This window comes from Brachybacterium sp. AOP25-B2-12 (assembly GCF_052378625.1).
Classification (GTDB): Bacteria; Actinomycetota; Actinomycetes; order Actinomycetales; family Dermabacteraceae; genus Brachybacterium.
This window is the reverse complement of the sequence record NZ_JBQSXW010000004.1, coordinates 1-55,374: the sequence shown is the minus strand read 5'-3', so window position 1 is coordinate 55,374 and position 55,374 is coordinate 1. Positions and strand designations below refer to the sequence as shown.

The window sequence follows — 55,374 nt, the reverse complement described above, 5'->3', positions numbered from 1 at the left end:
AGGACCGCCTAGCATGGTCCGTCATGAGCGAGCGCCCCGAGACCGACCCCGCGCCCTCGACCCCGATCACCTTCCCGGCGGACCTGCCGGTCTCCGCCGCGCGCGAGGAGATCGAGGAGGCGGTCCGCGAGAACCAGGTCGTGATCGTCGCCGGCGAGACCGGCTCGGGCAAGACCACCCAGCTGCCCAAGATGCTGCTGGAGCTGGGGTACGGCGGACCTGGCCACCTGATCGGCCACACCCAGCCGAGACGGATCGCAGCGAGGTCGGTGGCTCAGCGGATCGCGAGCGAGCTGGGGGAGCGGCTCGGCGAGGGCCGGGTGGGCTACCAGGTGCGGTTCACCAAGGAGACCTCCCGCGGCACCCGGCTCAAGCTCATGACCGACGGCATCCTGCTGGCGGAGATCGGGCACGACCGCCTGCTGCGGCGCTACGACGCGATCATCATCGACGAGGCCCACGAGCGCTCGTTGAACATCGACGTGATCCTCGGGTACCTCAAGGAGATCCTTCCGCAGCGCCCCGACCTCAAGGTCGTCATCACCTCGGCGACCATCGACCCCGAGCGCTTCGCCGAGCACTTCGCGACCCGCCTCCCTGACGGCACCGAGCGTCCCGCCCCGATCATCGAGGTCTCCGGACGCACGTATCCGGTCGAGATCCGCTATCGACCGCTCGTGCTCGAGCCCGAGGTCGACGAGGACGACGAGCTCGAGGACATCCACTCGGTCGAGCGCGACCTCACCCAGGCCGTCACCGACGCCGTCGACGAGCTCTCCGGGGAGGGCCCCGGGGACATGCTCGTGTTCCTGCCCGGGGAGCGGGAGATCCGCGAGATCGGCGACGCGCTGACCGCGCACCTGCACCGCGGCGGCCGCGCGGCGCGCGACACCGAGGTGCTGCCGCTGTTCGGACGGCTCTCGGCCGCCGACCAGCAGCGGATCTTCTCCCCGCCGCCCCAGGGCTCCGCCCGCCGGATCATCCTGTCCACGAACGTCGCCGAGACCTCGCTGACCGTCCCCGGCATCACCTACGTCATCGACGCGGGACTCGCGCGGATCTCCCGGTACTCCCAGCGCACCCGCGTCCAGCGCCTGCCCATCGAAGCGATCTCGCGGGCCAGCGCGAACCAGCGCTCCGGGCGCTCCGGCCGTACCCACCCCGGCATCGCGGTCCGCCTCTACTCCGAGGAGGACTTCGCGAGTCGCCCCGAGTTCACCGAGCCGGAGATCCTGCGCACCTCCCTGGCCTCCGTCGTCCTGCAGATGACGGCCCTCGGGCTCGGGGACGTCGAGTCCTTCCCCTTCCTCGAGGCCCCGGCCACCCGGGCGATCACCGACGGCGTGCGCCTGCTCGAGGAGCTCGGCGCCATCCGCGCCGAGGCCTCCGCGCCGGGCGGGAGGGTGCTCACCGACATCGGCCGCACCCTGGCCCGCTTCCCGCTGGACCCGCGGATGGCCCGCATGCTCATCGAGGCCGATCGCCTCGGCGCGCTGCGCGAGGTGCTCGTGATCGTCGCCGCCCTGTCGATCCAGGACCCCCGCGAGCGGCCGCTCGGCGCCGAGCAGCAGGCCAAGGAGAAGCACAGGCGCTTCGAGGACGAGACGAGCGACTTCCTCACCCTGTGGAACCTGTGGACCCACCTGAAGGATCGTCGCGACGAGCTCTCCTCCTCGGCGTTCCGGCGGGAGGTGCGCGGGGAGTACCTGCACTACCTGCGGATCCGCGAATGGTGGGACCTGCACGCCCAGCTGCGGGACATGGCCAAGGACGCAGGGCTGCGCGCGAGCCAGAACCCCGCCTCCCCGGCTGCCATCCATCAGGCGCTGCTGGCAGGACTGCTCAGCCATGTGGGGCTGCACGACGACCGCTCCCGCGAGTACGCCGGCGCACGAGGTGCCCGCTTCACGCTGTGGCCCGGTTCGGCGCTGGCCAAGAAGCGGCCCGACTACGTCATGGCCGCCGAGCTCGTGGAGACCTCCCGGCTCTGGGGTCGCACGGCGGCACGCCTGGACCCGGCGTGGATCGAGGAGATCGGCGCGCACGTGCTCAAGCGGAGCTACTCGGCGCCGCACTGGTCCTCCAAGCAGGCCTCCGCGATGGCCCACGAGAAGGTCACGCTGTACGGCGTGCCGATCGTCGCCGACCGCGTCGTGGGCTACGGCCGGATCGATCCCGAGGACTCCCGCGAGATCTTCCTGCAGAAGGCGCTCGTCGAGGGGGACTGGCGCACCCGCCACCACTTCTTCCGCGACAACCGGGCGCTGATCGCCGAGCTCGAGGAGCTCGAGGCCAAGACTCGTCGGCGCGACCTGCTGGTCAGCGATGACGCGCTGTTCGGCTTCTACGACGAGCGGATCCCAACGAGCGTCGTCTCGGGCCGCCACTTCGATACCTGGTGGAAGACCCAGCGCCACGAGACGCCCGATCTCCTCACCCTCACCGAGAAGGACCTCCTGGCAGACCCCGAGGGCGCCGACGAGGAGCAGCTCGCCCGGGAGTTCCCCGACGTGTGGGTCCAGGGGGACCTCGTGCTGCCGCTGACCTATGCCTTCGCGCCCGGCAGCGGCAGTGGCAGCGGCACGGCGCAGCCGTCCGCCGGTGGCGGGGCCGGAGGGGGAGTCGTGTCCGGCCAGGGCCAGGGGCATGGTCGGGGTCCGGGGCAGGGCAGGGCCGCCGGTGCATCACGGGGCCAGGGCTCGGGGAGCCGGGCGCAGGACCCGCGGCCCGCCGACGGCGTGACGGTGACCATCCCGCTCGCGGTCCTGAACCGGGTGAGCCCACGCGGCTTCGACTGGCTCGTGCCGGGCCTGCGCGCCGAGCTCGTGACCGAGCTGATCCGCTCTCTGCCCAAGCCGGTGCGCCGGCACCTCGTCCCGGCGCCCGAGCGCGCCAAGGCCGTCGCCGCGATCCTCCACGACGAGGACACCGACACCGAGGAGGCGTTCGTCGAGGCCGTCGCCGACGAGCTCGTGGGCCTGCCCGACGTCCCCGACGACCTCCCGCTGTACGGCGCCGAGTTCTCACCGGGATCCCTCCCGGCACACCTGCGCATGCACCTGCGGGTGATCGACGGGGACGGCCGCGAGATCGGGCGCGGCGACGACCTCGCGGCGCTCCAGCAGCGCCTGCGCAAACGGGTCGAGACGACCGTCTCCGACCAGGCCGACGACCTCGCGCGACGCGACGTCCGCGCCTTCCCCGCCGAGGGCGTGCCCACTCGCCACGACTCCTCGGCGCACGGGCTCACCGTCACCGGCTACCCGGCGCTCGTGGCGCGACGCGATCCGGCGGGGGTCCTCGAGCGCGTCGACCTGCAGGTGCTCCCGAGCGAGCGCGAGGCCCGCGCCGCGCACGCCGACGGCGTCCTCGCGCTCGCCGACCGCGAGATCGGTGCGCGCCTCGCCGATGTGCTGAACGCCCTGCCGGGACCCACGAAGCTCGCGATCGCCTCCTCGACGTATCCCAGCACCGCGGCGCTGCTGGCCGATGCCTCGCGAGCCGCGACCGCCCACCTGGCCGGCCCCGATCTCGCCTCGGTGCGCACTCCGGAGGCGTACACCGCGGTCCTGGACCGCGTGCGCGCCGGGCATCGGGACGCCGCCGCCGCCGCGGTGCGGGACGCTGCCGCCGCGCTCGCCGTGCGGGCACGGCTCGAACGGTCGCTGTCGCGGGTGTCGTCCCTGTCGATCCTGGATCGTCTGACGGCCATCCGCGATCATGCGGACGCCCTCGTGAGCGCGGGCTTCATCTCCCGCACGGGCGTCGACCACCTCGGGGACCTCGAGCGCTACCTCAAGGCCGACGAGGTGCGCCTGCAGCGGCTCCCCGACGATCCGGCGCGGGACGCCCGCTCGGCCTGGGAGGTCACCGACCTCACCCAGCTGTGGCACCGCACCCGCGACGCCATGCCCGCCTCGCGCCGCACCGAGCCGGCGGTGCGGGAGATCGACTGGATGCTCGAGGAGCTGCGGGTGAGCCTGTTCGCCCAGGGCCTGGGGACGCGGCAGAGCGTCTCTGCGCAGCGGATCCGCAAGGCCATCGCCGCGCTCTGAGCCGGAGGGTCGTCCCGTTTCCTCCGTGTTCCTCCCGGTGCGGACCTAAAGCCTGGGCAAAGGATGCGGGCACAGGTTGAGGCCTGCGCGCACGTCGGTACCGTCGTGGGGGTGCCGAGCGCCGCCGGGCCGCCGCACAGGGACCCTGTGTCGAGCCGGTCCGGGGACTCGGGCCCTGCCTTCAGGACGGGCGGGCCGTACCGACGCCGAGCTCCCGTGGGGAAGCGGACGAGCCCTCGGATGCCCCGTGGGGCAGCAGGTGCGCACGAGACAGAGCGCCGAGCGCCCACGTGCCGCGGCGCCGATCGGAAGGACGCACGATGACCATCGCCCATCCGCACACCGACCGCCCCCGCCTGACCCGGCGCCACCTCCTCGCGGCATCGGCCGTCGGCCTGGTCGGGATCGGGATCGCAGCTCCCGCCTCCGCCGCCGACGACTTCTCACCCGCCTTCCGCACCGCCCGTGAGGATCTCCGGGGATGGGACCCTGCCGCACCGACCGAGACCCAGGTGGCCAACGCCCGTCTGATCATCGCCGTCGGACGCGCGCACCGGATCGCCGATCACGGGATCGTGTCCGCCCTCGCCGCCGCGATCGTGGAGTCCTGGCTCTACAACCGGTACGAGATCACCGACGGCACCTCCGGCGGGCTCTTCCAGCAGCAGACCAGCGTGGGCTGGGGCACCTCCGAGCAGGTCCGGGACAAGCTCCTCGCCGCTCGTGCGTACTACGGCGTGTCCGACCACACCCCGAACCCGGGCCTGCAGGACTACGCCCCCGGGTACCTGGACCTCTCCGTCGGGGATGCCGCCCAGAAGGTCCAGCGCTCGGCCTACCCCGATCGCTACCAGGCGCACGCCGAGGAGGCCACCGCCCTGCTCATGGCGCACGGGGACGTCGCGCCGTTCCACGGCTGAGCCCGCCGCGCTCCGGGGTCGCACGGCGCGCACCGCGACCCCGGAGCGGGCGCGCTCCCGCCCCCCCGGGTCGGATGGCCGGTCGGCGGGTGACGCGCTGGCTACCATGTGAGCCATGACTCCCGCTCCCTCCGTCAGCTACTCCATCACCGTCCGCCTCGAGTTCGCCGCGCACTCGGCCGCGGTCAGCGAGATCACCGGATGCATCGAGGAGCACGGCGGCTCCGTGACCGCCCTCGACGTCTCCGCCTCCGGTCCCCAGCGCATGCGCGCCGATGTCACCGTGATGACCGCGGGCAACGAGCACGCCCGCGAGATCGTCGACGCGCTCAGCGCGCTGCCCGACGTCGAGCTGGGCAAGGTCTCGGACCGCACGTTCCTCGCGCACCTGGGCGGCAAGCTCACCGTCGAGTCCAAGGTGCCGATCCGCCACCGCGACGACCTCTCGATGGTCTACACCCCGGGCGTGGCCCGGGTGGTCAAGGCGATCGCCGAGCACCCCGAGGACGCGCGGCGCCTGACGATCAAGCGCAACACGGTGGCCGTCGTCTCCGACGGCTCGGCCATCCTGGGCCTCGGCGACCTGGGCCCGCTGGCCGCGATGCCGGTCATGGAGGGCAAGGCGGCGCTGTTCAAGCGCTTCGCGAACATCGATGCGTTCCCGATCTGCCTGGACGCCCACTCGGTCGACGACATCGTCTCCCACGTCAAGGCGATCGCCCCCGTCTTCGCGGGCATCAACCTCGAGGACATCTCGGCGCCGCGCTGCTTCGAGATCGAGGACCGCCTCCGCAAGGAGCTGGACATCCCCGTGTTCCACGACGACCAGCACGGCACCGCGATCGTCGTCGTCGCCGCGCTGCGCAACGCCCTGCGGGTCGTGGACAAGAAGATCGGCGAGGTGCGGATCGTGCTGTCGGGGGCGGGCGCCGCGGGCACCGCGATCCTGCGCCTGCTGCGCGCTGCGGGCGCCCGGGACGTCGTGGTCACCGACATCGACGGGATCGTCCACGAGGACCGTCCGGGCCTGACGGGTCGCCTGCCGTGGATCGCCGAGGTCACCAACCCGCGTGGTATCACCGGCACCCTGCGCGACGCGATCCAGGACGCCGACGTGTTCATCGGCGTCTCGGCAGGGAACATCCTGGGGGGCGAGGACGTCGCCACGATGGCCGACCGCTCGGTGGTCTTCGCGATGGCCAACCCCACCCCGGAGATCGACCCCGCCGAGGCCGCGCGCCACGCCGAGGTCGTCGCGACCGGCCGCAGCGACTTCGCCAACCAGATCAACAACGTGCTGGCTTTCCCGGGCGTGTTCCGCGGACTGCTGGACGCCCACGCGACCGACGTCAACGACCGGATGCTGCTGGCCGCCGCGGAGGCGCTGGCGGCCGTGGTCAGCGACGAGGAGCTGAACCCGACCTACATCGTCCCCTCGGTGTTCAACGAGAAGGTCACCAAGGCCGTGGCCGCCGCGGTCGAGCAGCGGGCCCGCGAGGACGCCGGGACGGTCGACGCGATCACCGGCGCGATCCACGCCGTGTACGGGGACGAGATCACCCTCCCGCGGGACTGATCCGCGACCCGATCCGGCCCGGCGTGCGGTGCGCACCGGGCCGGATGGGCGATCCGGAGCTCGTGCGCCGGGAGCGCACCACCCCGCGCCGACCGTCGCTCGGCCTCGTCGCACCGAGGAACAGGCATGGTCACAGCCTCCCCCGGTACATCGGGGAGGAATCGGGCATCGGCTGGTGATCGGCCGGGAGTCCCGATAGTGTCGTTGGATGTCGCCTCCATCACACCATGTGTCGGGACTCGACACGATCCTCGACGGACAGGTCCTCCTCGACGCCCCCCGCCCTCTCCTGCTCACGCACGAGGCCGCCGTGACCGCGGACCTGCGACGGGGGATCGACGCCCTCGTGGAGGCAGGCCACCGGCCGCACGCGCTCCTGGCCCCCGAGCACGGGTACTGGGGCACGGGCCAGGCCGGCGCCGGCGGCACCGAGACCGTCGACCTCGCCACCGGGGTCCCGGTGCGCTCCTCGTACGGGATCAGCGGCACCGACCTCGACCGCCTCATCGCCGGCAGCGGCGCGGGCTCCCTGCTGGTGGACCTCCAGGACATCGGCTGCCGCTTCTACACCTACCTGTGGTCGATGTCCGACGCGATGGCCTCGTGCGCGCGGCTCGGGCTTCCCGTGATCGTGCTCGACCGCCCCGCACCGCTGCCCGCGACCGCCCTGGGGCCGGGAGTCGCCGCCGAGGCCGCGAGCTTCGTCGGACGTCACGACGTGCCGCTGCGGCACGGGGCGCGGCTCGGTGACCTCGCCCGCCATCTCGCCCGACACGACCTGGACGGGGACCTCGACCTGACCGTCGTCCCCGCCCCGATCGCCGACGGCGCGGCGCCCTGGGTCCCCACCTCGCCGAACATGCCCACCCGCTCGACCGTCGCCCTGTACCCGGGCACGGGCCTGGTCGAGGGCACCACCTGGAACGAGGGGAGGGGCACGACGCTGCCCTTCGAGCTGCTGGGCGCCCCCTGGGCGGGGCCGGAGTTCGCCCACCGTCTGCGCGAGCTGTCGCCCGACGGCGTGATCGTCCGCGAGGCGGTCTACGTGCCGACCTCCGGCGACCACGCAGGACAGCGCGTGGTCGGCGCCCAGCTGCACCTCGCCGAGGACCCCGTCCGCCTCGTCGCGGACCCGCAGGCGCGCTTCGACCCCCTGCGCCTCGCCCACGCCGTGCTCTCGGTGATGCGCGACCTCACCCCCACGGGCGCGCTCTGGCGCGCCCCGCATCCCGGCCGTGTGCCGTTCATCGACCTCCTGTGGGGATCCTCCGCCCTCCGCGAGGGCATCGACGATCACGGGTCGCTCGAGGAGATCCTCGCCGCCTCGCCGTCGCCTCCTGCCATCGAGCGCACCGAACCCGCAGACCCCGGCATGCAGAGGAGCGCATCATGACCACCACTCCCGAAGGTCCCGGACCCGCCCTGCGGCCCGGACGCCGCAGCGTGCTGCTCGGGGCGGGCTCGCTCGCCGCCGCGGCGAGCACGCTCACGGCGTGCGGCGCCGAGACCGATCCCGACGCCATCCCGCCCCTGCGGATCCACGCCAACGACGCCACGATCTACCAGCCCAACTTCAACCCCTTCGCGCCCTCGGCGCTGCAGGGCGCGACCGGCCTCATCTTCGAGCCGCTCATGGTCTACACCGCGATGGACCCCGAGAACCCGGTGCCGTGGGTCGCGGAGTCCATCACCTTCGCCGAGGACGGCGCGAGCGCGGACATCCTCGTGCGCGACGGCATCGTCTTCACCGACGACCACCCGCTCACCGCGGCGGACGTCGTGTACTCGCTCCTCATGCTCCGGGACAAGCCCGCCACCAACGGCTCCGCCCTGCCGGTCGCCGATGCCGTCCAGGTCGACGAGCGCACCGTGCGCGTCACCTTCGAGGGCCCCTCGTTCGCCTTCGCCCCGACCCTGGGCAACTCCTACGTCGTGCCCCAGCACATCTTCGAGACCCTCGACGTCGAGAAGGACGTGATCGTCGACCCCGTCGGCTCGGGCCCCTACGCGCTGGGGCGCTTCTCCGACCAGCTCTACACCTTCGTCCGCAACGACAAGCACTGGGCGGTCGAGGAGTTCGAGGTCCCCGAGCTCTACTTCCCCTCGTACTCGACGGCGACGTTCAACACCGCGCTGCAGGCCGGGGAGATCGACTGGTCCGGCGGGTTCGTCGCCAACGTCGACAAGATCTTCGTCCAGCGCGACCCCGAGCATCGCGGGTACTACTACCCGGGCCTCGGGGTCGTGAACCTGACCTTCAACCTCGACAAGCCGTTCTGGCAGGACCTCGAGCTGCGACGGGGCATCAGCCTGGCGATCGACCGCCGCCAGATCGCGGACATCGCGATGCTCGGATACGTGGGGCCCCCGCATCCCACGGGACTCCCGCGCCCCACCTTCGAGCAGTACATCTCGAAGCAGTACCAGGGCCTCGAGTTCGAGCCGGACCCGGACGAGGCCGAACGGGTGCTGGATGCCGCCGGGTACCCGCGCGGAAAGGACGGCGTGCGTGCCGGACCCGACGGCACACGCCTGGAGTTCCCGCTCCAGATCCCCTCGGGCTTCGTCGACTGGGTGAGCGTGACCCAGGTGCTCGACGAGCAGCTCACCCGGATCGGCGTGAGGTTCTCGCCCCAGGGCGTGGCCATGGAGAGCTGGATCGAGAAGCGCAACGGCGGCACCTTCGACGTGACGCTCTCGATCGTCTCGGCCGGCGCGAGCCCCTGGTTCCTGTACCGGTCGATGCTCTCCTCCGAGCACCGCTCCGAGGACGGCACCGTGCTCGCGAACTTCCAGCGCTGGTACGACCCCGAGACGGACGAGCTGCTGGCCGACTTCACGGCCACGGACGACCCGGTCGCCCAGCAGCGGTGCATCGACGGCCTGGAGACCGTCGTCGTCGAGAAGCTGCCGGCCCTGCCGCTGGTGACCGCGCCCAACTGGTTCAACTACAACACCGCGCTGTGGACCGGCTTCCCCGACGACGAGAACCCGTACGCCCTCGGCGCCCCGTACAGCCCCATCGACAGGATCCTCGTGCTGCGCGAGCTGACCCGCACGCAGCCGCCCGGAGGCGCCTCATGAGATACCTCGCCCGCAAGCTCGGCCTGTACGCCTTCATCGCGTGGGCCGCCCTGACCCTGAACTTCCTCATCCCGCGCCTCATGCCCGGGGATCCCGTGAGCCTTCTGCTGGAGAGCTCCCAGGGGGCGATCGACCCCGAGGCCAAGGCCGCGATCGCCGAGGCGTACGGCATCTCCGACGACCCGCTGATCGTCCAGTACGGGCACTACCTCGCCGGGCTGCTGCGTCTGGACCTGGGGCTGTCCATCAGCCAGTACCCCGTCCCGGTCACCGACATCATCGCCCGCGCCCTGCCGTGGACGCTCGGGCTGGTGGGCGTCGCCACGATCGTCAGCTTCCTGCTGGGGACCTTCCTCGGGGTCGTCCTCGCCTGGCGACGCGGGACCTGGTCGGACCACGTGCTGCCGGCGCTCACCTTCCTCAACGCCATCCCGTACTTCTGGATGGCCCTGATCCTCGTGCTCGTGCTGTCGGTGACCCTGGGGATCTTCCCCAACGCGGGCGGCTACGAACGGATCCTCTTCCCGGGCTGGAACCTCGAGTTCGTCGGCTCGGTGATCTACCACGCGCTGCTGCCCGCGATCACGATCGTGCTCGGGTCCTTCGCCGGCTGGGTGCTGTCGATGCGCAACATGACGGTGACCGTGCTCGGCGAGGACTACGTGTCCATGGCCGAGGCCAAGGGCCTCCCGCACCGCCAGGTGCTCTTCGGATACGCGGCCCGCAACGCGATCCTGCCCTCGATCACCGGCTTCGCGCTGTCGCTCGGGGCCGTCGTGGGCGGCTCCATGCTCACCGAGGTCATCTTCAACTACCCGGGGGTGGGCTACACCCTGTTCACGGCGGTCCAGACCCAGGACTTCGCCCTCATGCAGGGCCTGTTCCTCATCATCTCGCTCACCGTGATCGCCGCGAACCTCCTCGCGGACATCGCCTACGTGTTCCTCGATCCGCGCACCAGGCAGGGGGCCTGACCCATGAGCATCCGCAACCTCCTCCCACGCAGCGGCAAGGTCCGTGCGGGCCTCGTCATCGTGGTCCTGTTCGTCCTGATCGCCGTGGTCGGGCCCGTCACCGCACGCTACGCCCCGCAGGCCACCTCCTTCGACCTGCTCCAGGGGCCGTCCGCGAAGCACTGGATGGGCACCACCCAGACCGGTCAGGACGTGTACTCCCAGTTCGTGCACGGCGCGGGCGTCTCGCTCCTGGTGGGCCTCGTCGCGGGTGTCGTCTCCCAGGTGGTCTCCGTGATCGTCGGGCTGATCGGCGGCTACCTGCGGGGAGTGGCCGATGACCTGCTGTACATCCTCACCGCCGTGTTCCTCGTCATCCCCGGCATGCCGCTGCTCATCGTCCTGACCGGGTACCTGCCCAGCCGCGGCCTCCTGGCGATCGCCGTCGTCATCGCGATCACCTCCTGGGCGGGATCGGCCCGCGTGATCCGGGCGCAGACGATGTCCCTGCGCGGGCGCGAGTTCGTCGAGGCGGCCCGTGCGAGCGGGGAGTCCACGACCCGCATCATGTTCGCCGAGATCCTGCCCAACATGCTGCCGCTCGTGGCCTCGGGCTTCCTGTTCTCGGTGATCGGCGGCATCCTCGCCGAGGCGGGGCTGGCCTTCCTGGGTCTCGGATCCCTGACCACGGTCTCGTGGGGATCGATGCTGTACTTCGCCCAGAGCGGTCAGGCGCTGCTGTCGGGGGCGTGGTGGTGGTACGTGCCGCCGGGCCTGGCGATCGCCGTGATCGGTGCGGGCCTGGCCCTCATCAACTTCGGGATCGACGAGTACGCGAACCCGCGTCTGCGCACGGGGTCGGCACGCCGCACCGCCCGACGCGGAGCGCTCGCCGCCGGTGCCGACGCAACCGTCGCCGATGCCGCCGCAGGCGGTGCCGAGATCACCTCCGCGGCGATCACCGCCCCCGGGATCGACACGGCCGCGGAGCCCGCATCCGACACGGCCCTCGACGAGGCGCCCGCGCAGATCCGGGCCGTCGACGTCCCGGGCAGTCCGATCATCGAGGTCGAGGACCTCGGGGTCGACTACCCGACCGAGCACGGCACCGTGCACGCGGTCGACGACGTGACCCTCACGCTGCACCGGGGCGAGATCCTGGGGCTGGCGGGGGAGTCCGGCAGCGGGAAGTCGACCCTGACCAACGCGATCACCCGCCTGCTCCGACCGCCCGCGGTCGTGCCCCGCGGCAGCGTCACCTACCGCGACGCGGACGGGGGCCGCACGGATCTCCTGCACCTGGACGAGCGGGGTCTGCGCGCTGTGCGCTGGACGGAGATCGCCGTGGTCTTCCAGAGCGCGATGAACGCCCTGAACCCGGTCACCACGATCCACGCGCAGTTCGACGACGTGATCCGCGTGCACCGCCCCGACCTCCCGGCCGCGCGGAGGACGGAGCTGGCCCGCGAGCACCTGCGGCGGGTGGGGATCGATCCCGCGCGGATCGGCGCCTATCCCCACGAGCTGTCCGGCGGGATGAAGCAGCGCGTCGCGATCGCGATCGCGCTCGTGCTCGAACCCGACGTCATCTTCATGGACGAGCCGACCACGGCGCTGGACCTGCTGGTCCAACGGGAGGTGCTCGACCAGATCGTGCGCCTGCGCGACGAGTACGGCTTCGCGATCGTCTTCACGACGCACGACCTCGCGCTGCTGCTGGAGATCTCGGACTCGATCGCCGTGATGCGTGGCGGGCGGCTGGTCGAGTACGGCCCCGCCGAGGCCGTGTACCGCGATCCGCACCATCCGTACACCCGGAGTCTGCTGGACTCCCTGGCAGCTCTCGGGAGCCTCTCATGACCGCCACGACCACACCCTCGGACGCCGTCGCGAGCACGGAGGCCGGGCCGTTCGTCCTCGAGGGCCGCCACCTGGTCAAGGAGTTCTCCGCCGGTGCCCGCAGCGGGATCCTGCGGCGCCGTCCCACCCTGCGGGCCGTCGACGACGTCTCGCTGGGTCTGAGGCGCGGGGAGGTGACCGCGCTGGTGGGGCAGAGCGGCTCGGGCAAGTCGACGCTGGGACGGATGCTGGCGCGGCTGATGCCGCTGACCAGCGGGACGATCCTGCTGGGCGGGCAGGAGGTGCCCGCCGCGAGCGGTCGCGGTCTGCGGGAGTACACCGGCGCCGTGCAGCTCACCCTCCAGGACCCGTTCGCCTCGCTGAACCCCCTGCGGCGGGTCGAGTACATCCTGTCCCGGGCGGTCCGGATCCATCAGGGGCCCGCGGACGGTGGTGAGGTGCGTCACCGCTGTGCGGCGCTCCTGGAGCGGGTGGGGCTCACACCGACGGACCGGTACCTCGACCGCTACCCGCACGAGCTCTCCGGGGGCGAGCGCCAACGGGTCTCGTTCGCCCGGGCGCTCGCGGCGTCCCCCGCGGTGCTGCTGGCCGACGAGCCGGTGTCGATGCTCGACGTCACGATCCGCAAGGCGATGCTCGACCTCATCGACGACCTGCGGCGCGAGGAGGACCTCGCGGTCCTCTACATCACCCACGACCTGGGCAGCGCGCGGCGCTACTCGAGCGAGGTCCTCGTCATGCACGAGGGCAGGGTGGTCGAGCGAGGGCCCTCCGAGCAGGTCATCACCGATCCGCAGGACGCGTACACGCGGCGACTGCTCGCGGCGGCACCGGACCCCGAGCGGAAGTCCACCCGCGCGGGGTGACCGCGCACGCGGTGCGGACGGGCGGCACCCCCTGTGTCCTCAGGCGTCGAGGGCGAGCTCGGCGAACCTCTCCCGGATCCCCGCGATCCCGAACACGTCGCGGCGCGGGTGCACGCGGTTGCTCAGGAGCGCCGCGCTCACCCCCGTCCGCGGGTCGGCCCAGATGGCGGTGCCGGTGAAGCCGGGATGGCCGGCGACGTGGGTCAGGACGCGTCTGTCGGGCAGTCGCTGGCCGATCCGCAGGCCGAGGCCCTGGCGCCAGGGCTGCCCGGTCGAGGGGACATCGCCCAGCTGGTCGGTCAGGAGCAGCGCACGGGTGCCCGCGGACAGCGCGGGACCGGGCGCGGTCCCCGCGAGAACGCGGGCGATCGCGAGCGCGTCCCCGATCGAGGCGAAGAGGCCGGCGTTCCCCGCCCCGCCGATGCTCCATGCCGTCTCGTCGTGCACCTCGCCGCGCACGAGGCCGCGCGCGGGATCGGTCATGTGCTCGGTGGCCACCGCGGCGGCCCGCGCGGCGGGATCGGGCCACCACGTCGCGGTGCGTGCTCCGGCCGGCTCGAGGACGCGGGTGCGGGCGAGCTCGGGCAGGGCTGCGCCGCCCATCCGTTCGAGGAGCCTGCCCAGCACGAGGAACCCGAGGCACGAGTACGCGTGGCGAGCACCGGGCTCGGCGTCGAGCGCCGCGCGACCGATCGCATCGAGCCGCGTCTCGCGATCGCCGTCGAGGCGCCACAGGGGCAGGGTCGCCGGCAGCCCCGAGGTGTGCGTGAGCAGGTGGCGCGCGGTGATCCGGGGGTCGGGCACCGCGTCCTCGCCCAGCAGGGCCCGGACGGGCGCGTCGAGGTCGAGCGTCCCGGCGTCCACGAAGGTCGCCGCCACCAGCGTCGTGGTCACCTTGGTCACCGAGGCCAGGTCGAACAGCGAGTCGGCGGTGACGGGCAGGCTCGCGGGGTCCCCCTCGGGCAGGGGAGTCCCGTCGGCGGCGAGGAAGGCGGTACGCCCGCCGATGGCCCGGAGGGTGCCGTGATCCGGGTGCGCGACGGCGACCGCGACGGCACCGGCGCCCTCTGCCCGTCCCTCGGCGGCGCCGAGCAGGACCTCGTCGACGAAGGACTCGAGGTCCTCGGCGGTGATCGCCATCGTGCCTCCTGGGGAGATGTCGTGCGTGGGGTGGTGATCATGGGCGCTGTGCATGCGGCGATGCGGGCGATGGTGCGCGGCTCCCATCTTCCGTCATCGAGCGCCGAGGTGCGCAGGTCGCCGCGACGGGACCGATCCCGTCCGCGCACCGGGGCCGCCGACCCGAGCGCGATCAGCGAGGCGTACTACGCTCGACCCCGACATCCGTGCCGCGAGGAGGACCCATGAGCTCGACGTCCGATCCCGACCGTCTGGATCCCTACCGCGAGGAGCCCGGCGCACAGCCCGGGAGCACCGCCGTGCTGGACCGGGAGACCAAGGAGCGCGAGGAGACCGCCGACCCGGGGGACCACGACCGGTTCGCCCACTACGTCCGGCGCGACAAGATCACGCAGGCCACCCTCGACGGCACGCCCGTGATCGCCCTGTGCGGCAAGGTGTGGGTGCCCGGTCGCGATCCGGGCAAGTACCCGGTCTGCCCCGAGTGCAAGGAGATCTACGAGGGGCTGCGCGAGCCGCAGGACGGCGACGGCGATGGTGGCTCGGGCGGCTCCGGCCGGGGAGGTCGCGGGGGATTCCGCGGGCTGTTCGGCGGCCGTCGCTGAGCCCGGCGATCCCGCCGGGTCCATCGACAGTCCGGGTGGCGACGCGGACCGCGTGTTTCTCACACCGTCCGCCTCGCGCCCGACCCCCGATCGTCGGAGCCCGGCGGTAGCCTGGTCCGCGCTGTGAACGCACCGAATCCTCTCCCCGCCGGCGACCCGCAGCGGCCCTCCCGGGCCGCCGCCCAGTCGCTCCCTCCCGCCTACCCCGAGCGTGCCGCCTGGGGCACCGCCACCAAGCTGCGCGCCTGGCAGTCCGAGGCGCTCCAGCAGTACCGCGAGCGCTCCCCGCGCGACTACCTCGCGGTCGCGACCCCCGGTGCGGGCAAGACGACCTTCGCCCTGCAGGTCGCCGCGGGGCTGCTCGCCGACGGCACCGTCCGTCGGATCACCGTCGTGGCACCCACCGAGCACCTCAAGGCGCAGTGGGCGGACTCCGCCGCCCGGGTCGGGATCGCCCTGGACCCCAACTTCACCAACGCCCAGGGCACCCACGGCGCCCAGTACCAGGGTGTGGCCCTGACCTACGCCCAGGTGGGCGCGAACCCCGGCCTGCACCGCGCACGCACCGAAGCCGCCAGCACCCTCGTGATCCTCGACGAGATCCACCATGCCGGTGACGCGCTGACCTGGGGAGACGGTGTCCGGGAGGCCTTCGACCTCGCGACGCGTCGCCTCGCGCTGACGGGCACGCCGTTCCGCAGCGACTCCTCCCAGATCCCCTTCGTCACCTACGAGGAGGACGGCGAGGGCTTCCTCCGCTCCCGGCCCGACTACTCCTACGGCTACCGCGAGGCGCTGCGCGACCACGTCGTGCGTCCGGTCCTGTTCATGACGTACTCGGGGCGCATGCACTGGCGCACCAAGGCCGGTGACGAGGTCTCGGCCCAGCTCGGCGCGGGGGAGACCAAGGACATCACCCAGCAGGCCTGGCGCACCGCCCTGGCCCCCCGGGGCGAGTGGATCCAGGCGGTCCTCTCGGCCGCCGATCGGCGCCTGTCCGAGGTGCGCCGGAACGTCCCCGACGCGGGCGGGCTGGTCATCGCGACCGACCGCACGACCGCCCGTGCCTACGCCGCGACCCTCGAGCAGATCACGGGGCGAGCCACCACCGTGGTGCTCTCCGACGACGCCGGCTCCGGGCGCCGCATCGAGGCCTTCGCGGCCTCCGACGACCGCTGGATGGTCGCGGTGCGCATGGTCTCCGAGGGCGTGGACGTGCCCCGCCTGGCCGTGGGCGTGTACGCGACCTCGACCGCGACCCCCATGTTCTTCGCGCAGGCCGTCGGGCGGTTCGTCCGCTCGCGCACCCGCGGCGAGACCGCGAGCGTGTTCCTGCCCTCGGTGCCGGTGCTGCTGGCCCACGCGGGAGCGATGGAGGCCGAGCGCGACCACGTGCTGGACCTGCGCCCGGACACCGGCGACGAGCTCACCGGGCTCGACGAGTCCCTCCTCGAGGAGGCCAACCGTTCCGAACGGGCCTCGGAGGACCAGCTCGCGCTGAGCTTCGAGGCGCTGGATTCCGAGGCCTCTTTCGACCGGGTGCTCTTCGACGGCGGCGAGTACGGCGCGGGCGGCACCGTCGGCAGCGAGGACGAGCAGGAGTTCCTCGGGATCCCCGGGCTGCTGGACACCGAGCAGGTCACGACGCTCCTGAAGTCCCACCAGGCCAACCAGCAGGCGCGCCGTGCACGCCACGGCGGGTCGGACGCGGCGGACCGCGAGATCCCCGTCATGGACCACCGGCGCCTGATGGACCTGCGCAAGGAGCTGTCCTCGCTCGTGGGCGCCTGGTCCAGGAAGTCCGGCACACCCCACGGCCAGGTCCACTCGGCGCTGCGCGGACGCTGCGGCGGTCCCGCGGTCCCGCAGGCCAGCGCCGAGCAGATCCAGTCCCGGATCGACACCCTCCGCGGCTGGTTCGTCGGGAGACGGTGACCGCGCCCCCAGCACGCGTCCATAGAATCGTCGGGTTGCGGCCCGCACCACGACCGCACGCACGAGGAGGCCCAGATGACGGAGAACCCCCCGCAGCAGCCGGGTGGCCGTCCCGCGCGCGGCGGCACCGCCACCGACCACGATCCGCGTGAGCAGGTGGCGGTCGAGGGACCGTGGGTCGCGGTGGTCTGGAACGATCCCGTGAACCTCATGAGCTATGTCGTCTACGTGTTCCGTGCGCACTTCGGGTACGCGAGCCCGCGCGCCGAGCAGCTCATGCGCCTGGTCCACGAGCGAGGCCGTGCGGTCGTGGCCCGCGGGACCCGGGAGCAGATGGAGTCCGACGTCCACGCGCTGCACGGCTACGGCCTGCGGGCCACCGTCGAGCCGGTGCCCGAGGCGCCCGAGCAGGAGTCCTGATGGCGTACGAGTTCGTGCGACGGGCCGACGGGCTGGTCATGTGCCGCCTGGACCCGCAGGAGAAGGCGATCATCGCGCAGGTCGCCCAGGAGGTCGGCGACCTCGTGCGCGCCGACCTCGGGCTGTCCTCCGAGCCCGCGGCGGTCCGTGAGGCCGCGGCCTCCGAGGACCCGCTGACCCGGCTCGAGGCCGAGCTCGCGGGCGTGGACCGCGAGCCCTCCGACAGTGCCGTGCAGCGCCTGTTCCCCGCCTCGTCGAGCGACGCGGCGCAGGCTGCGGAGTTCCGCCGGCTGGGCCAGCGGAACCTCGTGGACCACGCCCTGGTGGCGCTGTCCCGGGTCCATCGGGACATCGACGCCGTGGGCCCGGTGCAGGCCGAGATCGTGCTCGACGACGAGGCTGCCGCGGCGTGGCTGACCGCTCTGACGGACATGCGCCTGGTGCTCGCGGACCGGCTCTCGGTCCGCGGGGACGACGACATCGACACCCTGCGCATGCTCCAGCAGATCGAGGTCGACGCGGACCTCCCCGCGGACGGCGGCATGCGCCCCCAGAGCGAGGCCGAGGGGGCCACCGTCGCCGGGCCGGACCTCGTGCTGGCGGTCTACGACCTCCTCACCTGGCTCCAGGACTCCCTGGTCCGGGTGCAGATCGAGGGGCTCGACCACCCCGGATGACCCGGCGAATCGCGCCTGCGGCGCAGATCTCCCACGTGTTGTGATCCCGGTCCCGAACGACGCCGCAAGACCTCTCGACGCCGTGCGGCACGCCTAACCTGGGCCCGATGAACAACGCTCCGATCGGCATCTTCGACTCCGGCATGGGGGGTCTGACGGTGGCGCGCGCCGTCCTGGACCAGCTGCCGAACGAGCGGATCGTCTACATCGGTGACACCGCCCACACGCCCTACGGTCCCCGCCCGCTCGCCGAGGTCAGGGCCCTCGCGCTGGGCATCATGGACACGCTCGTCGAGCGCGGCGTCAAGCTGCTCGTCATCGCCTGCAACACGGCGTCCGCGGCCGTCCTGCGCGACGCCCGGGAACGCTACGACGTGCCCGTGGTCGAGGTCATCCAGCCGGCGGTGCGCCGGGCCGTCGCCGCCACCCGCAACCGGCGGGTCGGCGTGATCGGCACCCAGGCCACCATCTCCTCGCGGGCCTACGAGGACGCCTTCGCGGCCGCCCCGGATCTCGCGCTGACGACCGTGGCCTGCCCGCGCTTCGTCGAGCTCGTCGAGCGCGGCGAGGTCACCGGCGACGAGGTCGTCGCCATCGCCGAGCACGACCTGGAGCCCGTCCGTGCCGCCGGGGTGGACACCCTGGTCCTGGGCTGCACCCACTACCCGATGCTCGCCGGTCCGATCGCGTACGTGATGGGCCCGCAGGTCTCCCTCGTCTCCTCCTCCGAGGAGGCCGCCCTCGACGTCTACCGCCTGCTGCGCGAGGGCGACCTCCAGCGCACGGACCCGACGCCCCCGCAGCACGTGTTCTCCGAGACCGCCGACGTCACCGGGGGCACCTCGACCTTCGCGCGCCTCTCGCGGCGCTTCCTGGGCCCCGAGGTCACCATGACGGCGACCCTCCCGGCCCTGACCCCCCAGATGCTCGCCGACGCCGAGGCGGCCGCGGGCACGATCCCAGAAGATGCCCGATGAGGATCCACGTCATCGGCTGCAACGGCAGCTTCGCCGGCACCGAGTCCGCGGCCTCCTCCTACCTGCTCGAGCACGAGGACGAGGACGGCCGCACCTGGCGGGTCCTGTTCGACCTCGGCAGCGGCGCCTTCGGACCCCTCCAACGGGTCATCGACCCCGCGCAGCTCGACGCCGTGGTCATCTCGCACCTCCATCCGGACCACTACCTCGACATCACCGGCCTCGAGGTCTTCTGGGCCTACAACGAGCGCCGGGACCTGCCGCAGCTGCCCGTGTACGGCCCCGCGGCCCTGGCCCCCCGGATCCGCGCGATCATGGACCGCAGCGACGACGTGCCCGACGGCGTCAGCTGCGTGCCCTTCGACCACCGCGTCATCACCGACGGCACCGTGATCCGGATCGGGCCGCTCGCGATCGCGTCGCGCGCCGTGCGCCATCCCGTCGAGAGCTACGGATTCCGCATCACGTGCGGCGAGGAGGTGCTCGTGTACTCCGGCGACTCCGACGAGTGCGCGGCGCTCGACGAGCTCGCCCGGGGCGCGGACCTGTTCCTGTGCGAGGCCGGGTACATCGAGGGCCGCGACGACCGCTTCACCGGCATCCACCTCACCGGCCGTCGGGCGGGGCAGACGGCCGCGCGGGCGGGCGTGCGCCACCTGGCGCTGACCCACATCCCCTGCTGGACCGACACGGAGATCCCGCTGGCCGAGGCCCGGGCCGTGTGCGACATGCCCGTCCAGGTGGTGCACGCCTTCTACGTCCTGGAGGTCTCGCCCGCCGGCCATGACACCCTGGGACCTGCCGCGGCCACGGCCGGCGCCTGAACGCCCCCGCGTCCGGCGCCCGGTCGCCTGCCGCCCCGTCGCACCCCGGGACCGCGTGTCCCGCCATCCCGCATCCCGTCGAAAGGCACCCATGACCTCGTCGTCCGCAACCTCCGCCCCGGCAACGTCCGCTCCCCGCATCGACGGTCGCACCGTCGACGAGCTGCGCCCGGTGCGCATCACCCGCGGCTGGCTCGACCACGCCGAGGGCAGCGCCCTCATCGAGTTCGGCCGCACCCGCGTGCTGTGCGCCGCCTCGTTCACCCCCGGGGTGCCGCGCTGGAAGAAGGGCTCGGGCAGCGGCTGGGTCACCGCCGAGTACGCGATGCTGCCGCGCGCGACCTCCACCCGCAGCGACCGCGAGAGCGTCAAGGGGAAGATCGGCGGGCGCACCCACGAGATCTCCCGGCTCATCGGCCGCTCCCTGCGGGCCGTGATCGATCTCGATGCGCTGGGGGAGAACACCATCCAGCTGGACTGCGACGTCCTGCAGGCCGACGGCGGCACCCGCACGGCCGCCATCACCGGCGCCTACGTCGCGCTCGCGGACGCGATCTCCTGGGGCAAGCGCCACACCGACCTGCCCGCCGCCCGGGAGGTCCTGACCGACTCCGTGAGCGCCATCAGCGTGGGCGTCGTCGACGGCCGGCCGCTGCTGGACCTCGAGTACCGCGAGGACGTCGCCGCGGGCACCGACATGAACGTCGTCGTCACCGGCTCCGGGAGCTTCGTCGAGGTGCAGGGCACCGCCGAAGGGGCACCGTTCGACCGCGATGAGCTCAATGCCCTGCTGGACCTCGCGCTCGGCGGCTGCCGGGACCTCGCGGAGATCCAGCGCACCACGCTCGAGGCATCCCTGTGAGCGCCGGGCCCGCACCCCGCGTCGTCCTGGCCACCCACAACGCGGGCAAGCTCCGTGAGCTGCGACGGATCCTCGCCGCCCTGATCCCGGGCTTCGACGAGCGCGTCGTCGTCTCCGCCGGAGACCTGGGCCTTCCCGACGTCGTCGAGGACGCCGTCACCTTCGACGGCAACGCCCTGCTCAAGGCCCGCGCCGCCGCCCGCGCCACCGGGCTGGTGGCCGTGGCCGACGACTCCGGTCTCACCGTGGACGTGCTCAACGGCTGCCCGGGCATCTTCTCGGCGCGCTGGTCGGGCCGCCACGGGGACGACGCCGCGAACAACGCCCTGCTGCTCGCGCAGCTCTCGGACATCGCCGAGGAGCATCGCGGGGCCGCATTCGTGTGCGCCGCTGTCATGGTCGACGCCGCGGGCCAGGAGACCGTCAAGCTCGGCCGCATGCCCGGACAGCTGCTGCGGGAGCCCCGCGGCGACGACGGGATCGGCTACGACCCGCTGTTCCTGCCCGAGGGGCAGACCCTCACCTCCGCCGAGCTCTCGCCGGAGGCCAAGGACGCCATCTCCCATCGGGGGATCGCCCTGCGGGCACTCGCGCCGGTGATCGCCGCGGCGCTGGCCTGACGCGGACGCCGCCCCGTCATCGGGGCGGCGTCCCTCGCGATCAGGACGCAGTCGTCGTGGTCAGAGCGCCCCGGCGAAGGAGAGCGCACGGCGCACGATCACGTCGTGGCCGCCCTCCATCTCCTCCAGCACGCTCGACTGCCGCAGCTCGGCGACGTCGTACCAGGTCAGCTCGAGGGCGTCCTCCTGCGGGGCGCACTCCCCGTCGACCGGGACGATGTACGCGAGCGACACGGCGTGCTGGCGGTCGTCGGTGAACAGCGACTGCCCCGGGGTGGGGAAGTACTCGGCGACGGTGAACGGAGCCGGCGACACGGGGATCCGGGGCAGGGCCATCGGCCCGAGGTCCTTCTCGACGTGGCGGGTGATCGCCTCGCGGATCGTCTCGTGGACCAGGATCCGGCCCGAGACGATCGCGCGGACGATCCGTCCCTCGCCGGAGGCGCGCAGCAGCAGGCCGACCTGCTGGATCGTGCCGTCGACGTCGGTGCGCACGGGCACGATGTCGACGTAGGGGATCGGCAGCTTGCGGCGCAGGGCGTCCATCTCGCCCGGCTCGAACCAGGCTCCCTCGGAATCCACGGCGGTGCGGCTCATGCGGTCTCGTCCTCACGGTTCTCGGGGGTCTGGGCGGGGTCGACGGCGGCGCCGGGGCGCAGGTGCGCGTGGTCGACGACGAAGCGGGGGTTGGTGTCGCGCGAGGCCACGCGGACGACGTGCGCCTCGGGGACGCCCGCGATCATGCGGACGCCCCAGGTGTCCCCGTCCAGCGTCAGGATCGACAGCGTCCCGTTGGGGATCGAGTCGAGGGGACGCTCGGCGATCCCGGAGACCAGGAACCGGATGATCGTGCCGTGTGCGACGACCAGCACGTTCTGGCCGGGGTATCGCCGTTCCAGGTCCTCGAGGGCGTCGTAGCCGCGATCGGCGACCGCCTGGTGGTCCTCGCGTCCGGGGAACGCGCGCCCGGGATAGGCGGCCTCCATCTCGGCGACGTCGTGCCCCTCGGCCGCGCCCCAGTCGATCTCGGACAGGCGCGGATCGGTGCCGCCGAGGGGGAGGTGGTGGTCGGTGGCGATGATCTCCGCGGTCTGGCGGGCACGCTCGAGCGGCGAGGAGACGACGACGTCCCACGCGATCTCGGGTGCGTGGTCCAGGGCGTGGTGGGCCTGCTCCCGACCCGTCTCGTTCAGCGGGATGTCCGAGGACCCCTGGAAGAGGTTGCGCAGGTTGTAATCGGTCTGCCCATGGCGGACCAGTCCGAACAGGGTCACGGCTGGGATTCCTCCTCCGGACGCGGGGCCCGTACGGTCGGTGGCTGCGAGTGCGCACCCCTGCCAGGGCACGCCCGACCCGGGGGCCGGCGCCGGGTCAGTCTACGGGGACACCCGGCCGGGCGCGGCGGCTCGACGTCGCAGGAGCACGGCACCGAGCAGCGCGGAGAGGAGGGACCCGAGCAGGATCCCGACCTTCGCATGATCGTCGTGGAGGCTTCCCGGTCCGAAGGCGAGCTCCCCGACGAGCAGGGAGACGGTGAAGCCGATCCCGGCCACGCAGCTCATCCCGAGCACGTCACCCCACCGCAGCGACGGGTCCAGACGGATCCCCGGCAGTCGGGTGAGGAGGAACGTGGCGCCGGTGATCCCGAGCGGCTTGCCGACGACGAGCGCCACGAGGACACCGAGCGCCACCGGATCGGTGAGCGCTGAGGCCAGCCCCGAGAGCCCGCCGAGGTGGACCCCGGCGGAGAAGAACGCGAACACGGGCACCGCGACGGCCGCGGACAGGGGACCCCAGCGGTGGGCCAGGTGCTCGGTCGCCGCCACCGTGCCGGTCGGACCCTGCACGGCCGAGCGTCCCGTCGCGACGGCCGGGACTGCGAGGCCGAGCACCACCCCGGCGATCGTCGCGTGGATCCCGGAGGCGTGCACGAGGGCCCAGGCGAGGACGGCCAGCGGGATCAGCAGCCACCAGGCCCGCACGCCGCGCCGGACCAGCGCGGAGAAGCCCGCGATGGGCAGCACCGCCAGCAGGAGGGGGAGGAATGCGATGCCCGCGGTGTAGAACACGGCGATGATGGTGATCGCCAGCAGGTCGTCCACGACCGCGAGGGTCAGCAGGAACGTGCGCAGCGCCGGGGGCAGTCCGTGGCCGACGACCGCGAGCACCGCGACCGCGAAGGCGATGTCGGTCGCCGCGGGGATCGCCCAGCCGGTCAGGGCGCCACCACCGGTGCGCAGGTTCACGAGGGTGTAGAGGAGCGCAGGCAGTGCGACCCCTCCGGCCGCGGCCACGATCGGCAGCACGGCGGCGCGGGGATCCCGCAGGCGTCCCGTGACGAACTCCTGCTTGAGCTCGAGACCGACGACGAAGAAGAAGATCGCCAGCAGGCCGTCCGCCGCCCAGGTTCCGAGGGTGAGGTCCAGGTGGAGGGCGGCCGGGCCGAACACCGTGTCCCGGACGCCCGCGTAGAGCGGGGATGCGGGGGAATTGGACAGGATCAGCGCGAGAAGGGTCGCTGCCAGGAGCAGGACGCCTGCGGTGGTGTCGCGTCGCAGGAGGGCGGCGACGCGGTTGCGGACGGGGAGAGGTGCGGGCATGACGGAGCCTCGATCGGAGCTGGGCGGCGGGGGAGCGGTGTTGCGCCGCGCGGGCGCGTCACCCCCGCGGAGGCGGGCAGCCGGCGATCTCGCCGTGCGCCGTCGTCCCCCAGCAGCTGAGCCAGCCGTTGGTGCCTCCCGACAGGGTCGTCAGCAGCCGTCGCGTCGGGACGTGCGCGCGCCGGGCCAGGAGGCGGCACGATGCACGATCGCGGGGCGGGGGCAGGGGCACCGGACGAGCGTAACCCGTCGTCGCGTCGAGGTTCCCACCGGGCCGGACGGCATGTGCGGCCCTCGGGACCCGCGACCGACCGTGGTGCGCGAGAAGGGACTCGAACCCTCATGCCCTCGGGCACCGGAACCTAAATCCGGCGCGTCTGCCAGTTCCGCCACTCGCGCGCCGCTCCAGGTTACAGCGATCGCGGGGCCGGACCTGCGGGGCTGTACCATCGCACACGACACCAACGACCATCAGGACGGGAGGGCCCCGTGGCCAAGAAGCATGCGGAGAGTCTCGAGGGCTTGCGCGACGAGGCGGTCCGACGTCAGGACAACCTCGCCTCGGACATCGACGAGCTCGTCGACAGGGTGAACCCCAAGAATGCCGTGACCCGCTGGAAGAACGAGACCGTGCAGGTCGTCCGGAGTTTTTTCGTCGCCGATGACGGCAGCTACGTCGTGCCCCACGTTGCAGCGGTGGCCGGCGGCGTCATCGGCACGGTCGGACTGATCGGTGGCCTCGCGGTCCTGGCCGCGAAGCGCCGCTGAGGGCCCGGCACCAGCGCTCGACACGATCACGCGCGAGATCGCCCGCTCGCGCACAGCAGGCCCCGGCCCGGGATGTCCTGGGCCGGGGCCTGCACGTGTCCGACGGCGGATCGCCGCGGATCGTCCGTCAGGGGGTGACGTCCCCGTCGACGTACGTCCAGGTGCCGTCCTCGCGGTCGAAGCGGCTGGTCTCGTGCAGCCGCAGGGAGGCACCGTCGGCGTCGCGTGCGAGCGCCGTGAACTCGACGATCCCGTGGTCGTCGAACGGGCCGCCCTGCTCCTGGCGGTGCACCACCAGGCGGCGCCAGACCGGGACCTCGTGCCGGGACCGTGCGAGGTCCGCCGCGGACGGGCGGGTCGAGGGATGCCAGGTGCGCAGCACGTGCGCGTCGTTCCCCACGGCATACGCCGTGAATCGCGAGCGCATGAGCTGGACGGCAGTGGGGGCCGGGCGTCCCGCGAGGATCGGACCGCAGCACACCGCGAACCGGTCCCCGGATCCGCAGGGACACGGGGTGTCAGGATCCGGGGAGCGCATCGTCCCAGTATCCCCGGGGAGCGGTCGTCGGCCAGGCATCCCCGGGGCGCGGCCGGACGCGATCTCCCGGGGGCCACGTGGTCCTCGGGTCGCGCGGCGCGGGCGGGGTCCTCTGGCCGAGGGATCGTCTCGCCGTGGCACCATCGAGCCATGTCCCGCGAGCCCGAACCCTCCGTCGAGCCCGGCACCGAGCTCGGCCACGAGGCACCGCGCGTACCCGAGTACGTCCACCTGCGGCGCATCGCGGGCCTGACCCCCATCAGTACGGCACAGGCCGGACCCGCGGTCGTGCACTCCTGGGCGTGGACCACCGTGCGCGACGAGGCGGGGACGCTGATCGCGATGGGACGGGTGATCGGGGACGGCGGCTGGTACTTCCACCTCGCCGACATGGCGACGGACCCGGCACATCAGCGCCGCGGGCTGGGGCGCCGGGTCCTCGAGGACCTGCTCGGCCGGATCCGTGCGGTCGCCCCGGCGGATCCGTACATCACCCTCATGGCAGATCCTCCCGGCCGGCGCCTCTACGAGAGCCTGAGGTTCGTCGACGCGGACCCCTCGCTGGGCATGCGGCTGCCCGCCCGCGGCGCGGAGCGCCCCGGCGCCTGAGCACCGGGCCCTGGCGCGCCCGTACGTCGGGTGCTCGGACGCCCGAGCTCCGCTGCGTCGGGCGCTCGGGCACCCTCGGGGCGCCGTCCCCCGGTACCCTCGATCCGATCCCCCGCGCCGGACGAGACCGGCCCCGAACCTCAGGAGAACCATGAGCGCGATCACGCCCCTCGCAGACCAGCCCCTCGCAGGGAAGACCGCCGTCGTCACCGGCTCCTCCCGCGGCGTCGGTGCCGACACCGCGCTGCTCCTCGCCGCCCAGGGTGCCGACGTCGTCGTCAACTACCGCCAGAAAGCACCCAGGGCGAACAAGGTCGTCACGAAGATCGAGGAGGCGGGCGGGCACGCCGTGGCCGTGGGTGCGGACCTCACAGACCCCGCGGACGTCCGCACGATGATGCGCACAGCCGTCGACACCTTCGGCTCCCTGGACGTGCTGGTGCTCAACGCCTCGGGCGGCATGGAGGCCGACCTCGGCGAGGACTATGCCCTGCGCCTGAACCGTGACGCCCAGCTGGACGCCCTGCGCGCCGGCACCGAGCTCATGACCGAGGGCGGCCGCGTGGTCTTCGTGACCAGCCACCAGGCGCACTTCATCCGCGACGTCGAGACGATGCCCCAGTACGAGCAGGTCGCGCTGTCCAAGCGCGCCGGCGAGGACGCCCTCGTCGCGGAGATCCCCGCGCTCACCGAGCGCGGGATCTCCCTCGTGATCGTCTCGGGCGACATGATCGAGGGCACCGTCACCGCCACGTTGCTCAACCGTGCTCAGCCCGGCGCCCTCGAGGCCCGCCGTGAGGCCGCCGGTCGTCTGTACTCGGTCGCCGAGTTCGCCGCCGAGGTCGCGGCCGCCGCGACGGCGGACGTCCCCACCGGGCACGTCGAGCTCGTGGGCGGCGCGGGCGACTTCCTGGCCGGTCAGCAGAAGAGCTGATCCGCGGCGACGGGCCCGTGCCGCATCAGCGGTCGCGGTCCGTCGCGAGCTGATCGATCCGGGTGTCGAGATGCTCGCGCAGGGACTCGATCGCGGCGGCGAACTCCCCGCGGGAGAGGTTCTGCTCGGACGGCTCGAGGTCCACGAGGACGGAGCCGCCGGGCTCGATGGTCGCCGAGCGCACCTCCGAGACCGCATCGGCCCCCTGGTGGCGCAGGGCCGCACCGAGCTCGCTCTCGGTGATCGACAGGTCACGCAGCGCTGCCCTGTCGGGCACCCCGTGGGTGACCACCGGCGTGGCGCGCCCCGACAGCAGCACGTCGACCGCCGGGAACCGATGCGCGATCACATCGATGAGCCAGTTGGCCACGACCAGCACCACGGCCCCCAGCAGACCGCCGATCAAGGAGTTGTCGGTGCCGATCACGGCGTTCTGCACGACGTTGGACAGCAGCAGCACCACCACGAGGTCCTGGCTGTTCATCTGCGCCATGAGGCGCTTTCCGAACACCCGCAGCAGCACCAGCAGCCCCAGGTAGACGCCGATCGTCCGGGCGACCTTCTCCCAGGCGCTCATGTCGAGCGCGAACAGGTCGGTGAGCATGTGGTCCACGGGGTCTCCTCAGGGACGGGCGGTCGCGGCCCTGGCAGTATCCCGCGCCGGCGGCTCCCGGCGCGGGCGGGCGCGAGCGCTCGGCGACCCCCGGACCCCGCCGGATCTCAGCGGATGCGACCGATGAGCGCCCCCCTGCCGCTCGGCGCCTCCCGCAGCACATCGCGCGCGGCGTCGCGGGCCCCCTCGACGTTCCACAGCAGCACCCCGACGGGGCGCTCGTCCGCATCGAGGTAGTAGACGACCCGGCGGTCCTCGTCCAGCAGGTCCTCGACGGTCTCGAGCGAGGAGTCCAGGGTCCCCACCGCCTCCCACCGCAGTCCGAGGACCTGGGAGTAGAAGAACGGGGTGTGGGTGTACGGCTCGGGGTCACCGGCCATGGAACGGCCTGCCGCCCGGCCCATCTCGCGGGCGTTGTCGACGTGCTCGACGCGGGTGCGGCCCAGGATCGGGTCCGGGTACTCCGCGATGTCGCCGGCCGCCCAGATCGCCGGATCCGAGGTCACGAGGTGCGCGTCGACGACCACGCCGTCGTCCACCGTCAGGCCCGCGGCGCGCGCCAGGTCGACGGCGGGCGTCGCGCCGAGCCCCTCGACCACGACGGCGGCCTCGAGCTCGGTGCCGTCCTCGAGGACCACCGCGAAGGCGTCTCCGGCGGTCGTGATCCTCTCCGCGTGGCGCCCGGCGACGAGGTGCACGCCCGCGTCCTCGAACAGCTTCTGGTACCGCTGGGCGAGGTCGCGGGGGAACTTCGTGCCCAGCAGCACCTCGTCGGGGTGGACCAGGATGGTCGAGGCATCGTTCGTCACGAGCGCCGCCGCGAGCTCGTTGCCGATGTAGCCGCCGCCGATCACCACGAACGGCGCGTCGGGTCCCAACGTGGAGGCGAGATCGCGCAGCCGCCGGTAGTCCTCGAGGGAGCGGAAGACGAGGATCCGGTCGTCCTCGGGGCCGTCGAGCCGTCGGGGAACGGAGCCCGTGGCCAGCAGCAGGTGCCCGTAGCCGAACTCCTCGCCGTCGGACGTGCGGACGGTGCGGGCCGTGCGATCGATGCCGACGACCTCGATGCCCAGGTGCAACGCGGCGCCCGTGTCCTCGGCGGTGCCCAGGGGGACCTGGTCCACCCCGAAGTCCGGATCGGTCCACAGCTTCTTGGACAGCGCGGGGCGGGTGTAGGGCGCATCCTGATCGGCGCTGAGGATCCCGATGCTCGCGGCGTGGTCGAGCTCGCGGATCCCTCGCGAGGCATCGTCGGCGACCTGGCCGCCACCGATGATGAGGTGGTCGTAGGTGGTCATGCAGCAGCCTCCTGGGAGTGTGCGTCGGCTCCGGACGGGACACCGGATGCGGCGTCGGAGGCCGGAGCCCGTGGGGTCCACCGTCCCAGCCAGCAGGCGTGCGGTCGAGCGTCCCGGGCACGGGGCGTCACACGGGACGACGACATCGCAGGTCAGCGTCGCATCGGGCATGGACCGTGCGGTAGGTGGCCCGTCCGCTCACGCCGCAGGGTGCCAGCGTCCGTCGTCGTCGCGGGCGTAGGTGCGTAGGGACCCGGCGCGCTCGACCTGCGGGACGAACCACACGGTGGCATCCGGCGCCCACCCCGCCAGAACGCTCGCGCGCCCGTCGCCGAGGTCGATGGCACGCCCGGCGGTCGTGAGGTACCCGCGGATGCTCACGTGGACGGCGTCGGCGTGCTCGGCGACGTGGGACCAGTCGGGGCGGACCCAGAGCTGCTCGTCCTCGCGTCGACCCAGGCTCCTCTCCTCCGTCCCGGTGCTGCGCTCCCAGTCGTCACCGCTGGTCGCCGTGACGTCGAGCGCCGCGGTGCGGCACAGGGCCGCCCAGTCCTCGGGACCGTCGACGACCAGCACCCGCGCCTCCGCAGGCGTGGTCACCTCCGTGACCTCGGCACTCTGCCAGCCGTGGTCGTCCTCCTGGAGAGAGAGCCCCAGGGGCCAGAGCCCGGGCAGGTGCCGGGAGGTCCACGCGAGGGTGCGCGGCGGGGTGGACCACCAGATGCCGGAGGGGCGCACGAAGGGATGCGCCCGGCGCTGCTCGCGCTGCTCGGCCTCCCAGCGGACCGCGTCGTACCGCCAGGTCGAGAGCTCGGACACGATGCCCTCCCGGTCGAGGTCGAACATCACCGGAACGTCGTCCCAGCGGATCTCGACCTGCGTGCCCGCCTCGCGCGCGCCACCGCTCCACCAGGATGGCACGGAGGACGCGACGTGGTGGGCGAGGCGATCCAGGGCACGGCGCATCGCCGGGTCCGCCGCGAGCGCATCGGTCCCGTCGGGCTCCTGCCACGGCATGGTGGCGTCCGTCGACGTGGACAGCGCCGACAGCAGCCGCGGGAGGGTGATCGCGGGCAGGGGCGAGGCGAGCAGGAGGTCGTTCACATCCCGCAGAGTGGGATCGTGGGACGGTCCCGGATCCTGTGTCGGGCCGTCGATCCGCGTGGACCCCGGCTCGCCGCGGAACCACACCGTCACGCTGTACGGATCACGACGCGAGCTCGCGTCGAACAGGGCGTCGCGGGCCTCCTGGGTCGCGCCGGGCTCGGCGAGCGCCAGGAGCAGGCGCCGCCCGCGAGGCCCCGCCACGAGGTCCTCGGGCGTCATGCAGGCACCGGCGGATCGGAGACGGGACGCCGGGCCACGAGGGCCGTGGCGTCGCGCAGCACGGCGCGCAGGACGACTGCCCCCAGCGTGAGGGCGCCCGTGACGCCCAGGCCGCCGAGCGCCATCGCCACCAGCCCCGGGGCGTCCGACGGCGGCTCGACGACGAGGTACACGTACACGGCCAGCAGGAAGCAGGCCGCGGTGGGGACGGACGCTGCGACGATGATCCGTTCGACCCAGCGGACCGAGGACGCGGAGAACACCGTGCCCGGCCACACCCGTCCCAGCAGCACCCACACGCACACCACCGCGACCACCAGGCTCAGCCAGCACAGGATCCCGAACGCGGGGTAGACGAACCGCGCGGAGAACGCCCCGGACTCCCGGGAGATCTCGAGGCCGAGCACGGGGACGATCGTGACCTGCAGCAGACCGACGACGAGCACGACGGCGACCAGGCAGATCCGCAGGAGGAGGATGCAGACACGGAGCATGGAGGCATCGTCCGTCGCGCGAGCCCGTGCTACAAGCGACATTCGGGGAGGTCCCGTGGAGGACGCGGCGAGGCGTCCGGCGGTGGCAGAGTGGGGGACGCGCCGGCGCTGTGCGACCGGCCCTTCACCGTCGAGATGCCCGGAGGCCGCGATGACCACCTTCCCCGCCTGGGTCCTGCGCCCGGAGGAGCACGCCGATGCCGCCGAGCGCGGGCAGAACCGCGTCGAGCTCGAGCAGTGGTCCCTCGCGGACCTCGACGAGCTGCCCGTCACCGTGCGGGTCGAGGCGTCGAGCCTGAACTACAAGGACGCCCTCGCGCTCGGGGGACGACTCGGCGTCGCCCGGCGTCTCCCGCTGATCGCGGGCATCGACCTGACCGGGACGGTGACCACCTCGGAGGATCCGCGGTTCAGCCCGGGGGACCGCGTGACGCTGGACGGGGCCGGACTCGGGGAGACGCTCCACGGCGGGCTCGCCGGGATGGCCCGCGTGCCCGCGGACCAGCTGGTCCACGTGCCCGAGGAGTTCACCGCCCCGCAGGCCGCGGCGATCGGCACGGCCGGGGTGACCGCCGCGATGGCCGTCACGGCGCTCGAGCGCCACGGCCTCGTGCCGGACGCGGGGCCCGTGCTGGTGACGGGTGCGAGCGGCGGCGCGGGCAGCATCGCGATCGCCCTGCTCGCCCGCGCCGGATACACGGTGGTCGCCGCGAGCGGGCGGGTCGACGCCCAGCGCTCGCGCCTGGAGGCGCTCGGCGCGGCCGAGGTGATCGACCGGTCCGAGCTGTCCTCGACCACCGTCCCGCTCGCCCGGCAGCGCTGGGCCGCCGTCGTCGACGGCGCCGGCGGCGACGTCCTCGCCGGGGCCCTGGCGACCGTGCGCACCGGCGGTGCGGTCGCCGCCTACGGGATGGCCGCGGGTGTGCGGCTGGAGACCACCGTGATGCCGTTCATCCTCCGCGGCGTCTCCCTGCTCGGCATCGACTCCCCGCACCTGCAGCTCCCGGAGCGTCAGCTCGTCTGGGAGCGCCTGGCGGCCGATCTCGACCCCGCGGTCCTCGACGGCCTCACGACGACGATCCCGCTGGACCGGGCGCGCGACCGGGCCGAGGAGCTCCTCGCGGGCCACGGCACCGGTCGGATCGTCGTCCGGATTCCCCCGGAGCCCGACGCGCCGCAGGCGTGAGCGCCCGCGGGCGGCGGACTCAGGACAGCTCACGCTTGAGGATCTTGCCCGTCGAGGTCATCGGGAGCTGATCGACCACGACCACCTCCCGGGGGTACTTGTGGGCCGCCATCTGCTCCTTGGCCCAGGCCCGCAGCTCCTCGGCGGTGGTGCTCGCCTCGTCGGTGAGGATCACGAACGCCTTGACGTCCTCGCCCACGCCCTCGGCGGGCACGCCGATCACGGCGGCGAGCGAGACCTCGGGGTGGCTCATCAGGACCTCCTCGACCTCGCGCGGGTACACGTTGTACCCGGCGCGGTTGATCATGTCCTTGGACCGGTCGACGATGTAGTAGAAGCCCTCCTCGTCGATGCGGGCGAGGTCGCCGGTGCGGAACCAGCCGTCGCGCATGACCGCTGCCGTGTCCTCGGGACGGTCCAGGTAGCCGGTCATGATGTTGTGCCCGCGCACCGCGAGCTCACCCACGGCGCCGACCTCCGTGACCTCGGCCCAGTCGGGGCTCGCGGGATCGATCAGGCGGCACTCGATGCCCCACACCGGCACCCCGATCGAGCCGGGCCGGGGCCTGTCGGCCAGGGAGAAGCACGCCACCGGGGAGGTCTCCGAGAGCCCGTACCCCTCCATGATGCTCACGCCCAGCTTCTCCCGCACCTCCCGCAGGATCTCCACCGGCAGGGCCGCCCCGCCCGAGACGCCCATCCGCAGGGTCTCGGCGATCGGGGCGACGTCCACGCCCTCGCGCAGGGCCCCCAGCAGCGCCCACCACATCGTCGGGACGCCCGCGAAGAACGTGACTTCCTCGCGGACCAGCAGGGCCAGTGCCGTGGCCGCGTCGAAGCGGGGCAGCAGCACCAGGGTCGCGGCCATCGAGAAGCCGGCGGTGAGCTGCACCGTGGCGCCGAAGGTGTGGAACAGGGGCAGCGTCACGAGGTGCACGTCGCCGGCGGGTCGGCTCTCGAACAGGCGGTTGCACACCAGCGCGTTCATGAGCTGGTTGGAGTGGCTGAGCTCGGCGCCCTTGGGGCGCCCGGTCGTGCCGGAGGTGTAGAGCACGACGGCGGTGTCGGTCTCGGCGCGCTGCACGGTCTCGAAGGTCGTGGGCCGCCCGGCGATCGCGGCGCCGAGCGTCGTCGCCCCCTCGATGCCGCCCGGGTCCGCGGGATCCGCGGTGATGAGCACGAAGGCGGGCGTGCGCCGGGCCGCCTGGGCGCCCGCGTGGCCCGCGGCCCCCATGGGCAGCTCGGGCGTGCCCTCGAAGCAGACGTAGACGGAGGCGCTCGCGTCGTCGAGGTAGTAGGTCACCTCGCGGGCCTTGTTGAGCACGTTCAGGGGCACGACGACCGCGCCCACCTTGAGCGCGCCGAAGTACACGATCGGGAAGTAGGGGAGGTTCGGACAGGTCAGGGCCACCCGATCACCGGGCCGCACACCGAGCTCGACGAGGTAGTGGGCGACCTGGCACGCGGCGGCGTCGACCTGCGCGTACGTCAGGCGCGTGTCCCCGAGCACGAGGGCCACCCGGTCGGGGTGGGTGCGGGCGCTGTCCTCCAGGACGACGGAGAGGTTGTACACGGCAGGGTCCTCCTCATGACGACGGTGTCAGTGGAGGTCACTCTAGGGGGTCCGGACGGCGGTGCTCGCCCCCTTCCGGAATCGGAGCTGAGCGATATCATCGTCGTATGTCGATCAAAGCTGTGGTCGGGGCGCGGGACGGGGAGGCCGCCACGACCGGTCGCGGGCACCCGGCCGCCGGGACGTGGAGCGAGGCCCACGGCGTGCTGTTCCACGCCCTCTCGGACCCGACGCGCCTGGCGCTGCTGGGCCACCTCGCGTCCGGGGAGCACCGGGTGCGCGACCTCGTCGAGCACATGCACCTCGCGCAGTCGACGGTGAGCGTCCACCTCGCGTGCCTGCGGGACGCCGGCCTGGTGCAGGTGCGCAGCGAGGGACGGGCCTCCTGGTGCCGCCTCAGCGATCCCGGGGCGCTGGATGCGCTCGCGACCGCCGCGGACGCGCTGCTCGCCGCGACCGGGGGCGTGCCCACCCGGAGCGCTCATGAGCGGTCCGACGCGCAGGCCGATGCTTCGTCCGACGGGGGAGCGTCGTGAACGGCGGGACGTCCCAGGGCCCGGGCGCTCGGGACGGTCGCGACGAGGGTGGCCGGGCGGACGACCCGCACGGCGCGCATGCCCACTCCCATGGCGCCCACTCCCATGGCGCCGGGGCCGCGCTGCCCCGGCTGGCGATCGCCTTCGCGCTGACGGCCGTGATCGTCGTGGCGCAGGCCATCGGCAGCGTCATCACCGGGAGCCTCGCCCTGCTCACCGACACCGCGCACGCGGTGGCCGACGCCTCCGGTCTGCTCGTGGCTCTGATCGCCGCGGTGATCGTGCGTCGCCCCGCGAGCAGCGCCCGGACCTGGGGCTTCGCCCGGATCGAGGTCATCGCTGCCCTGGCGCAGTCGACGTTGCTGGTGGTCGTGGGCACCTACGCGGCCATCGAGGGGATCCGCCGCCTGTCCTCCCCGCCGGAGGTCCCCTCCACGGAGCTGCTGGTCTTCGGGATCATCGGCCTCGTGGCCAATGTCGTGGGGCTGCTCGTGCTCGCGGGGGGCCGCGGCTCGAGCCTCTCGCTGCGCGCCGCGTTCCTCGAGGTCCTCGGCGACGCCCTGGGCTCCGTGGGCGTGATCGTGGCGGCGATCGTCATCGCGACCACGGGGTTCCAGCGCGCTGATGCCCTCGCGGGGCTGTTCATCGCGGCCCTCATCGTGCCGCGGGCCCTGCGCCTCCTGCGCGAGACCTTCCGGATCCTCATGGAGTACACGCCCAGCGGGGTGGACCTCGACGAGGTGCGGCGTCACGTCCTCGAGCTCGACCACGTGCTGGAGGTCCACGACCTGCACGCGTCCATGATCGGAAGCGGCCTGCCCATCCTCTCGGCCCACGTGGTCGTGCGCGACGAGTGCTTCGACTGCGGGCACGCGCCGCAGATCCTCACCGACATCCGCGCCTGCGTGGCCGGGCACTTCCCCGTGTCCTTCGAGCATTCGACCATCCAGCTCGAGACCCGCTCCGTGCGCGAGGCCGAGCATTCGTCGCTGCTGCACGGCTGATCACGGGACCGGACGCACCGGTTCGACCATCCGGTCCCGGACTGTGAGGTGAGGAGCATCCGGGCGCAGCGCGGCCCCCGTACGCAGGGGCGACGAGGTCAAGCTCGGATCGTCCCGTCGCTCCGGCGCGCCCTCGCCACGGGGCGTCCCGATAGCGTGGAACGCGTCTGCAAGCCATCCACCGGCGACTGCAAGCCATCCACCGGCGACATGGAGGAGACGCCGTGCGAGACCTCAAGACCATCACCCTGGACGATGCGCGACGGGTCATCGCCGCGGCCGAGCACCGGGCGGAGGCGATCGGATCGCCGAGCAACGTGGCGGTCGTCGATGTCGGCGGCAGCCTGGTGGCGCACATCCGGATGGACGACGCGCAGCTCGGAAGCATCGAGCACTCGATCGACAAGGCCTTCACGAGCGCCTTCTACCGCGCCGCGACCGTGGACCTCGCTCCCGACACCCGACCTGACGGCCAGTTCTGGGGCATGGCGCTGTCGAACCATGGTCGCGTGCTCGTCTTCGCCGGAGGTGTCCCGCTGACGGATCGGGACGGGACGATCGTCGGAGCCGTCGGCGTCAGCGGCGGCACCCAGCATCAGGACGCGACCGTGGCGGACGCGGCCGCCTCCGCACTGCGCACCATCGACGCATGATGCGGCGCCGCGCACCGCGGCGCCATCTCGACCACCACCCGACGACGGAAGGAAGCAGGACCATGAGCACCATCCTCATCACCGGAGCAGGCACCGGATTCGGCAAGGAGGTCTCCCTGCGCCTGGCCGAGGCGGGGCACGACGTGATCGCCGGGGTCGAGATCATCGCCCAGGTCACCGCGTTGCGCGCGGCGGCGACGGAGCGCGGTGTCGCGCTGCGGGTCGAGAAGCTCGACGTCACCGACCCCGACGACCGCGAGGCCGCGCAGGCCTGGGACGTCGACGTCCTGCTCAACAACGCCGGCATCTCCGAGGGCGGCTCGACCGTCGACATCCCGGCCGATCACCTGCGCCGGCAGTTCGAGGTCAACGTCTTCGGGCCGGTCCTCCTCACCCAGGGGATCGCGACGTCGATGATCGCGCGGGGCGGCGGCCGCATCGTCTTCATGTCCGCGGTCGCCGGGCTGACCACCGACCCGTTCACGGGCGCCTACGCGGCGTCTAAGCACGCCGTCGAGGCCTTCGCCGACGCCCTGCACCAGGAGCTCGCCGAGTTCGGCATCCGCGTCGCGACGATCAATCCCGGCCCGTTCCTGACCGGCTTCAACGACACGATGTTCGAGACCTGGAAGACGTGGCGGGACGATCCTGCCGCGCGGGTCTTCGACTACGAGAAGCTCGCGTTCCCGCACGAGCAGTACGATCCCGAGCCCGTCTTCGAGACCACGGTGAAGGTGCTGACCGGCGAGGACACCGCCTACCGGCACGTGCTGCCCACAGAGATCGTCGACTCCACGAAGCAGCAGCTGGCCGAGGTCTGGGACCGACGCCAGAGCGAGGGCTCCGGGCCCGACGCCCGACCGGACCTCGTGCGGACGGCCTTCGAGATCGCGCCCGCCACCCCGGTGGACTGAGGACGCGAACTCCACCCGGCGCGAGCCTGCGCCGGACGGAGAGGTCCCCGTGCGAGCGGCCCGTCGTCACTCCGTGGCGGCGGGCCGCCCGCGTGCCCGGTGCGCCGGGTGTCGGGCGGGTGTGGTGGGATGTGATGACAGTCACAGAAGGTCCGCGTGAGGATCCGGTCGGTCATGGCGTCCTCCCTGTTACAGCACATCGCATGGTTCGCACCGCGGACCCGCTCGTACAGAGGAGAGAACCATGAACCAGTCCTCGATCCCCCAGACCGGCAAGCAGAACGATCGCGCCCAGCAGGACGCCGCCCGCGCGGCCCAGGACGACCGCGAGCAGGCACGCGGCGAGGCGCCTCGCGGACCCCTGCAGACCGATCGCGGCACGACCACCCTCGAGGACACGGTCGTCGCGAAGATCGCCGGCATCGCCGCCCGCGAGGTCCCCGGCGTCTACGACATGGGCAACGCCGCGCGCCGCGCCTTCAACGCCGTGACCGACCGCATCCCCAACGCCCAGACCAACGTCACCGGCGGCATCAGCGTCGAGAAGGGCGAGACCCAGACCGCGATCGACGTGACCGTCGTCGTCGAGTACGGCGCCTCGATCGTCGACGTGGGCAACGCGATCCGTCGCAACATCATCGAGCAGGTCGAGGGCACCACCGGCCTGCAGGTCGTGGAGGTCAACGTCAACGTCGCCGACGTCCACCTCCCCGACGAGGACGCCGCCAAGCCCGCCTCCGCCTCGTCCTCCGCCGACCTCCACTGATCTCCCGTCCCGGGAGCGGCCCCGCCGCTCCCGGGACCCCGTCCGTCAGGAGACGAACATGAAGAACACCCACATCGCGCTGCTGGTGGGTCTGGTGCTCGGAGCGGCACTGGCCTTCGGCACCTTCTCGCAGTTCTTCCTGGTGCTGGTCTTCGGCGCCATCGGACTGGCCGTCGGCCTCGTGCTCGACGGACGGATCGACATCCGCGGGATCACCGACCGCACCCGGCGGTGAGCCATGACCGTCACCCCTGTCGCTGAGCGCCCCGTCGACCAGCGGGGCTCGACCACGATCCCCGCCGCCGTCGTCGCGCGCATCGCCGCCCAGGCCGCCTCGGAGGTCCCCCGCGTGGGCTCCGCCGCCGGAGGGCTGCTGGGCCTGGGCGCCCGCCGCGACTTCGAGAGCGCGCCGACGGCGGAATGCGACCTCTACGGCCGCGCCGCGGTCCTGCGCCTCGACGTCGGCATCGCCTTCCCGCTCCCGCTCGCGGAGGTGCTCGGCGCGCTGCGCCGTCACGTCACCGCGCGGGTCACGCAGCTCACCGGCCTCGACGTCTCCCGGCTCGACGTCACCGTGTCGTGGCTGCATCCCTCGGACACCGCCAGGAGGCTCTCGTGAGCACGGCACATCCGTCCTTCCGCCACCGTCCGCGCCGCGGCGTGCCCGCCCTGATCCTGGGGCTCGTGCTGCTGGCCGGCGGTGCGACCGCCCTCTGGCTCCTCGGCTCCTTCGCCCTCGACGGTGCCTGGCCTGCCCAGGTCTCCGCGGCCGTCCGGACCGTGGGCGCCACCGCGCTGTCCGATCCCACCGTGCTCGCGGTCGGGATCGCCCTGGGCATCATCGGGCTCGTCCTGCTGCTGGCCGGGATCATCCCCGGATCCCCGGGGCAGGCCGTCGTCCGCGACGCCGGTGATCCGGCGTCGACGCCCGGAGAGACCGTGATCGCCCACCGCGACCTCGCCCGCCGGATCCGCGCGCGGCTGTCCCAGGTCGACGGCGTGTCCGCCGCCCGGGTGGACGTGACCGGACGGAGCGTGCGCGCCGCGGTGTCCACCCCGGTCGACGACCGGGACGCCGTGGACGCCCGAGCGCGCCACGCCGCCCGGGACGTGCTCGAGGAGCTCTCCCTGGACCCGGCGCCCCGCCTGCACCTCAGCACCCGCTCGGTGCGCTGACCACCCTCCGGACCCCCGTCCGCCGAGAAAGGACTCCCCATGCGTACCGTCTCCGCCGCGCGCAACCGCAGCGCGCTCGTGATCGTGGGACTGCTCGCGCTCGCCGCGGGCGCCTGGATCGTCATCGCCTCGACGGGAGCCGCCGCCGACCTGCCCGGCTGGGGCTCCGTGCTCGCCGAGCCCGGCTCGACGCCCGCCGAGCTCGCCACGGCACATCGGGCCTGGGCGCTGCCTGTCGGGATCGCCCTGGCCCTGATCGCCGCGATCCTCGGCCTCGTGCTCGTCATCGCCCAGGTCCCCGCCTCCCCGCGGGCCTCGGTGTTCCGCATCTCCGCCCCCGAGGGCACGGACCTCGGCGGCATCGAGCCCGGCGTCCTGGCCCGCGCGCTCGCCGAACGCGCCGAGGGCCTGACCGGCGTGCAGGACGTCGGCGTCCAGGTGCTCGGCGCGGCCTCGGCCCCCCTCGTGCGTGCCGACGCCACGGTGTCCGAGGACGCCGAGCTCGCCTGGGTCACCGCAGCGCTGCGCACCAGGCTCGCCGAGGACTGCGCCGTGTCGCTCGGCCGCGCCCCCGACCGCCTGGACCTGCTGATCCATCTGCGCGGTCGTGCGCGCCACGAGCAGCGCGTCGACGTGGCGCCCGCCGCATGAGGGAACGCACCCCCGCAGCTCCCGCCGGAGCGTGCACGGAGGCGCCTCGATGAGCCACGACCGCCTGAGCCTCGACGCGCTCGCGGACCGCGACCTGGTGCTCCGCGCCCAGGACGGCGAGGTCGCCGCCTTCGAGGCGCTCATCGACCGCCACCAGGGCATCCTCTTCCGTGTGGCGATGGCCACCGTGCGCCACCGCGCGGATGCCGAGGACCTCGTCCAGGAGACGCTGCTGACCGCGTGGCGCCGACAGGGCCTGCTCGAGGACCCCTCCGCGTTCCGCGCTTGGCTCCTGCAGATCTGCTCGCGGCGCGCCACCGACCTGGTCCGCACCCGGGCGCGTCGACGGACCGATGCCACAGCCCCCGTCGACCTCCCCGAGGAGCGCCCGCGCGGCGATGCGCCGACCGACGAGGCCGACCCCTTCTCCCGCGTGGTGGTGGGGGAGCAGCTGCGCACCCTCGCGGACGTGCTCGCGGGCCTCGAGGCGTCCCTGCGCTCCGTGTGGGTGCTGCGCGAGATCGAAGGACTGGGGTACGCGGAGATCGCGTCGGCGCTCGGCACCACGACAGCCACCGTGCGCGGCCGACTGGCCCGCGCACGCCAGCAGATCATCACGACGATGGAGGAATGGAGGTGACCATGCACACTCCCGACGACCCCGGCAGCGGGGCCCGCGCCGTGCCCGCACGGACCGCGTCCCCGCGCCCCGACGAGGCCGACGCCGAGTCCGCACCCGAGTACGAGGAGCTGCTGCGCACCGCGCACGCCGCCTGGGACGCCCTGGACGAGTCCGGCGACCGGAGCGCCCAGGTCTCCCCGAGCGTGCTCGCGGCGATCAAGGGGGCCGTGCGCGCCGAGGTGCGTCACGGCGCCCAGATCGAGGTGCCGCCCACCCCTCGCGGCCCGTACACCGTCTCGGAGCTGTCGCTGCGCACGCTCCTGCGCGAGGCCGTCGACGCCGTCCCCGGCGCACGCGGTCTGCGGACCCGCGTCGAGCACGCCGATCCCGCCGGTGACGGCGGTCGTGGGCTCCCCGTGGCCGTTGTCTGCCGCATCTCCGCGGCGCAGGACACGCCGGCCCTGCCCGCGCTCGCCGAGCGCGTGCGCGACGAGATCGCTGCCACCCTGAGCGTCGAGCTGGGGCTGGACGTCCCGCGCATCGACATCCACATCGAGGACCTCCATGAGCACTGATCCCGTGAGCACCGATCCCGTGGGCACTGATCCTGTGAGCCCTGATCCCCTGGAGACCGGTCCCGACGGCACCGATCCGCTGCTCGTCGAGCAGGCGGATCCTGTCGCCCGGGACCTCGGATCCGTGCTGAGGCCCACGACGGGCCTTGCCGATCAGCTCGCCGCGACGGCGCTGGGCGTCTCCGGCATCGCGGCTCTCGAACCGGGGGTGAGCACCACCCTGCAGACTCTGGACGCGCGGATACGCTGCACGGCCGCGGTCGCCCGGTACGGACTGCACCTCGACCCGGTCGAGGGACGGCTCCTCGTCGAGGTGGCCGTGCGCTCGCTGCACCCCGTGCGGTCGGTCGTCGAGGACCTGCAGAGCGCCCTGACCGAAGCACTGCGCGCCGGCGGCCTGGCCGATGTCGACGTCGTCGTGCGGGTACAGTCCGTCGCCTGAGAGCATCGCCGCGCGTCCCGAGGCCGCTACCCTGGCCGTGATCGTGACGATGCCAGGACGAGACGAGGACTTGCACGGATGCCGGTGACCGAGGATCTGGTCCGCACAGGACTCGGCGTGCTGGTGCTGGTGGCCGTCACCACCGTGGTGCTCCACCTGACCGGGGTGCCCCGCCGGTGGTCCGCGGCGCTCGCGATCCTCCGCGGCACCCTCCAGCTCGCGGCGCTGAGCCTCGTGCTCACCGGGGTGATCACCCATCCGGCATGGGTCGCGGTCGGCCTCCTCGTCATGTTCACCGCGGCCGCCGCGACCAGCACGGGACGCCTCGGCTGGAGCAGGCGACGGCTGGAAACGGTGGCCGGGGGCATGGCGATCGGCGTCGTCGTCCCGCTCCTGACCGTGTTCGCCACCGGTGCCGTCGAGCTGACCGCGCGGTACGCCCTGGCCATCGGCGGGATCGTGATCGGCGGATCCATGGCCACGGCGACGCTGACCGGTCGTCGGCTCCTGCAGGCGGCGACGGATCGTCGCGGGGAGATCGAGGGGTGGCTCGCGCTCGGGGCCACGCCCCGTCAGGCCACCGCGCCCATCGCCCGCCATGCACTGACCGAGGCGCTCATCCCCTCGACGGACCAGACCCGCACCACCGGGCTGGTCACGATGCCGGGGGCATTCGTCGGCGCGATCTTCGGCGGGTTGTCCCCGCTCGAGGCGGGCCGCTTCCAGATCGTGGTGCTCGCCTGCATCATGGCCGCGGCCGCCCTGACAGGCGCCGTGATCGCGTACGGACAGGCCCCGGCGACGGCTCGGGGAACGCGCGCCTCGCGATGACGTGGCACCCGGGGGAGTGCCCGTCGACCAGCCCTGGCCGCAGGTCCCGCGCCCGGGAACGACAGAACCCCCGCCGCTGCTGCGACGGGGGTTCCGGTCATCGGGTGCGCCATCAGGGATTCGAACCCCGGACCCGCTGATTAAGAGTCAGCTGCTCTAACCAACTGAGCTAATGGCGCCGACGGGTGATGACAATACACGGGTCGACGGGGGGTGCGAAATCGCCGCCGGTCAGCTGTGAGACAGCAGACAACCAGGGGTGATCGCCTAGACTCGGTGCTCGGACGGACCGTGCTCCGCGACCGCCGACCAGCTCGGGGACGCCGGGCACAGGTCCCACATCGAGCGGGAGGTCGAGGGTGAAGATCGCGGTCACGGGCGCCACCGGGGTGCTGGGCCAGGAGGCCGTCGCCGCTCTGGTCGCGGCCGGTCACGACGTCACGGGGGTCACCCGTCGGGATCGGGGCATCCCGATCATCGAGGGACGCGGGGCCCGGGGGAGCGTCGCCGACGTGTTCGACGCCGACGACCTCGCGCGCACCTTCCGCGCGCACGACGTCGTCATCAACACCCTGGCCCACGTGCCCGCCGACATGACGGCGATGCGCCCGCTCGCGTGGCGCGAGGACGACAAGCTCCACCTCGAGGCCTCGGCGGCCATCGCCGAGGGTGCCCGGCGCGCCGGCGTCCGCAAGCTCATCCAGGAGTCCACGGTCTACCTGTACCCCGACAACGGTGCCGAATGGATCGGGGAGGACGAGCCGCTGGCCGTGCGGCACGCCGCGTTCCGCCCCCGGGTGCGGGAGATGCGCGCCGCGGTCGACTTCGCGACGGAGGGCCGCAGCACCGTGATCCTGCGGCTCGGGCAGCTGTTCGGACGCGATCCCCAGACGACGTTCGCCCTCAGGGCGGCGCGCGAGGGACACGCCGTGCTGCTGGGTCGCCCGGACAGCTACATCACCCTGCTCCACGACCGGGACGCGGGACGCGCCTTCGTCTCGGCGCTGCGCGCCGGGTCCGGGTTCTACAACGTCGGCGGTGAGCCCGTGCTCCGCGAGCGGTGGGCCAAGGACCTCGGCCGGGAGGCCAAGGCCGCGGGCCCGGCGAAGTTCATCCCCGAGATCGCCCAGGCCATCGTCGGCCCGCGCCTGGACGTCCAGCGGCGTTCTCTGAGGGTCTCCTCGGTGCGCTTCATGTCCGAGACCGGGTGGCGACCCACCATCGGGCCCTCGACCCCGGGATGGTCGCGAATGTGACGCGGCGGCGAGCAATTCGTGTCCGATGCATCACGCAGGTGATGTCGTTCGTCAGGATTTCGTGCGCGACGCATCGTGCGATGGTGCGCCGAATGTCGGCATCGTCGCTAAGGTGATGGATCGGGAACGAGCGCACGAAGGCACCCGGGACGATGATCGTTCGGCACGCGCTTGCGGCGACGTCCCAGAACCGAGGTCCACGACCGGGGCCGACCGCGCACGGCGCGGCATCGGCACCGACACCAGGGGGCAGACATCAGATTCGCGATCAGACACGCGGTGATCCTGAGCGGTCACGGGCGGTACGCGGACCCGTGGCATCCGTATCAGGAGACCAGCCGCCTCCTCGCGGGGATCGCCGTGCGCGCGGGATTCACCACCGAGATCGTCACCGATGTCGACGCCGCGCTCGTCCACGCGAGGACAGCGCCCCTGCCCGAGCTCGTCATCGCGAACCTGGGGCGCCCCGACGACCCTGAGGATCCGGACCAGGCAGAAGCTGCGCTCTACGGTCTGAGCCGCATCCTCTCGCGCACGCCGGTGCTGGCCCTCCACTCCGCGGCCAACGCCTTCACCGACTCCCGCACCTGGGGACCGGCGATCGGCGGACGTTGGGTCCCCGGTGTGAGCGGGCACCCTCCCCGCAGCGACATGACCGTCTCGCGCGCCTCGGTGCTGCCCGGCGTCACCGACGGCATCGACGACTTCACCCTCGACGACGAGCGGTACCTGGGCCTGCGCACGTTCCCGGGCAACCACGTGCTGTACACCCACCAGGACGAGAACGGCGGGGCGGCGCCCTCGGTGTGGGTGCGTGAGAGCGACGGGCCGCGGTGCGCCTACGACGCCCTGGGTCACGACGCACGCTCCTACGAGAGCGAGGAGCACCGCCTCCTGCTCACGCAGCTCATGAACTGGCTGGCCCCCGCGAGCCCCGCCTGAGCGCCCTCAGGACCCGGCCGGCCATTCGTCCGGCGCATCCTGCCCGCCCTCGACGACCGTCTCGGCGGTGCCCGAGGCCTCGGTCCACGAGTCCTGCGGCCGGTAGCCGAGATCCAGCATGGTGTCGGTGATGTCCCATCGACGGTTGGGGTTGTCCGAGATCGCGTAGTAGAGGCCGAAGGTCACCTCCGCCTCGATCGCGCTGCGCACGGCGCGGACGGCATCGGCCGGGGACAGCCACATGGCATGGAGCAGGTCGACGTCGGACTCGAGCGGATCCTCGCTCATCCACCCGATCCGCAGGGCGATGAAGTCCAGGCCGAAGGCGTCGTGGTAGTAGCGCCCGAGGGCCTCGCCGAAGATCTTGGAGACCCCGTACAGCGAGTCGCCGCGCTGCAGGTCCGTCGCGTAGACGGGCCACTCCTCGTCGCGGTCGTACATGCCCATGGCGTGGTTGGAGGAGGCGTAGACGACGCGGCGCACGCCCGCCTCCCGCGCGGCCTCGAGCACATTGCGGGTGCCGACGATGTTGGCCTGCAGGACGTCGTCCCACTCCGACTCGGGGGAGGCGGCGCCGGCCAGATGGACGACGGTGTCCACGCCGTCCATGAGGCCGAGGACCTGGGCGTAGTCGCCGAGGTCCGCCTTGCGCAGGACCTTCTCCTGCTCGGGGGTCCTGGGGGTCCGTCCGTGCTGGACGATGTCGTACTCGCCCGCGAGCGCGTCGACGAGGGCCAGGCCCACGCCGCCGGTCGCGCCGGTGATGAGGATGCGTCGTGTCGTGGTCATGCCTCCATCATGGGGCCCGGGCCTGGACGGGGCCAGGGCGGTGGACCGGGTGGTCGCGCCGCCCCCGATCCGCGGCGGCATCACGTCAGGGGGCGCATCGGGGACACCGTGAGGGAGAGGAGCGTCGCGGTGCCGCCCTCGGCGAACAGACCGATCCCGTCGTCCCCGTCGTGCGGGTAGACGAGCATGGTGGCGGTGGTGAGCCCGTCGTCGACGAACACCTCGACCGAGGACTCGTCGAGCAGGACGCGGAGCGTGGCGACGCCGCCCCGTCCGAGACGTGGTCCTGAGCGGCGCACCGCGAACTCCACGTCCTCCTCCCGCTCGGGGACCCGGAGCGTCTCGACCCCCGCGTGGGTGCGGTCCAGGAACACCTCGTGCGTCGTGGCATCGACGCCCACGTCGAACCAGTGCTCCTGGCCCGAGGCGCTTCCCATGAGGAGGCGCAGTCCCGCCCGCGTGGCCCCGCCGAGGTCGAGCTCCGCCTCGAGATCGATGCTGCGGCCCCGCACGTCCAGGGCGATCACGCCCTCGACCTGGACGTCCCGCACGACGATCGGCCTCTCGCGGAGCGCGTCGAGCTCGACCACGGGGCGCTGGGCCAGCACGGGGCCGTCCTCGTGCGTCCGCAGCGACAGCTCGCGGGGGACGCTGAGATGGTTCGTCCAGCCCTGGGTCGGCGCGGAGCAGGGATGGCGCCAGTTGCCCACCCAGCCCATCCAGACGCGGCGGCCGTCCGGGAGACCGGAGAAGGTCTGTGCGGCGTAGAAGTCCTGTCCCGCATCGGTGATCCGGACGAGCTCCGGAGGGGTAACGGGCTCGAAGCCGTGGCCGTCGAACTCCCCGACGACGTACTGCGCGGTGGACCCTCCGGTCTCCTCGCTGTCCCCGCCGCTCACGGAGAGCACCCAGAGCATCTGCGACGGGTCCCCGTCGAGGGGGAGGGGGAAGAGGTCCGGGCACTCCCAGACGGCCGAGTGCAGACCGTGGCCGTCGCCGAACTCCGAGGCGAGGTCCCACGTCAGGAGGTCCGGGGACCGGAAGATCCCGACGCTCCGACCGAGCGAGACCACCATCACCCGTGCCTCGGTCTCCGGATGCCGGAACACCTTGGGGTCGCGGAAGTCCTCGCGCCCCTCGCCGGGCAGCACGGGGTTGCCGGCGTACCGTGCGAAGGTCCGACCACGATCGGTGCTCGTGGCCAGGCTCTGGGATTCCCCGCCCTCGGTGCTCGTGTAGATCGCCACGAGCCCTTCCCCGCTGTCGCCGACGAGTCCCGATGTGTCGTCCGCGTCCACGACGGCGCTGCCCGAGAGGCCTGTCCCAGCGCGTCGTGCTCGAGCGCGGTGGGACGCTCCGTCCAGCGCACGAGGTCCGGGGCCACGGCGTGCGCCCAGGTGCCGTCCTGCTGGTGGAAGAGGTGGTATTCGCCGGCCAGCAGTACGAGCCCGTTGGGATCGGCGAGGCGCCCACGTGAGGGGGCGTAGTGGTACAGAGGACGGAGCCGGTCCGTCGGGGCGTCTCCGTCCTCGGGTCCGGGCGCATCGTCCGCGTCGGTGCAGGCCGCCAGCGTCGCGGCGAGCACGGCGACCCCACCGCTCGTGCCGACCGTGCGGCGGCTGGGCCTGGGCAGGGGCATCGGGGTCTCCGTCGGCTCGGGGACGTGGTCACGGGAACGAGGTCCACGAACGGCGATGGGCCCCGGTACAGGTACCGGGGCCCATCATGTCCGGCGACTCGACGCGCGAGCCGGACGTTCCTTCGGGGTGATCGACGGGGCTTGAACCCGCGACCGCCTGGACCACAACCAGGAGCTCTACCAACTGAGCTACGACCACCATGTGCGGCGCGTGCACCGCAACGAGAGACCAGCATACCGGTCCGCTGCGCGGATCCGCGCCGTCACGATCGCTCTCGCCTGTGACACGCGTTGCATCGGGCGCGGCGGAGGACGATGGTGGGACCACCGTCCGGCTCGCCCGGACCGTCCGCCGCGGCTCGCCCGCCCTGCCCCGTCCTCAGGAGGACCCCATGCTTCTCGCCTTCTCCGTCGCCCCCTCCGGCACCGGCCGTGCCGATGCCTCCGTCCACGATGCCGTGGCCGCCGCCGTCAGGGTGGTCCGCGCATCGGGGCTGCCCCACCGCACCTCGAGCATGTTCACCGAGATCGAGGGCAGCTGGGACGAGGTGTTCGACGTCGTCAAGCGGGCGACGGAGGCCGTGCTGCCGTTCGGCTCGCGCGTCTCCCTGGTCATCAAGGCCGACATCCGTCCGGGGCATGACGGGGAGATCGACGGGAAGGTCGAGCGCCTGGAGCGGGCGATCGCGGACGCAGAGGGCTGAGCACCCATGGGGTGCAGAGCTGTCGCTGCGGGCTGAGCGGTCGCGGGGCCCGCGCGGAGTGCGCCGACCCCGCGTGGCTCAGCGCAGGTCGCTGTCGAGCAGGCCGTCCCGCAGCGCCGCGGCGAGCGTCGGGGTGACGGGCAGGCGCGGGAACAGTGTGGCCTGGAAGGCGTGGTAGACGTCGGGCTTGCCCGGCCAGGTCACGCCCTGGACCTGGTTCTCGCGGTCGAGCTCGTGGAACCACGAGCCGTTCTCGGCATCCAGCAGATAGGTGGAGACGTACTCCCACCACTGCTGGTAGCGGTCCGCCCAGATCCTCTGGCCGGTCACGCGGTACAGGGTCGCCGCGGCAGCCACGGCCTCGGCGGCCACCCAGTGCATGCGCTCGTGCGCGACGGGCGCGCCGTCCCAGTCCACCGTGTAGACGAAACCGGGCTCGCCGTCGATGCCCCAGGTGCCGGCGGCCTTGTCCATGAGCGCGGTCGCGGCCTCGAGCATCCACTCCGGTGCGGTGCCGTCCAGGGCGAGGAGGGCCGCCCGGCCCTCGAGCACCAGGCGCGCCCACTCGATCCAGTGGCCCACGGTCGCGCCGTAGGGGCGGAACGGATGGTTGGGCTCGTCGCGGTTGTAGTCCAGCAGGGGGTTCCACGCGGCGTCGAAGTGCTCCGGGAGTGCCCAGTCGTTGGCGCGGGCGAACTCGTCGATCGCGCGCGTCATGATCCCGACCGCGCGGTCCAGCCAGCGCCGCTGTCCCGTGACGTCCGCGGCAGCGAGCAGGGCCTCGACGGTGTGCATGTTGGCGTTGATGCCGCGGTAGTCCTCGAGCTCGGTGAACGAGCGGTCGTACACGTCGACGCTCAGGCCCGCCTCGGCGTCGAAGAACTTCTCGTCGAGCACCGCGAGGGCCTCGTCGAGCAGGCCTGCGGCGCCGGAGCGCCCGGCGGCGGTGGCCGAGGCCGCCGCGAGCACGACGAAGGCATGGGCGTACGCCTGCTTGGAGTCGTCGGTGGGCTCACCGTCGGCCACGGCGGAGAACCAGCCGCCGTGCACCGCGTCCCGGAACACGCCGCGCAGGGACGCGATGCCGTGATCGGCGAAGCGCCCGAAGTCGGGACGCCCCAGCAGGTGGCCCAGCGAGAAGCAGTGCGTCATCCGGCAGGTGATCCACAGCTCCGCGGGGCGCGAGAGGTCCGGGGCGCCCAGCTCGTCGAGCCAGGCGAAGCCGCCGTCGTCGCGCACCGACTCCGAGCCGAAGACGAGCAGGTCGTCGCCCTCGCCCTCGAGCCAGCTGCGGTGGACGCGGGTGTCCAGCCACGGCACGGCCGGATGCGCGGCCGGAAGCTCCTGGGCGTGGACGGGCCCGCCGTCGGCGGTGATCTCGAAGGAGCGCGCCGCCGTGCGGACCTCGTCGGCGGTGGGGCCGGGTTCGGCCACGAACAGGGTCGCGCGGTAGAACTTGAGCTCCTGGATCGACTCGCGGATGTCCGCGAGCGCGCGATGGCCGCCATGCTTGGCGGGGGTGTTGTGGAAGACGCGCGGGAACCAGCGCTTGGCCAGCTCCTTCAGGCTCGAGACGTCGATCGTGCGGTAGGAGAGCCAGTCGGCGAACTCCGGCACGTCCTTCTCGAGGAAGGCGCGATCGGTGCCCACGCTGTTGCCGGCCAGCGGGGCCTTGCCCGGCTCGGGGCAGTGCTGACGCACGTAGGCGAGGCACTCCTCCTGCGCGGCCTCGAGGGTCAGGCCGTCGGCGAGCTCCTCGAGGAGCCCGGAGGTGGTGTGCATCGTGCGCACGAAGTCGTTCATGCCGCGCAGAGCGGACTCGGGTGGGGAGATGACGACGTCGACGCCCTCTCCGAGGATGTTCAGATCGCCGTCGGTGACCAGGACCGCGATCTCGACGAGGGCGTCATCGCTCTTGTCGAGGCCGGTCATCTCGCAGTCGACCCAGATGATCCTGTCGCTGCCGTTGCCATGGGGAGTTGTCGTGGTGCTCACCGCGCCAGCCTATCGGCGCTCGGCCCGCGGCCGGAGGAGGGGCAGGGTCCGGATGCCCATGGTCAACCGCTCCGTCCCGTGTTAGCGTCACTGTGACACCAACCAGGGAGGCGCTCATGACGACCGCGCTGCTGACCGACATGTACGAGCTGTCGATGCTCGACGCCGCACTGGCCGACGGCACCGCCGCGCGCCCCGCCGTCTTCGAGGCGTTCTCCCGGCGTCTGCCGCCGGGGCGCCGCTTCGGTCTCCTCGCCGGGACGGGTCGGTTCGCGCAGCTGCTCGAGGACTTCCGCTTCGACGACGCGGACGTGGCCTTCCTGCGCGATCATCAAGTCGTCTCCGACCGGACCGCGGACCATCTCGCGGACTTCCGTTTCACCGGCACGGTGCGGGCGCTGCCGGAGGGGTCGGTGTACTGGCCCGGGACGCCCGTCCTGTCGGTGGAGGGGACGTTCGGAGAGGCGCTGATCCTGGAGACCCTGGTCCTGTCCGTGCTCAACCACGACACCGCGATCGCGAGCGCCGCGGCGCGGATGGTGATCGCCGCCCGGGACCGGCCCCTCATCGAGATGGGCTCGCGCCGGGTCCACGAGCGCGCCGCCGTCGCCGCCGCCCGCGCCGCCTATGTCGCGGGCTTCGCAACCACCTCCAACCTCGCCGCCGGCCGCGAGTTCGGGGTCCCTGTCGCCGGGACCGCCGCGCACGCCTCGGTGCTCGCGCGCGCCTCGGAGGCCGAGGCCTTCGCCGCGCAGATCGCCCAGTCGGGCCCCTCGACGACGATCCTCGTGGACACCTACGACATCGCCCAGGGCATCCGCACCGCCGTCGAGGTCGCCGGCCCCGAGCTGGGCGGGATCCGGATCGACTCCGGCGACCTGCTCGTCGAGTCCCGGAAGGCCCGCGACCTGCTCGACGAGCTCGGCGCGACGCGCACCGGGATCTCGGTGACCAGCGACCTCGACGAGTATCTGCTCGAGGAGCTGCAGGGCGCCCCCATCGACCGGTACGGCGTGGGGACCCGCGTCGCCACGGGCTCGGGCGCGCCGACTGCCGGAATGGTCTACAAGCTCGTCGCGATCGCCGGGGACGACGGCGCGATGCGCGCGGTGGCCAAGCGCTCCAGCTCCAAGACCTCGGTGGGCGGCGCCAAGACGCTCTCGCGCTTCGAGGACGGGCGCGAGGTCTGGACGCTCGACGGCACCGTCCCGGTCGGCGCCTCGCCCGCACAGACGGTGCTGGTCCAGGACGGCGTGCGGACGACCTCCGGCCATGGCACGCAGGAGGCCCGGACGCACGCCGCCCGGTCCCTGGAACAGCTTCCCGTCGAGGCGCGCAAGATCGCCCACGGAGATCCGTACCGGCACAGCGAGGAGTGGACGTCATGAGGGATCTGCTGGTGGTCGTGGACGTGCAGGAGGACTTCTGCGAGGGCGGGGCCCTCGGTGTCGACGGCGGCGCGGCCGTCGCGCACGACATCGGCGCCTTCCTCGACGCGCACGCTGCCGACTACCGCCTCATCGCGGTGTCCCAGGACCACCACCGCCCCGACACCGACAACGGCGGGCATTTCTCCGCGACGCCCGATTTCGTGGACAACTGGCCCGTGCACTGCGTCGCGGGCACCCCGGGCGCCGCGCTGCGCCCCGAGATCATCGCGGCCCTGGATCGCCTCGCACGGCGCGCGGACGCTCCGCCGGTGCTCAGGGTTCGCAAGGGGTACGGCCTGCCGTCGTACAGCGCGGTCGAGGGCGCGACCGGGGACCCGGCGACGGGGGAGTCGGGCGAGCCCTTCGCCGATGTGGTGGCCGACGGCGCCTTCGAACGGGCCGACGTGGTGGGACTGGCCTACGACCACTGCGTCGCCGCGACCGCCCGGGACCTGCTCCCGCTCGGACCCCGTGTGCGGATCCTGCGGGGCCTCACCGCGGCGGTCGACCCGACCGGCGCGGAGGAGCTCGGTGCGCGCCTGCGCGCCGACGGGATCGAGATCATCGAGCAGCCCGCCGGCACCGCCGGCCGGGACGACGAGGAGGAGTGATCATGGCAGGCAAGCAGGCACCCGAGGGATACGACCCCGGCGCGCACCCCCCGTTCGCCGTCACCGCGGACATCGTCATCATGACCATCCGGGACGGGGCCCTGCGGGTCCTCCTCGTCGAGCGCAGGAAGGATCCGTACGCGGGGTCGTGGGCCCTGCCCGGCGGCTTCGTGGAGATCGACGAGGACGCGCACGCCGCGGCCGTCCGGGAGCTCGCGGAGGAGACCGGGGTCGACGCCGAGGACTTCCACCTCGAGCAGCTCGCGACCTACTCGGCCCCGGACCGCGATCCCCGCATGCGCGTCGTCTCCGTGGCCCACCTCGCCTTCGCCCCCGAGCTGGGGGACGCCGTCGCAGGCTCCGATGCCGCCGCCACCCGCTGGTGGAGCGTCGATGACCTGCTGGCCGACCCCGACGCTCCCGCCCTGGCCTTCGACCACGAGGAGATCCTGCGGGACGCCCTCGAACGGGTGCGCGCCAAGCTCGAGTACACGACGCTGGCCTCGCGCTTCGTCACCGAGCCCTTCACGATCGCCGAGCTGCGGGCCGTCTACGGAGCCGTCTGGGGTCTGCTGCCCGCCCGGGCGAACTTCACCCGCAAGGTGCTCGCGACGGACGGGTTCGTGGTGCCGGCGGGCACCACGGGGGAGGCGAGCCGCTCGGGCGGTCCGCGCCCGACCCTGTACCGCCGCGGTCCCGCGACGGACCTGCAGCCGGCGCTCCTGCGACCCCGCAGCAAGGCCGAGGTCGACGCCGAGGACGCGGTGCGCGGAGAGGGCTGAGAGCCCTCGCACCTGCGGACCGACCTCGCACGAGCATGCGCCGAGCTGCCCTGCGCGCCGTGCGAGAACCGGGCGGCATCGACGGAGAGGCGCCGTTACCGAATCGTTGACCATGCGCTGACCTGCGACGACAGGGGTGAGCTGCCGGCCGGGTTCCCGGGAACGGTGCTCCCGGCCGTGCCGCGTTATGTACTGTCGTCCCAGCCGGTCACGACTTTGTCCTCAACGGGTGCGACCTTCGGCGCCGCGCACCGGAAGATGGTGTTCCCACCATGACCTCAGCAGAATCCTCCTCGACCATGACGGCCGCCAGCGGGGAATTGCGGCCGCGCACTCGACCAAGCTGAAGCGGACGGTCGGCACCACGCTCCTCTTCTTCTTCATCGTCGGGGACACCCTCGGCGCGGGCATCTACACCCTGTTCGGCGAGATGGCCGCGAACGTCAGCGGCGCCCTGTGGGCACCGCTGCTGGTGGCGCTGACCCTCGCGCTGCTGACAGCCGGCACCTACGCCGAGCTCATCACCAAGTACCCCCGGGCCGGGGGCGCCGCCCGCTACGTCGAGGCGGCGTTCGCCAAGCCGTTCCTCACGTTCCTGGTGGGCTTCCTCATGCTCGCCTCGGGCATCACCACCGCGGCATCCCTGTCCAACGCCTTCGCCGGCGACTACTTCGCGGCGATCCTCGACATCCCTGCCGTCCCCGTGACACTCGCCTTCATCGCGCTGCTGGTCGCCATCAACATCCGCGGTGTGCGCGAATCGCTCAGCGCGAACGTCACCATGACGCTCATCGAGATGACGGGCCTGGCGATCATCATCGTGGTCGCCGCCATGGTGTTCGGCAGCGGCGAGGGCACCCCCGGTCGGATCCTCGAGTTCGCCCCGGATGTCACCCCGATCGTCGGGATCTTCTCCGCCTCGATCATCGCCTTCTTCTCCTTCCTCGGGTTCGAGGCCGCGGCCAACATGGCCGAGGAGGTCAAGGACCCCACGCGCTCCTACCCGCGGGCCCTCTTCGGGGCGATCATCACCGCCGGCGTCGCCTACCTGCTCATCGCGCTCGGCGCGGCGATCGTCGTGCCCACCGACACGCTCATCGGCTCCACCGGACCGCTGCTGGAGATCATCACCGCCTCGGGGGTGGCCGTGCCCGGCTGGCTGTTCTCCATCATCGCGCTCGTGGCGATCGCCAACGGCGCCCTGCTGTTCCTCATGATGGCCAGCCGCGCCACCTACGGCCTCGCCGAGGCGCGCCTGCTGCCCCCCGTGTTCGGCAAGGTCCTCTCGGGCCGCCAGACCCCGTGGGTCGCGATCGTCGCCGTCGGCATCGCCGCGGCCGGCATGAGCTTCGCCGGCAACGTCGGCGAGCTCGCCTCGACCACGGTGTTCCTGCTCCTGCTGGTGTTCATCTCCGCCAACGTCAGCGTGCTGGTGCTCAAGAAGGACAAGGTCGCCCACAAGCACTTCTCCGTGCCGCGGATCGTCCCGGTCATCGCCCTGCTGGCGAGCGTCTTCCTGCTGTTCCAGCAGGAGCTGCGGATCTGGCTGATCGCCGGGGGCTACCTCGTCGTGGGTGTCGCGATCTACGTCGGCGCCCGCTGGCACGCGCGCCGCACGGGCCAGGAGCCGCCCAACACGGTCGCGGTCGGCGCGAGCGACGAGATCACGAACGACTGAGCGCGGACCTCGCCTGCCGGTTGCCCGCGTCGCCTTGACGACGGCGCGACGATGGAGTCATGACTCTCTCCCGCGCCCTTGGATATGCCGAGAACCTCCCGTCCGACGACGAGCACGCGATCATCACGCGCGACGTCGAGGTCCCTGCGCCCGGGCCGCGCGACCTCCTGGTCGAGGTCGTGGCGGTGTCCGTGAACCCGGTGGATGTGAAGCTGCGGGCGTCCGCGCCCGCCGCCGACGGCTTCCGGGTGCTGGGCTTCGACGCCGCCGGCGTGGTCCGAGAGGTCGGGGACGAGGCACAGCTCTTCCGTCCCGGGGACGCGGTGTTCTACGCGGGCACGATCGATCGACCCGGCTCGGATCAGTCGCTGCAGCTGGTGGATGAGCGCATCGTCGGTCGTCGGCCCCGGTCCGTGACGGCTGCCGAGGCCGCCGCCCTGCCGCTGACCTCGATCACCGCCTGGGAGGCGCTGTTCGATCGGCTCGCGCTCACGGCGCAGAGCGAGGGCACGCTGCTGGTGGTCGGGGCCACCGGCGGGGTGGGGTCCATGGTCCTCCAGCTCGCCGAGGCGATGCTCCCGGGGGTGCGGGTCGTCGCGACCGCCTCCGACCCACAGAAGGAGCAATGGGTCCGCGGACTCGGCGCCGAGGATGTGGTGGACCACCACAGGGATCTCCCGGACCAGCTGCGGGATCTCGGCATCGAAGCGGTCGACTGGGTGTTCACCGCCCACTCCGGGGGACAGATCCCGGTGTACGCGGAGATCGTGCGGCCCTTCGGCGCGATCGTCGCCATCGACGACGGCGCCAGGGACGTCGAACCGCTGAAGTCCAAGGGCATCGCCTGGCTGTGGGAGTTCATGTTCACCCGCCCGCTGCACCGCACGGACGACCTCGTGCGCCAGCACGAGATCCTGGACGCGGTGGCCGAGCTCGTGGACGCCGGGACCCTCCGGAGCACGCTCACCCGCACCCTGACGCCGATCACCGCCGCGACCCTGCGGGAGGCGCACGCGCTGGTCGAGACGGGGAGGACCGTCGGGAAGGTGGTCGTCGCCCAGGAGGGCTGACGCCGCACGACCGTCGTCGCGCGGATCGCTCCGGGCCCACGATGGGGGAGGGTGCCCCCATGCCGAGACCACGTGAGCGCAAGCACCCGATCCGACGGTTCCTGGGCAGGCTGCTGGACGGCGCCGATTGCTGCAGCGTGCTCACGGTGCTCGTGGTCGTCGGGAGCGCGGGAAGCTGGATGTGGTACTCCACGACCGTGGCATGAGAGCGACGTGCCCGACGGCCCCGCTGCAGACAGTGCCCCCACCCGGACTCGAACCGGGAACCGACGGATTAGGCGGTAGGGACCCTCGTCATCTCATCACTGCAGGTCAGGGGCATACTGGTCGCATTCTACAACGAGGTAACCACTTGGTGTGAATCTGCAGGTGTAATACCGTAATTGCCTTCGTTGCTGCTCTGACTTCGTGGGGTTTCGACGTCGTTTTCTCGTCGTCTCTACGGTGACATACCTGCAGGTCAGACTGCAAATCGCAGTCCTCATTAGGGTCTCGGCGTGTCCCGTGAAACCTGGAGCGTCGACGTGTAGACATGAGGACGCGGCCCCCGTTGATCCCGGATTGCAGTCCGGGCGGAGGCCGCGTCGGAGATCACTTCATGCGCCAGAGTACAACCGGCGCGCGCGTCATCGCATCCGGGCGCGCCGCCTCCACTGACCCGCTTGTGTCCGCGCATCCGTGCGCGTCGACGCGCACGCGGGTCGACGCGGAGCGAGTCCTCATACTCCTTCAGGTCCCTGCCGAGGGTGCTCGTGCCCTCGCCGTCCGCGACGTAGCTCTGAGCGTCGGTCTCTCGGTTCCTGCAGCCGGGCAGAGGATTCGTGACCTCCTGGGACTATCCCTTGCCGAGCTCCACCCTCCAACCAAGAACTCTGCGCGGGTGGTCGCAACCCGCGACGATCCGCTGTTGGATGCGCGGCTCGTCGAGCCTCTTCTCGCATGGGATGAAAGGGCTTCGGAAGTGTTGCCCGCTCTGAGGGCACTGATCGATGCTC

The 55,374-nt window shown here is 72.5% G+C and carries 55 protein-coding genes, 3 tRNA genes and 1 pseudogene; 42 read left to right on the top strand and 17 right to left on the bottom strand.

The window, feature by feature from the left end; genetic code table 11:
• The first annotated feature begins 23 nt into the window (after nt 1–23).
• The 8 genes from hrpA to ACT3TZ_RS04180 all read left to right on the top strand — a co-directional run bounded on the left by hrpA (nt 24) and on the right by ACT3TZ_RS04180 (nt 13,314).
• Nucleotides 24–4,055, top strand: a complete 4,032-nt coding sequence (hrpA, locus tag ACT3TZ_RS04215) for an ATP-dependent RNA helicase HrpA (protein WP_444582140.1) — start codon at nt 24–26, stop codon at nt 4,053–4,055.
• A 320-nt stretch (nt 4,056–4,375) separates the two neighbouring features.
• The gene (locus tag ACT3TZ_RS04210; RefSeq protein ID WP_444582139.1) at nt 4,376–4,975 is read left to right on the top strand and encodes a hypothetical protein; all 600 of its coding nucleotides are present in this window, start codon (nt 4,376–4,378) and stop codon (nt 4,973–4,975) included.
• Between the two features lie 115 nt (nt 4,976–5,090).
• Nucleotides 5,091–6,551, top strand: coding sequence for an NAD-dependent malic enzyme (locus ACT3TZ_RS04205; RefSeq protein WP_444582138.1), 1,461 nt, complete (start codon nt 5,091–5,093; stop codon nt 6,549–6,551).
• 208 nt (nt 6,552–6,759) lie between these two features.
• Nucleotides 6,760–7,944, top strand: a complete 1,185-nt coding sequence (locus ACT3TZ_RS04200; RefSeq protein WP_444582137.1) for an exo-beta-N-acetylmuramidase NamZ family protein — start codon at nt 6,760–6,762, stop codon at nt 7,942–7,944.
• Entirely contained in the window at nt 7,941–9,635 is a 1,695-nt protein-coding gene (locus ACT3TZ_RS04195; RefSeq protein WP_444582136.1) for an ABC transporter substrate-binding protein, read from the top strand. The genes ACT3TZ_RS04200 and ACT3TZ_RS04195 overlap by 4 nt, the downstream gene beginning before the upstream one ends.
• The gene (locus tag ACT3TZ_RS04190) at nt 9,632–10,609 is read left to right on the top strand and encodes an ABC transporter permease (protein WP_444582135.1); all 978 of its coding nucleotides are present in this window, start codon (nt 9,632–9,634) and stop codon (nt 10,607–10,609) included. Before ACT3TZ_RS04195 ends, ACT3TZ_RS04190 begins: the two co-directional genes overlap by 4 nt.
• A 3-nt stretch (nt 10,610–10,612) precedes the next feature.
• Nucleotides 10,613–12,448 (top strand): dipeptide/oligopeptide/nickel ABC transporter permease/ATP-binding protein, encoded by a 1,836-nt coding sequence (locus tag ACT3TZ_RS04185; RefSeq protein WP_444582134.1) that lies wholly within the window; start codon nt 10,613–10,615, stop codon nt 12,446–12,448.
• Nucleotides 12,445–13,314: an ABC transporter ATP-binding protein gene (locus tag ACT3TZ_RS04180; RefSeq protein WP_444582133.1), complete on the top strand. Its 870-nt coding sequence runs from the start codon at nt 12,445–12,447 to the stop codon at nt 13,312–13,314. Before ACT3TZ_RS04185 ends, ACT3TZ_RS04180 begins: the two co-directional genes overlap by 4 nt.
• 39 nt (nt 13,315–13,353) lie before the next feature.
• On the opposite strand, the gene ACT3TZ_RS04175 is transcribed toward ACT3TZ_RS04180, so the two are convergent.
• On the bottom strand, nt 13,354–14,454 hold the full coding sequence (locus ACT3TZ_RS04175) for a serine hydrolase domain-containing protein (protein ID WP_444582132.1): 1,101 nt from the start codon (nt 14,452–14,454) through the stop codon (nt 13,354–13,356).
• 224 nt (nt 14,455–14,678) lie between these two features.
• Between ACT3TZ_RS04175 and ACT3TZ_RS04170 the strand changes: the two genes are divergently transcribed.
• The 8 genes from ACT3TZ_RS04170 (at nt 14,679) to rdgB (ending at nt 21,374) form a co-directional block, all read left to right on the top strand.
• Nucleotides 14,679–15,059: a DUF3039 domain-containing protein gene (locus tag ACT3TZ_RS04170; RefSeq protein ID WP_444582131.1), complete on the top strand. Its 381-nt coding sequence runs from the start codon at nt 14,679–14,681 to the stop codon at nt 15,057–15,059.
• Nucleotides 15,060–15,182: 123 nt separating this feature from the next.
• Complete coding sequence (locus ACT3TZ_RS04165; protein WP_444582130.1) at nt 15,183–16,994, top strand: DEAD/DEAH box helicase; 1,812 nt, start codon at nt 15,183–15,185, stop codon at nt 16,992–16,994.
• Between the two features lie 75 nt (nt 16,995–17,069).
• Nucleotides 17,070–17,414, top strand: a complete 345-nt coding sequence (clpS, locus tag ACT3TZ_RS04160; RefSeq protein ID WP_444582129.1) for an ATP-dependent Clp protease adapter ClpS — start codon at nt 17,070–17,072, stop codon at nt 17,412–17,414.
• Nucleotides 17,414–18,091 carry a DUF2017 family protein gene (locus ACT3TZ_RS04155; RefSeq protein WP_444582128.1) on the top strand — a complete coding sequence of 226 codons (678 nt, stop codon included), beginning with the start codon at nt 17,414–17,416 and terminating at the stop codon, nt 18,089–18,091. The genes clpS and ACT3TZ_RS04155 overlap by 1 nt, the downstream gene beginning before the upstream one ends.
• Nucleotides 18,092–18,198: 107 nt before the next feature.
• On the top strand, nt 18,199–19,068 hold the full coding sequence (murI, locus tag ACT3TZ_RS04150; RefSeq protein ID WP_444582127.1) for a glutamate racemase: 870 nt from the start codon (nt 18,199–18,201) through the stop codon (nt 19,066–19,068).
• Complete coding sequence (locus ACT3TZ_RS04145) at nt 19,065–19,892, top strand: MBL fold metallo-hydrolase (RefSeq protein WP_444582126.1); 828 nt, start codon at nt 19,065–19,067, stop codon at nt 19,890–19,892. Before murI ends, ACT3TZ_RS04145 begins: the two co-directional genes overlap by 4 nt.
• A 91-nt stretch (nt 19,893–19,983) precedes the next feature.
• Nucleotides 19,984–20,754, top strand: coding sequence for a ribonuclease PH (gene rph / locus ACT3TZ_RS04140; RefSeq protein ID WP_444582125.1), 771 nt, complete (start codon nt 19,984–19,986; stop codon nt 20,752–20,754).
• The gene (gene rdgB, locus ACT3TZ_RS04135; protein ID WP_444582124.1) at nt 20,751–21,374 is read left to right on the top strand and encodes an RdgB/HAM1 family non-canonical purine NTP pyrophosphatase; all 624 of its coding nucleotides are present in this window, start codon (nt 20,751–20,753) and stop codon (nt 21,372–21,374) included. The genes rph and rdgB overlap by 4 nt, the downstream gene beginning before the upstream one ends.
• A 60-nt stretch (nt 21,375–21,434) precedes the next feature.
• Here the strand turns inward: rdgB and ACT3TZ_RS04130 are convergent, their stop codons facing one another.
• From ACT3TZ_RS04130 to ACT3TZ_RS04115, 4 genes are all read right to left on the bottom strand, one after another.
• A complete protein-coding gene (locus ACT3TZ_RS04130) occupies nt 21,435–21,971 on the bottom strand; it encodes an NUDIX hydrolase family protein (protein WP_444582123.1) in 537 nt (178 codons plus the stop codon).
• The gene (locus ACT3TZ_RS04125) at nt 21,968–22,648 is read right to left on the bottom strand and encodes a histidine phosphatase family protein (protein WP_444582122.1); all 681 of its coding nucleotides are present in this window, start codon (nt 22,646–22,648) and stop codon (nt 21,968–21,970) included. Before ACT3TZ_RS04125 ends, ACT3TZ_RS04130 begins: the two co-directional genes overlap by 4 nt.
• 102 nt (nt 22,649–22,750) lie before the next feature.
• Entirely contained in the window at nt 22,751–23,974 is a 1,224-nt protein-coding gene (gene nhaA / locus ACT3TZ_RS04120) for a Na+/H+ antiporter NhaA (RefSeq protein WP_444582121.1), read from the bottom strand.
• Between the two features lie 314 nt (nt 23,975–24,288).
• Nucleotides 24,289–24,373 (bottom strand) — tRNA-Leu (locus ACT3TZ_RS04115).
• Nucleotides 24,374–24,463: 90 nt separating this feature from the next.
• Between ACT3TZ_RS04115 and ACT3TZ_RS04110 the strand changes: the two genes are divergently transcribed.
• Complete coding sequence (locus ACT3TZ_RS04110; protein WP_444582120.1) at nt 24,464–24,742, top strand: DUF3618 domain-containing protein; 279 nt, start codon at nt 24,464–24,466, stop codon at nt 24,740–24,742.
• 127 nt (nt 24,743–24,869) lie between these two features.
• On the opposite strand, the gene ACT3TZ_RS04105 is transcribed toward ACT3TZ_RS04110, so the two are convergent.
• Nucleotides 24,870–25,280: a YchJ family protein gene (locus tag ACT3TZ_RS04105; protein ID WP_444582119.1), complete on the bottom strand. Its 411-nt coding sequence runs from the start codon at nt 25,278–25,280 to the stop codon at nt 24,870–24,872.
• A 150-nt stretch (nt 25,281–25,430) separates the two neighbouring features.
• On the opposite strand from ACT3TZ_RS04105, the gene ACT3TZ_RS04100 reads away from it, so the two are divergent.
• Both ACT3TZ_RS04100 and ACT3TZ_RS04095 read left to right on the top strand, forming a co-directional pair.
• Nucleotides 25,431–25,889: a GNAT family N-acetyltransferase gene (locus ACT3TZ_RS04100; RefSeq protein ID WP_444582118.1), complete on the top strand. Its 459-nt coding sequence runs from the start codon at nt 25,431–25,433 to the stop codon at nt 25,887–25,889.
• Nucleotides 25,890–26,040: 151 nt separating this feature from the next.
• Nucleotides 26,041–26,823 (top strand): SDR family oxidoreductase, encoded by a 783-nt coding sequence (locus tag ACT3TZ_RS04095; RefSeq protein ID WP_444582117.1) that lies wholly within the window; start codon nt 26,041–26,043, stop codon nt 26,821–26,823.
• Between the two features lie 25 nt (nt 26,824–26,848).
• Here the strand turns inward: ACT3TZ_RS04095 and ACT3TZ_RS04090 are convergent, their stop codons facing one another.
• The 4 genes from ACT3TZ_RS04090 to ACT3TZ_RS04075 form a co-directional block, all read right to left on the bottom strand.
• Entirely contained in the window at nt 26,849–27,427 is a 579-nt protein-coding gene (locus ACT3TZ_RS04090) for a DUF421 domain-containing protein (protein ID WP_444582286.1), read from the bottom strand.
• 116 nt (nt 27,428–27,543) lie between these two features.
• Complete coding sequence (locus tag ACT3TZ_RS04085) at nt 27,544–28,734, bottom strand: NAD(P)/FAD-dependent oxidoreductase (RefSeq protein ID WP_444582116.1); 1,191 nt, start codon at nt 28,732–28,734, stop codon at nt 27,544–27,546.
• 198 nt (nt 28,735–28,932) lie between these two features.
• Nucleotides 28,933–30,060: a hypothetical protein gene (locus ACT3TZ_RS04080; protein WP_444582115.1), complete on the bottom strand. Its 1,128-nt coding sequence runs from the start codon at nt 30,058–30,060 to the stop codon at nt 28,933–28,935.
• Nucleotides 30,057–30,554, bottom strand: coding sequence for a DUF2975 domain-containing protein (locus tag ACT3TZ_RS04075; protein WP_444582114.1), 498 nt, complete (start codon nt 30,552–30,554; stop codon nt 30,057–30,059). The genes ACT3TZ_RS04080 and ACT3TZ_RS04075 overlap by 4 nt, the downstream gene beginning before the upstream one ends.
• Nucleotides 30,555–30,705: 151 nt before the next feature.
• Here ACT3TZ_RS04075 and ACT3TZ_RS04070 point away from each other — a divergent pair, with 151 nt between their 5' ends.
• Entirely contained in the window at nt 30,706–31,740 is a 1,035-nt protein-coding gene (locus tag ACT3TZ_RS04070) for an MDR family oxidoreductase (protein WP_444582113.1), read from the top strand.
• 19 nt (nt 31,741–31,759) lie between these two features.
• On the opposite strand, the gene ACT3TZ_RS04065 is transcribed toward ACT3TZ_RS04070, so the two are convergent.
• A complete protein-coding gene (locus ACT3TZ_RS04065) occupies nt 31,760–33,313 on the bottom strand; it encodes a long-chain-fatty-acid--CoA ligase (protein WP_444582112.1) in 1,554 nt (517 codons plus the stop codon).
• Nucleotides 33,314–33,420: 107 nt separating this feature from the next.
• Here ACT3TZ_RS04065 and ACT3TZ_RS04060 point away from each other — a divergent pair, with 107 nt between their 5' ends.
• The 13 genes from ACT3TZ_RS04060 (at nt 33,421) to ACT3TZ_RS04000 (ending at nt 41,483) form a co-directional block, all read left to right on the top strand.
• Nucleotides 33,421–33,849: an ArsR/SmtB family transcription factor gene (locus tag ACT3TZ_RS04060; RefSeq protein ID WP_444582111.1), complete on the top strand. Its 429-nt coding sequence runs from the start codon at nt 33,421–33,423 to the stop codon at nt 33,847–33,849.
• A gap of 122 nt (nt 33,850–33,971) precedes the next feature.
• Complete coding sequence (locus ACT3TZ_RS04055) at nt 33,972–34,853, top strand: cation diffusion facilitator family transporter (protein ID WP_444582285.1); 882 nt, start codon at nt 33,972–33,974, stop codon at nt 34,851–34,853.
• Nucleotides 34,854–35,077: 224 nt separating this feature from the next.
• Nucleotides 35,078–35,506 carry a GlcG/HbpS family heme-binding protein gene (locus ACT3TZ_RS04050; protein WP_444582110.1) on the top strand — a complete coding sequence of 143 codons (429 nt, stop codon included), beginning with the start codon at nt 35,078–35,080 and terminating at the stop codon, nt 35,504–35,506.
• 62 nt (nt 35,507–35,568) lie between these two features.
• The gene (locus ACT3TZ_RS04045; protein WP_444582109.1) at nt 35,569–36,420 is read left to right on the top strand and encodes an SDR family oxidoreductase; all 852 of its coding nucleotides are present in this window, start codon (nt 35,569–35,571) and stop codon (nt 36,418–36,420) included.
• Nucleotides 36,421–36,664: 244 nt separating this feature from the next.
• The gene (locus tag ACT3TZ_RS04040) at nt 36,665–37,186 is read left to right on the top strand and encodes an Asp23/Gls24 family envelope stress response protein (protein WP_444582108.1); all 522 of its coding nucleotides are present in this window, start codon (nt 36,665–36,667) and stop codon (nt 37,184–37,186) included.
• A 58-nt stretch (nt 37,187–37,244) separates the two neighbouring features.
• A complete protein-coding gene (locus ACT3TZ_RS04035) occupies nt 37,245–37,421 on the top strand; it encodes a hypothetical protein (RefSeq protein WP_444582107.1) in 177 nt (58 codons plus the stop codon).
• A 3-nt stretch (nt 37,422–37,424) separates the two neighbouring features.
• Complete coding sequence (locus tag ACT3TZ_RS04030; RefSeq protein WP_444582106.1) at nt 37,425–37,805, top strand: Asp23/Gls24 family envelope stress response protein; 381 nt, start codon at nt 37,425–37,427, stop codon at nt 37,803–37,805.
• Nucleotides 37,802–38,362 carry a DUF6286 domain-containing protein gene (locus tag ACT3TZ_RS04025; protein WP_444582105.1) on the top strand — a complete coding sequence of 187 codons (561 nt, stop codon included), beginning with the start codon at nt 37,802–37,804 and terminating at the stop codon, nt 38,360–38,362. Before ACT3TZ_RS04030 ends, ACT3TZ_RS04025 begins: the two co-directional genes overlap by 4 nt.
• Nucleotides 38,363–38,401: 39 nt before the next feature.
• Nucleotides 38,402–39,013, top strand: coding sequence for a hypothetical protein (locus ACT3TZ_RS04020; RefSeq protein WP_444582104.1), 612 nt, complete (start codon nt 38,402–38,404; stop codon nt 39,011–39,013).
• Between the two features lie 49 nt (nt 39,014–39,062).
• Nucleotides 39,063–39,653 (top strand): RNA polymerase sigma factor, encoded by a 591-nt coding sequence (locus ACT3TZ_RS04015; protein ID WP_444582103.1) that lies wholly within the window; start codon nt 39,063–39,065, stop codon nt 39,651–39,653.
• Nucleotides 39,654–39,655: 2 nt separating this feature from the next.
• On the top strand, nt 39,656–40,210 hold the full coding sequence (locus ACT3TZ_RS04010) for a hypothetical protein (protein WP_444582102.1): 555 nt from the start codon (nt 39,656–39,658) through the stop codon (nt 40,208–40,210).
• Entirely contained in the window at nt 40,200–40,652 is a 453-nt protein-coding gene (locus ACT3TZ_RS04005) for a hypothetical protein (protein ID WP_444582101.1), read from the top strand. The genes ACT3TZ_RS04010 and ACT3TZ_RS04005 overlap by 11 nt, the downstream gene beginning before the upstream one ends.
• A gap of 78 nt (nt 40,653–40,730) precedes the next feature.
• The gene (locus ACT3TZ_RS04000; RefSeq protein WP_444582100.1) at nt 40,731–41,483 is read left to right on the top strand and encodes an ABC transporter permease; all 753 of its coding nucleotides are present in this window, start codon (nt 40,731–40,733) and stop codon (nt 41,481–41,483) included.
• 105 nt (nt 41,484–41,588) lie between these two features.
• On the opposite strand, the gene ACT3TZ_RS03995 is transcribed toward ACT3TZ_RS04000, so the two are convergent.
• Nucleotides 41,589–41,662: transfer RNA gene (locus ACT3TZ_RS03995), tRNA-Lys, on the bottom strand.
• 180 nt (nt 41,663–41,842) lie between these two features.
• Here ACT3TZ_RS03995 and ACT3TZ_RS03990 point away from each other — a divergent pair.
• Complete coding sequence (locus tag ACT3TZ_RS03990) at nt 41,843–42,739, top strand: NAD-dependent epimerase/dehydratase family protein (RefSeq protein WP_444582099.1); 897 nt, start codon at nt 41,843–41,845, stop codon at nt 42,737–42,739.
• 279 nt (nt 42,740–43,018) lie between these two features.
• Complete coding sequence (locus ACT3TZ_RS03985; RefSeq protein ID WP_444582098.1) at nt 43,019–43,681, top strand: ThuA domain-containing protein; 663 nt, start codon at nt 43,019–43,021, stop codon at nt 43,679–43,681.
• A 6-nt stretch (nt 43,682–43,687) separates the two neighbouring features.
• Here ACT3TZ_RS03985 and ACT3TZ_RS03980 read toward each other — a convergent pair whose 3' ends face one another.
• The 4 genes and pseudogenes from ACT3TZ_RS03980 to ACT3TZ_RS03965 all read right to left on the bottom strand — a co-directional run bounded on the left by ACT3TZ_RS03980 (nt 43,688) and on the right by ACT3TZ_RS03965 (nt 46,308).
• Complete coding sequence (locus tag ACT3TZ_RS03980) at nt 43,688–44,470, bottom strand: NAD-dependent epimerase/dehydratase family protein (RefSeq protein ID WP_444582097.1); 783 nt, start codon at nt 44,468–44,470, stop codon at nt 43,688–43,690.
• 80 nt (nt 44,471–44,550) lie between these two features.
• Entirely contained in the window at nt 44,551–45,768 is a 1,218-nt protein-coding gene (locus tag ACT3TZ_RS03975; protein WP_444582096.1) for a glycoside hydrolase family 32 protein, read from the bottom strand.
• Between the two features lie 83 nt (nt 45,769–45,851).
• A pseudogene (locus ACT3TZ_RS03970) lies at nt 45,852–46,109 on the bottom strand (hypothetical protein); the annotation flags it as partial.
• A gap of 126 nt (nt 46,110–46,235) precedes the next feature.
• Nucleotides 46,236–46,308: transfer RNA gene (locus ACT3TZ_RS03965), tRNA-His, on the bottom strand.
• A gap of 193 nt (nt 46,309–46,501) precedes the next feature.
• Between ACT3TZ_RS03965 and ACT3TZ_RS03960 the strand changes: the two genes are divergently transcribed.
• A complete protein-coding gene (locus ACT3TZ_RS03960) occupies nt 46,502–46,813 on the top strand; it encodes a thiamine-binding protein (protein ID WP_444582095.1) in 312 nt (103 codons plus the stop codon).
• A 78-nt stretch (nt 46,814–46,891) separates the two neighbouring features.
• Here ACT3TZ_RS03960 and orn read toward each other — a convergent pair whose 3' ends face one another.
• Nucleotides 46,892–48,745 (bottom strand): oligoribonuclease, encoded by a 1,854-nt coding sequence (gene orn / locus ACT3TZ_RS03955; protein WP_444582284.1) that lies wholly within the window; start codon nt 48,743–48,745, stop codon nt 46,892–46,894.
• 179 nt (nt 48,746–48,924) lie between these two features.
• Here orn and ACT3TZ_RS03950 point away from each other — a divergent pair, with 179 nt between their 5' ends.
• The 6 genes from ACT3TZ_RS03950 to ACT3TZ_RS03925 all read left to right on the top strand — a co-directional run bounded on the left by ACT3TZ_RS03950 (nt 48,925) and on the right by ACT3TZ_RS03925 (nt 54,585).
• The gene (locus ACT3TZ_RS03950) at nt 48,925–50,196 is read left to right on the top strand and encodes a nicotinate phosphoribosyltransferase (RefSeq protein WP_444582094.1); all 1,272 of its coding nucleotides are present in this window, start codon (nt 48,925–48,927) and stop codon (nt 50,194–50,196) included.
• Nucleotides 50,193–50,849, top strand: coding sequence for an isochorismatase family protein (locus tag ACT3TZ_RS03945; RefSeq protein ID WP_444582093.1), 657 nt, complete (start codon nt 50,193–50,195; stop codon nt 50,847–50,849). Before ACT3TZ_RS03950 ends, ACT3TZ_RS03945 begins: the two co-directional genes overlap by 4 nt.
• A gap of 2 nt (nt 50,850–50,851) precedes the next feature.
• Nucleotides 50,852–51,631: an NUDIX hydrolase gene (locus ACT3TZ_RS03940; RefSeq protein ID WP_444582092.1), complete on the top strand. Its 780-nt coding sequence runs from the start codon at nt 50,852–50,854 to the stop codon at nt 51,629–51,631.
• A 319-nt stretch (nt 51,632–51,950) separates the two neighbouring features.
• Nucleotides 51,951–53,309, top strand: coding sequence for an APC family permease (locus tag ACT3TZ_RS03935; RefSeq protein WP_444582283.1), 1,359 nt, complete (start codon nt 51,951–51,953; stop codon nt 53,307–53,309).
• A gap of 59 nt (nt 53,310–53,368) precedes the next feature.
• Nucleotides 53,369–54,379: a zinc-binding alcohol dehydrogenase family protein gene (locus tag ACT3TZ_RS03930; protein WP_444582091.1), complete on the top strand. Its 1,011-nt coding sequence runs from the start codon at nt 53,369–53,371 to the stop codon at nt 54,377–54,379.
• 59 nt (nt 54,380–54,438) lie between these two features.
• Nucleotides 54,439–54,585, top strand: coding sequence for a hypothetical protein (locus ACT3TZ_RS03925; protein WP_444582090.1), 147 nt, complete (start codon nt 54,439–54,441; stop codon nt 54,583–54,585).
• Nucleotides 54,586–55,374 lie beyond the last annotated feature (789 nt).

Coding starts and splice junctions, on each gene's coding strand:
- hrpA (WP_444582140.1), top strand. CDS start 24: ATGAGCGAGCGCCCCGAGACCGACCCCGCGCCCTCGACCCCGATCACC.
- ACT3TZ_RS04210 (WP_444582139.1), top strand. CDS start 4,376: ATGACCATCGCCCATCCGCACACCGACCGCCCCCGCCTGACCCGGCGC.
- ACT3TZ_RS04205 (WP_444582138.1), top strand. CDS start 5,091: ATGACTCCCGCTCCCTCCGTCAGCTACTCCATCACCGTCCGCCTCGAG.
- ACT3TZ_RS04200 (WP_444582137.1), top strand. CDS start 6,760: ATGTCGCCTCCATCACACCATGTGTCGGGACTCGACACGATCCTCGAC.
- ACT3TZ_RS04195 (WP_444582136.1), top strand. CDS start 7,941: ATGACCACCACTCCCGAAGGTCCCGGACCCGCCCTGCGGCCCGGACGC.
- ACT3TZ_RS04190 (WP_444582135.1), top strand. CDS start 9,632: ATGAGATACCTCGCCCGCAAGCTCGGCCTGTACGCCTTCATCGCGTGG.
- ACT3TZ_RS04185 (WP_444582134.1), top strand. CDS start 10,613: ATGAGCATCCGCAACCTCCTCCCACGCAGCGGCAAGGTCCGTGCGGGC.
- ACT3TZ_RS04180 (WP_444582133.1), top strand. CDS start 12,445: ATGACCGCCACGACCACACCCTCGGACGCCGTCGCGAGCACGGAGGCC.
- ACT3TZ_RS04175 (WP_444582132.1), bottom strand. CDS start 14,454: ATGGCGATCACCGCCGAGGACCTCGAGTCCTTCGTCGACGAGGTCCTG.
- ACT3TZ_RS04170 (WP_444582131.1), top strand. CDS start 14,679: ATGAGCTCGACGTCCGATCCCGACCGTCTGGATCCCTACCGCGAGGAG.
- clpS (WP_444582129.1), top strand. CDS start 17,070: ATGACGGAGAACCCCCCGCAGCAGCCGGGTGGCCGTCCCGCGCGCGGC.
- ACT3TZ_RS04155 (WP_444582128.1), top strand. CDS start 17,414: ATGGCGTACGAGTTCGTGCGACGGGCCGACGGGCTGGTCATGTGCCGC.
- murI (WP_444582127.1), top strand. CDS start 18,199: ATGAACAACGCTCCGATCGGCATCTTCGACTCCGGCATGGGGGGTCTG.
- ACT3TZ_RS04145 (WP_444582126.1), top strand. CDS start 19,065: ATGAGGATCCACGTCATCGGCTGCAACGGCAGCTTCGCCGGCACCGAG.
- rph (WP_444582125.1), top strand. CDS start 19,984: ATGACCTCGTCGTCCGCAACCTCCGCCCCGGCAACGTCCGCTCCCCGC.
- ACT3TZ_RS04130 (WP_444582123.1), bottom strand. CDS start 21,971: ATGAGCCGCACCGCCGTGGATTCCGAGGGAGCCTGGTTCGAGCCGGGC.
- nhaA (WP_444582121.1), bottom strand. CDS start 23,974: ATGCCCGCACCTCTCCCCGTCCGCAACCGCGTCGCCGCCCTCCTGCGA.
- ACT3TZ_RS04105 (WP_444582119.1), bottom strand. CDS start 25,280: ATGCGCTCCCCGGATCCTGACACCCCGTGTCCCTGCGGATCCGGGGAC.
- ACT3TZ_RS04100 (WP_444582118.1), top strand. CDS start 25,431: ATGTCCCGCGAGCCCGAACCCTCCGTCGAGCCCGGCACCGAGCTCGGC.
- ACT3TZ_RS04095 (WP_444582117.1), top strand. CDS start 26,041: ATGAGCGCGATCACGCCCCTCGCAGACCAGCCCCTCGCAGGGAAGACC.
- ACT3TZ_RS04090 (WP_444582286.1), bottom strand. CDS start 27,427: ATGCTCACCGACCTGTTCGCGCTCGACATGAGCGCCTGGGAGAAGGTC.
- ACT3TZ_RS04085 (WP_444582116.1), bottom strand. CDS start 28,734: ATGACCACCTACGACCACCTCATCATCGGTGGCGGCCAGGTCGCCGAC.
- ACT3TZ_RS04080 (WP_444582115.1), bottom strand. CDS start 30,060: ATGACGCCCGAGGACCTCGTGGCGGGGCCTCGCGGGCGGCGCCTGCTC.
- ACT3TZ_RS04075 (WP_444582114.1), bottom strand. CDS start 30,554: ATGCTCCGTGTCTGCATCCTCCTCCTGCGGATCTGCCTGGTCGCCGTC.
- ACT3TZ_RS04070 (WP_444582113.1), top strand. CDS start 30,706: ATGACCACCTTCCCCGCCTGGGTCCTGCGCCCGGAGGAGCACGCCGAT.
- ACT3TZ_RS04060 (WP_444582111.1), top strand. CDS start 33,421: ATGTCGATCAAAGCTGTGGTCGGGGCGCGGGACGGGGAGGCCGCCACG.
- ACT3TZ_RS04045 (WP_444582109.1), top strand. CDS start 35,569: ATGAGCACCATCCTCATCACCGGAGCAGGCACCGGATTCGGCAAGGAG.
- ACT3TZ_RS04040 (WP_444582108.1), top strand. CDS start 36,665: ATGAACCAGTCCTCGATCCCCCAGACCGGCAAGCAGAACGATCGCGCC.
- ACT3TZ_RS04035 (WP_444582107.1), top strand. CDS start 37,245: ATGAAGAACACCCACATCGCGCTGCTGGTGGGTCTGGTGCTCGGAGCG.
- ACT3TZ_RS04030 (WP_444582106.1), top strand. CDS start 37,425: ATGACCGTCACCCCTGTCGCTGAGCGCCCCGTCGACCAGCGGGGCTCG.
- ACT3TZ_RS04020 (WP_444582104.1), top strand. CDS start 38,402: ATGCGTACCGTCTCCGCCGCGCGCAACCGCAGCGCGCTCGTGATCGTG.
- ACT3TZ_RS04015 (WP_444582103.1), top strand. CDS start 39,063: ATGAGCCACGACCGCCTGAGCCTCGACGCGCTCGCGGACCGCGACCTG.
- ACT3TZ_RS04010 (WP_444582102.1), top strand. CDS start 39,656: ATGCACACTCCCGACGACCCCGGCAGCGGGGCCCGCGCCGTGCCCGCA.
- ACT3TZ_RS04005 (WP_444582101.1), top strand. CDS start 40,200: ATGAGCACTGATCCCGTGAGCACCGATCCCGTGGGCACTGATCCTGTG.
- ACT3TZ_RS04000 (WP_444582100.1), top strand. CDS start 40,731: ATGCCGGTGACCGAGGATCTGGTCCGCACAGGACTCGGCGTGCTGGTG.
- ACT3TZ_RS03980 (WP_444582097.1), bottom strand. CDS start 44,470: ATGACCACGACACGACGCATCCTCATCACCGGCGCGACCGGCGGCGTG.
- ACT3TZ_RS03960 (WP_444582095.1), top strand. CDS start 46,502: ATGCTTCTCGCCTTCTCCGTCGCCCCCTCCGGCACCGGCCGTGCCGAT.
- orn (WP_444582284.1), bottom strand. CDS start 48,745: ATGACCGGCCTCGACAAGAGCGATGACGCCCTCGTCGAGATCGCGGTC.
- ACT3TZ_RS03950 (WP_444582094.1), top strand. CDS start 48,925: ATGACGACCGCGCTGCTGACCGACATGTACGAGCTGTCGATGCTCGAC.
- ACT3TZ_RS03945 (WP_444582093.1), top strand. CDS start 50,193: ATGAGGGATCTGCTGGTGGTCGTGGACGTGCAGGAGGACTTCTGCGAG.
- ACT3TZ_RS03940 (WP_444582092.1), top strand. CDS start 50,852: ATGGCAGGCAAGCAGGCACCCGAGGGATACGACCCCGGCGCGCACCCC.
- ACT3TZ_RS03930 (WP_444582091.1), top strand. CDS start 53,369: ATGACTCTCTCCCGCGCCCTTGGATATGCCGAGAACCTCCCGTCCGAC.
- ACT3TZ_RS03925 (WP_444582090.1), top strand. CDS start 54,439: ATGCCGAGACCACGTGAGCGCAAGCACCCGATCCGACGGTTCCTGGGC.